Raw genomic sequence first — 44926 nt, 5'->3', positions numbered from 1 at the left:
AACGGATGTAAGGCAGGGCGGGTGGGCGGGTTGTGCGTGGGCAGAGCACACGGCTGCGTCCGCCACGGGGGGGGCCAGGTTCGTTGGGGCGAGCGCGCTCGCCGGACCGTCCGGACCGGGCGGGTCGTCGTCGGCCGCCCATGCCATGGCCGGCGCCGCACCGGCGCCGGCGGCCGGGCGGGCGGCCTTCGGGCGGCGGTGGAACAGCCCCCGGGAGCGCCTTTCGGAGGCCTCGTACGGTGCGGCGGAACCCGCGACGGCCGGTCCCGGCCCCGTTTCCGCGCCCGTTCTCACGCCCGGGGCCTGGGCCTGCGGCGCCCCGGCGGAGCCGTGACCTTCCTCGGCCAGTGCGAGGAGCCGCCCGCGGAGCCAGTGCAGGGCCGCACCAAGGTAGGCGTTGTTCCGCTCCTCCCAAGTCCCTGTGGTGGCACCGACCGACGTGGTGGCACCGGCCCGCTCGGTGACGCCGGGCCGCCCCGTCGCATCGACCCGCCCCGTCGCATGGGTCCGTTCCGTAGCACCGGTCATGGCAGCACCACCTGTTGTGCGGGATCGAACCGGGTGGGCAGGGGCTTCTCCGGGTCCGGCTCGGGCAGCGGCACCGAGTCGACCCCGTCCACCCTGAGCCGCAGCGTGACGGCCGCCCCGGACGGCCTGCCGCGCGGGAGGTCGAACGAGAGGACGGCACCCGCCCTGACCGGCGCGTTCGGTACGGTCTGCAGGCCGCCGGCCAGCAGCAGCACCGCCTGGTCGTCGACGAGCAGCCGGTCGGACGGCACCGCGACCCGGACCGCCCCGGGCCGGGGGCTCGGCCGGACGGACGGACGGCCGAGCCGCACGGCGACCGGCAGCGGCAGGGCGTTGCTGGTGATCCGCGGCCCCTCGGGAGGGCCGACGACCAGCGTCAGGGTGGCGAAGCCGGCCGGCAGCGCGGCCGGGACGGGCAGCAGCACGCGCTCGGCGGTGGAGCCCGGCGCCGCGTCCGCCCAGACCGGCTGCGCCAGCCGGGGGTGGGCGAACCGCGCACGCACCGGACCGCCCGTCAGCCCCACTCCGTCGACCACGAGCTGGTCGCCGGTCCGGGCCGGGACGGAGACGTTGCCGCGCCAGGCGGCCACGGTGACCCGGTCCAGCCGGGGGCCCGCCGCCGCGCCGGCCGGCACGCCCTCGTCCCGCCCCTGCTCGTCCACCGGAGCGCGACCGCGCTTGAGTACCGGCAGCGGAGCGGCCGGCGGGTCGAGGGTGTCGATCAGGACGACCGACGCCTGGTAGGCGACCGAGATCCGGTAGTTGGTCTGGAAGGCCGTCCACAGCCGGGACTGCTCGTCGGTCCCCAGGTGGACGGGCGTCAGCCGCACGCGGTCCGGCTGCAGGTGGACGCCCGCCTCGGCCAGCACGCCCTTGAGGCCGGCCCGCGCCAGGAGCGCGCCGTCGTGCAGCACCTGCATCGCCTCGCCGAGCAGCTTGTGCGCCGCGATCTCGTCGTCGCCGTCGCCGTAGGCGGTGAGCAGGTAGCGCAGGTCGAGGGCGAGCGGCGGGTGCAGGCCGGTGCCCCCGCCGGCCTGGGTGGGCGGTTCGAGGTTGCGCCATGCGGGGTTGGGCGCGACGTCGTAGAGGAAGAGGTTGAGCTGCGGCCCGTGGGCGGCGCCCGTCCTCGCCCGGTCGGGCGGGCGCGCGGTGACCGGCGAGACCGGGGCGAGCCGGGCGCGCAGGGCCTGGGTGACGGCTTCGATCGCGCGTCCGGTGCTCATCCGCCCCACCTCCCCGGCGGGCAGACGCCGCGTCCGGCCGGCCCGCACCCGGCCGGCCCGCACCCGGCCGGTCTGTGTCGCGTCGGCCCGCTCATGCCTGGCTCCCGGCGCGTCGGCGCAGATACTGTTCCAGCGTGGTGACGGCGGGCTCCTCGGAGCGGTCACGCCGGTCGGCCGCGGCCCCGCTCGGGACGGCGCGCACCTCGATCCGGCCGATGGAGACAAGGACCACCGGGGCCGGCGCGGGCACGGGTGCCGGCCGACGGCCCGCCGCGGCCCGCGCCCGGTCGGCCCAGCCACCGTCACCGGCCCAGACACCGCGATCGGCTGCGACAGCGCCCTCGGCCCAGGCACTGCCGTCGACCGGCAGGCCGTCGGCGGTCTGCGGCGGCCGCACCGGCCCCGCGGGCGCACCCTCGTCCTCGTCTTCGCCCCCGCCCCGAGCGGCCCCGGGGCGGAGGGCGCCGCGCTCATGGTCCGCGGGCAGGTCGGGCGCGCCCTGCCGCCGGGTCGGACGGCCTGCCGCGCCGTCCACCGCATCGGCCGGCTCCGACTCGGGGCCTTCCACCGGAGTCCGTCCCCCGGCCCGTCCCGGCGCGCAGGCCCCAGGGACCCGGCCCGCGCCACCGACATCGTTGGGCACCGTGCCGGGCGGCGCCTCCTCCGGCCGCGCCCCGACCGCCCCGCGCCGGGCGGCCGACTCATGCCGCCCCGGGCCCGGAACGGCCGGTGACCGGGCGGGCTGTGCCGACTCCGTGGTAGGCCGCCCCTCGTTGGGACGGGACCGCTCGGCCGCCTCCTCCCGAAGCGCTGTCGGATCAGCCGCGGGGCTCGGCCACGCCCCGTCCATCGACATGGCCGGAGCGCCCCGGCCCTCGTCGGCGGTGCGGTCGTTCCGTACCGGCTCGAACCGCGCGAACGGTCGCGGCCGTAGCCGGCCGAGGTCGCCACCGCCGCCCGCCCGCGCGGCGATCCGGCTCAGGAAGCCGCCGGCCACGGCGGGTGCCGGCTGGGCCGGGCCGCCCGTGGGCGCGCTCATGACGTCACCAAGTCCAGGTAGCGGCGGCGCCGGAGCGCCCCGAGGGCCAGGATGTCCGACTCCCGCCAGCCGTAGGCCCGCGCCAGCGTGTCGACCTCGACGAGGAGGCACTGGGCCAGCCGCTCGACCTCCGTCCAGAGGAACGCTGCGAGGTCGAAAGGGGCCCACCAGTGCGCCCCGCACGCCGGGCAGTGCAGGCCGAGCAGGGTCTCCGCACGCGGGTCGACCGTCTCCATGGCCTCCTCCACCGCCGCCCTGACCTCCTCGGGAAGGTGCTCCGGTGGCACCTCCACCCCGGCCCGGCGGATCTCGGCGCACCGGGCGATCAGGGCCGACTCGGTGTCGGCCGCCCCGCGCACCGCGATGAGGTCGCTCAACGTCACCGGCCGGCAGCGCACTTCATGGCCGGCCGCGGTCACGGTCAGCTCCGCCTCCGTCTCCGCCGCGGGCGTGTCGTGGTCCCGCAGGGCGGACAGCGAGAACGAGGCCTCCACCAGGCCGGCGCAGGCGGGGCAGCCGGCCACCGCCTCGACGCCGTCCCCGACCAGCGAGGCGCGCAGCTCGGCGAGCAGGGCGTCGCACCGTCCGAGCGGCTCGGCGGCGAGCTGCTCGATCCGGCACTGCGGAAAGGCGGCGGCGAGCAGCGCGAGCGGCCGGCCGACCGGGGCCACGGCGCCGGCCGACTCCCAGAGGTCGAGCAGCGCTTCGTCCGTCATGGGGCGCAGGTCGGGAACGGCCCCCCGCGCGGTACCCGATGCGATCACGGCCTCACCCCAGCTCGGTGGGTTCGGTGACCTCGGCGTCGCGCTCCCAGCCCTCGTTCTCCAGCTTGAGGTGCTGGATGGCGACGGCGTTGGCGTTGGCGTCGAGGTCCGGGAGAGCCTGGTACTCGGAGACCCAGCAGCGGTAGACCTTGTAGGCGATGACGAGCTGCCCGGCCTCGTTGTAGAGCTCGATGATGATGTCCTTGCGGAAGCTCTTCAGCGCGGACTCGGCGCCCACCGTGCCGTAGTTCCAGACCTTGTTGGCCCACTGCTCGAACTCCTGGTCGTGGGTGACGCCGCGTTCGAGCGTGATCGCCTCGAACTCCGTCCGGCCGGGCGACTTGCGGCTGCTGGACGGATCGCCGCCCTCCCGGTGCCTGACCACCTCGGTGGTGCGCTTCAGGGAGCTCACCTTGCTGACCCCGAGGACGTACCGGCCGTCCCACCGCACCCGGAACTTGAAGTTCTTGTAGGGGTCGAACCGCTGGGTGTTGACAGTGAACTGGGCCATGTGTCCCGCGCTTCCTGATCGTGCCCGGCCCGGTCAGGACGGGAGTTGCTCCGACAGCTGCTGCACCTGCACCACCACGAACTCCGCCGGCTTCAACGGCGCGAACCCCACCCGGATGTTCACCACCCCCAGATCCCGGTCCGCCTGCGTCGTCGTCTCCCCGTCACACTTCACGAAATACGCCTCACGCGGCGAACTCCCCTGCAACGCCCCCTGCCGGAACAACTCCTGCATGAACGCCCCCACATTCAACCGAACCTGCCCCCACAACGACTCACCATTCGGCTCGAACACCACCCACCGAGTCCCCCGGAACAAACTCTCCTCAATGAACAACGCCAACCGCCGAACCGGCAGATACTTCCACTCCGACGCCAACACATCCGCCCCCGCCAACGTCCGCGCCCCCCACACCACCCGACCCACCACCGGAAACGACCGCAGACAATTCACCCCCAACGGATTCAACAAACCGTTCTCCCCATCCGACAACCGCACCGACAGATCCGGCACCCCCACCAAACCCGCCTCCAACCCCGCCCCCGCCTTCCACACCCCACGCACCGCATCCGTCCGCGCCAACACCCCCGCCACCGCACCACACGGGACGAAGGGCTCGATGACGCCGCCACGGAACGGGTTGGGCCGGCTGAGCCGCGGGAAGTAGACGGCGGCGTTCGGCCCCCGGCCGCCGAGTTGGTCGGCGGCCGCGCCGAAGCCGGTCACCGCGGCGTTGGCCGTCGTCCAGCCGGACGGCGGGTCGACCAGCAGGACGGCCCGGCGCTTCCGGCAGTAGGCGGCGGCGAGATCGAACAGGGCCGGCTCCACGTCGGCGCCGTCGGGGCGGTACGGCGGGATGCAGAGCAGGTTGAAGAGGTCCGCCTGGTCGAGGAGGCGCTCGTACTGCGCGCGCACCGCCTCGGTGCCGGGCACTGCACCGTCGTCGCCGCCGAGCTGGGCGGCCGCCGCGACGGCCTGGGCCCGTGCGGCCCCCAGATCGTCGCGCCTGCCGTTGACCGCCTGCTCGGCGTCGGCCGCCTTGTCGTCCGCCGTGGTCGCGGCGGCCGTGGCCGCCGTCAGCCGGGCCAGCGCCTCGGCGGCCCGGGTGCTCGCCTCGGCCTGGGTGTCCGTCGCCCGGGTCTCGGCGTTGCCGGCAGCGGTATCGGCGTCCTTGGCCGCGGCCTGGGCCTTCTCGGCCGCCTTGACCTTCTGCGGGTCGACGGGCCTGGCCTGCTGCGCGGCGGTCAGCGCCTCCGTGGCGGTCCTGAGCTCGGCGGCCGTCCGCTGCTTCTCCTGCCCGGCCGCGGCAAGGGCGGCGTCCGCGGCCTGCCCGGCCCGGTCGGCCTCCTCCTTCGCGTGCGCGGCGTCGGCGAGGGCCGAGTGCGCCGTCCGCGCCGCGGCGGCTTCCATGGCACTGCCGTTGACGGCCGCCTTCAGCGCCGCGGCGGCGGCCGTGGCCACGGCGTCCGCCATGCCCGCCGGGTCCTGCCAGGAAGGCGGGGCGCCGGCCGGAGCGGCGGCCGGGACGGGGCGGACCCGGGGAGTGCCCGGCACCGGAACGAGCGGGTCCACGCCCCAGCGCACCAGCGCCGAGTCGCGTTCGAGGACGTTCCGCACGCACCGGGGGTGGTCGGAGTAGAGCGACACGCCGGCGTGCCGCTCGGTGGCGCCCGTGCCCGTGTCCCTGACCACCAGGTTGAAGAGCTCGCCGGCCGGGGCGCCGGTCACGTCCACCCTGGCCCGCAGGCTGTTGCCCCAGGCCCCGGGCGAGGCGGCGACGAGCTTGACGGCCTGGGCGCCCTGGCCGAAGGCCAGCACGGCCGCGCCGGTGCCGCCCGCCGGCGGCTGGTAGAGGCGGCAGATGACGGCCTGGCCGCCACCGTTGAGGAAGAAGTCGCGCACCGCGAAGCCCAGGCGGCTGTCGGCCCAGAGCCCGCCGAACTCCCGCTCGAACCCGTCGAGGCCGAGGACGGTGACCGGCGCGTCGGTGCGGCCGCGGGCGGCACGGCCGACAAAGGCGGTGATGGACGTCGCCACCCCGGTGATGGTGTGGACGCCGCTCGGGATCTCCTCGATGTAGACGCCCGGCTGGGCGAGCTGCTCAGGCACGGCCACTCCTGTTCCGCTGGTCACCCGGCCCGGTCAGGACGGGAGTTGCTCCGACAGCTGCTGCACCTGCACCACCACGAACTCCGCCGGCTTCAACGGCGCGAACCCCACCCGGATGTTCACCACCCCCAGATCCCGGTCCGCCTGCGTCGTCGTCTCCCCGTCACACTTCACGAAATACGCCTCACGCGGCGAACTCCCCTGCAACGCCCCCTGCCGGAACAACTCCTGCATGAACGCCCCCACATTCAACCGAACCTGCCCCCACAACGACTCACCATTCGGCTCGAACACCACCCACCGAGTCCCCCGGAACAAACTCTCCTCAATGAACAACGCCAACCGCCGAACCGGCAGATACTTCCACTCCGACGCCAACACATCCGCCCCCGCCAACGTCCGCGCCCCCCACACCACCCGACCCACCACCGGAAACGACCGCAGACAATTCACCCCCAACGGATTCAACAAACCGTTCTCCCCATCCGACAACCGCACCGACAGATCCGGCACCCCCACCAAACCCGCCTCCAACCCCGCCCCCGCCTTCCACACCCCACGCACCGCATCCGTCCGCGCCAACACCCCCGCCACCGCACCACACGGAGCGAAGTCGAGGATCCGGCCGCCCTGTTCGGGATCGGCCCGGCGCAGCCGGGGGAAGTAGACGGCGGCGTTCTCCCGCGGGCCGTCGATCGGGGCCAGCCAGGCCTCCGGCTGCTGGGCCGGGTCCGTCCAGTCGTCCCGCGGGTCGACGAGGAACACCGCGCGGCGCTTCCTGCAGTAGGCCAGCGCGGCCGAGATCAGCCCCGGCTCGATGTCGCCGTTCTCGCGCTTGTGCGGGGGGATGCAGAGCAGGTTGAAGAGGTCCGCGTGGTCCAGCGCGTACAGCCCGGCGTGCTCCGCCCCGCCGGGCCGCGGCAGGAAGTCCGCCGCCGCCAGCGGCGCACCGTCGCTCACGCCGGCGAGCGCGGCGTCGACGGCCGTGCGCAGTGCCTGCTCCGCGGCGTCCAACGCGGCCTTGGTGCCCGTCCCGTCCTGGTACTCCCCCCGCGCCCGGTCGACGTCCTCCTCGGCCTTGCCCAGTGCGTCCTTGCCCGCGGCCGGCGTGACGCCGGCCAGGTCGCCGTCCACCCGCACCAGCGCGGACTGCGCCTCCAGCACGCTGCGCACGTTCCGGGCGTTCGGCCCGGTGGAGAGGTTGTGGAAGGTCTCGGTGCGCCCGCCCGGGGCCGCCTCCCGGACGGTCAGGTTGAACAGCTCCGCCTTGGGCACCTTCAGCTCGTCGGCGACCTGCTGGTCGGTGTCCTTCCGGTCGACCGCCGCCCGGAGGGAGACCCCCCAGGTGCCGGGGTCGACCGCGACCAGCGGCAGCCCGCCGACCGTGAACCGGACGAAGGTCGTCGTGCTGTCGGTCAGGCGGACGACGATCGCCTGACCACCGCCGTTGGCGAAGAAGTCCTGCACCGCGTAGCCGAGCGTGCTCTCGCGCCAGAGCCCGCCGAACCGCCGGGCGAACTCCTCGAAGCCGAACACGACGGTGGGCTCGTCGACCGGCCCGCGCAACGCCCGCCCGACGAACGCCGTCACGGATGTGGCGACACCGGTGATGGTGCGCACACCACTCGGGATCTCCTCGACGTACACCCCGGGATAGCTCAGCTGGGCAGCCATGGCCGTCTCCTCTCGCAGCAGACGGTCGTACGGTCACAGAGTTCCCGTCACCGGGGTGTCACTGGCCTGTCACCGCTGGCCAGAACGGGTGAAGTGCCGCGCTGAAACTCACTCGATCGGTCAATAGTGGCGATCGGCCGGTGGCAGTGACCGGTCAGTAGTGGCGATCGGCCGGTGGCGGCCCGGCAGCCGACAGCGGCTCAGCGGTCGGCCTGCAGAGGCGTCAGCCCTGGGCACTGTCGGCCTCTTGCCGCGCCTCCTGCCGGTACCGCCCCAGCTGCTGGACCACCCGCGGCCGCTCCGCCGGGCGCGGCACCACCGGGGCGAGCGGCACGCCCTCGGCGGCCGGCCGGGGGGCCTCCTCCGGGGCCGGCCAACGCGTCGCACCCTCCGCTCGGTCCAGCATGGCCCGCAGCAGCGGCGACGGCCCCACCCCCAGCTCCCGCCACAGGATCGCCCGGCACACCTCGAACTGCCGCCGGGCCTCCCCGAGATTGCCCTCCGCGAGGTGGACCGCGATCACCGCCCGGTGCGCGCTCTCCCTGATCGGGTCGAGGTGCAGGACGCTCAACGCCGCCTCCAGCGCCGCCGCGTGCCGCCCCTGCCCGAGCGACTGCGCGGACAGCTCCTCCAGCGCGTGCAGTTGGAGCTGGCGCAGCCGTTCCCGCTCGACCAGCACCCAGTCCTCGTACCACCCCGGCAGCAGGTCGCCCACCAGCCGCACCCCCTGCGCGTCCGGGGGGCCGGCCGGGCCGGGCCCGTCGAGCGCCTGCCGGGCGCTGCGCAGCCAGGTGCGGACGTCGACGTCCACCCCGGCGGCGAGCGAGAGCTGGCCGCCGCGGCGCTCCACGATCGCCGGCCCGGCGCGCTGGACCCGCCAGAGCGTGGTCCGCAGCCGCCCGCCCGCCTGCCGCTCGGGTGCCTCCGGCCAGAGGATCCCGCCGGCCTGCCCCCGGGTGGTCGTCACGCGCAACGCCAGCAGCGCGATGAGGCGTTGGCTGTTCAGGGGCAGCGTCGGCCGCTCGCTCCCGGAGCGCAGCTCGAAGCCGTCGAAGAGCCGGAGCTCCCAGCGTTCCTGCGGCTTCTCCATGGGCCCGCCCTCGCACTCGCCCCGGTCGCGGTTTCACCGGCGCTGCCGGACATCCTCCACCGGGATCCGGGCCGCTCAGGCCCCCGATTCGCCCGTGCCGGGCATCCCGGCCGCCGACTCAACCCTTTCGGGTGACGCCGGCCCCGCCCGCCGGTGCCCCTCGCCGGGCAGGCGGGACGTGGGAGGCTACGGGAGCACTGCCCGCCGCCGCCAGGAGAAGCCCCCGTGAACCGCCGCCCGGACCACCTGCCGGACCACCTGCCGGAGCAGCCGCCCGGCCAGCCGCTCGACCACCCACCGGGCCACCCGCGCGCCGCTCTGCGGCTCGACGCGCAGGCGTCCGGGCATCCCGCGGGCATCCTCGACGCCGCCGGGCGGGCCGAGCGGCGGGGCATGGACCGGCTGGTGGTCGCCGAGACCGCGTACGACCCGTTCGTCCAACTGGCCCGCGCCGCCGACCGGACCAGCACGATCGAGCTGGCCACCGGCATCGCGGTCGCCTTCGCCCGCACGCCGATGACCCTGGCCTACCAGGCGTGGGGCCTGCACGCGGCCTCCGGCGGGCGCGCCGTCATCGGCCTCGGCTCGCAGGTCAAGCCGCACATCGAGAAGCGCTTCGGAATGCCCTGGGACCGGCCGGCCGCGCGGATGCGCGAGTACGTCCACGCGGTGCGGGCGATCTGGCACAGCTGGCAGACCGGCGAACGGCTCCGCTTCCGCGGCGACTTCTACACGCACACCGTGATGACCCCGGTCTTCTCCCCCGACCCGATCCCCGCCGGCGCGCCCCGGATCCTGCTGGCCGGCGTGGGTCCGCTGATGACCCGCACCGCCGGGGCGGTGGCCGACGGCTTCCTCGGCCACCCGTTCACCTCGGTCGCCTACCTCACCGAGCAGGTGCTTCCCGGTCTGGCCGAGGCCCGCGCCGGCGCCGAGGCGGACGGCGCCGCCTGGACCGACCGCCCCTTCGAGATCACCGCCAACGTGCTCACCGCCACCGGCCGGACCGAGGAGGAACTGCACGCCAACCGGGCCGCGGTACGCGAGCGGCTGGCCTTCTACGCCTCCACGCCCGCCTACCGCCCGGTGCTGGCCCAGCACGGCTGGGAGGACCTCCAGGAGCAGCTGCACCACCTGTCGGTGCGGGGCCGGTGGCAGGAGATGGCCGCCCTGGTCGACGACGAGGTGCTGGACACCTTCGCCGTCGCCGGCCCGGTCGAGGAGGCCGCCCGGGAGATCCACCACCGGTACGCCGGCCTGGTCACCCGGCTCTCCGTCAGCCTCCCGGACGACGCCGACCCGGACCTCGGCCTGGACGTCCTCGCCGCCGTCCGCGCCCTGGGCTGACCGCGCGAGCGGGGACGGCGGTCGCCCGGGCGGCGGCGGCCTCCGGCTCGGGCCTGCGCCGCTCGGGCCCGGCGGCCACGAACCCGGCGAACCGGCCTGCCCCGCCGTCGGCCTGGCCGGTCCAGGCGGCGAGCTGGTCGACGACGGCCCGGGCCGGGCGCGGCGCGGAGAGCAGCCCGCGCGTGATGCCCTCCGCCAGGGTCGCCCGGTAGCCTCCAGTGCGCCGGGCAGGTTGCGCAGCCGCCCGGCCACCAACGCCCAGTCCTCGTCGGTGGCCGTGGGCATCATGGTGAGGATGCTCCGCACCTGGTGCACGGGCGAGTTCACGTTGCGCAGCCGGCGGAAGTGGTCGCCGGCGTCGTACACGGCCGGCTCCGCGGCCAGACGCTCGCGGAGCAGCCGGCCGCAGGCCCGGGTCGGCCGTGTCCGCCCGGGCCGGCCGGGGCCGCTCAGCGCCGTCGAGCGCGGCCAGCGCCTCGCGGGCCGGAGCGGCGAGGGCCGCGAAGCCCTCCGGCGACGGATCCGGCTGCCGGTCGTCGCCCGGCTGCTGACCGAGCCGCGTCGCCAGCACCGGATCCAGCGCGGCGACCCGGGCGACGTACTCGTCGGCCATCCGGCGCGGTGTGCTCAGTTCGTCGGACATCCGGCCATCCTGAGGCGGCATCAGGATCGCTGTCAGCACTCCGGCCGCCGACGCCCCTGGAGCGCCGGGGCGCACGCGCCGGGGCCCGCCTCGGCACCGGCTCCGCCCGGCGGACGCGGTACCCGGGTGGAACGGCCGGCGTCGGCCCGCCGCCCCCGCCGCCATGCCCGCGTCACGCGCTTCCGAGGCCCGGACTAGGCTGTGACGGTGAGTCTTCATGTGGTTGTCGGATACGGGCCCGCGGGGGCGGCCACCGCTCGGCTGCTGGCCGAGCAGGGGCATTCGGTACGTGTGGTCACCAGGTCGGGCCGTCCCGCGGAGCCCGGCATCGAGCACGTGGCGCTGGACGCCGCGGCCGCCGGGCAGCTGGCCGGGGCCGCGCGCGGCGCCGTGGCGATCTACAGCTGCGCCGCGCCGCCCCTCCATCGCTGGGCGGCCGAGTGGCCGCCGCTGGCCGCGGCGCTCTGCGCGGCCGCCGAGGAGACCGGGGCCGTCCTGGTCGGCCTGGGCAACCTCTACGGCTACGGCCCGGTGGACGGCCCGCTCACCGAGGGCCTGCCGCTCGCGGCGACCGGCCCGAAGGGGCGGGTCCGGGCCGCGGTCTGGGAGCAGGCGCGGGCCCTGCACGAGGCGGGCCGCATCAGGGCGGTCGAGGTACGCGCCTCGGACTTCTTCGGCCCCGGCGTGACCGACGGCGGCCACCTGGCCTCGCGGGTCGTGCCGCGCGTGCTGAACGGCAGGCCCGTCACCGTACTGGGCGACCCGGAGGCGCCGCACAGCTGGAGCTACCTCCCCGATGTGGCCCGGGCTCTGGTCGAGGTCGCGGGTGAGGAGCGGGCCTGGGGGCGGGCCTGGCACGTGCCCACGGCCCCCGCGCTGTCGAGCCGGGAGATGGTCGACCGGCTCGCCGCGGAGGCGGGGACCGGCCCGGTGGCGGTGCGGAGGATGCCGGCGGCGGTGCTGGGGCTGGCCTCGCTCTTCTCACCCCTGATCCGCGAACTGCGTGAGGTCCGCTATCAGTTCGACCGTCCGTTCGTGATGGACTCGTCCGCCTACGAGTCCGCCTTCGCCGTGCGCGCCACTCCGGCCGAGGAGCAGTTCGGGGCGACGGTCGCGTGGTGGCGTGAGCGGACCTCCCCGGCGAAGGCCGTGTGAGGCCGCCGGCGCGTCCGCCATCACCGACCCCTCACCGACCCCTCACCGGCTCGCCCGACTCCTGGCCGGGAGTGCAACCGACGGACCGGTGATCACGTCCTAAGATCACACAATGGTGCACCGCCCCGGCCGGGGCGGTGCACCATCCGGGGGTGCGCAGGTCCGGCCGCCCCCGGTCGCGCGCCGGTCCCGCCCGGGGCCGCCGTCCGGCTCCGCGGACCGGACGCCACACTGGTCGGAGAGTTCTCACCGTGCAACCGCCGTCTCCTCGCTTCCGTGCCCTTCTGACGGGCACCACCGCGCTCGTCCTGGCCACTTCGCTGGCCGCCTGCTCCGGCGGCGACGGCGGCAGAGGCGACGCGGCGAAGGACGCCGGTACCGCCACCGGCCCGGCCGCCATCGGCGGCGCGTCCGCCGCCCCCGCCGCCCCCGCGGCCGGCAGCAAGGTCGCCATGCCCACCGGTCCGACCACGACGTTCGGCAAGGCCAGGGACACCACCGCCGGGCCGATCACCGTGACCACCCTGACCGGCGCGAAGTCCGGGGTGTCGGGAAAGGTCTGGGTCTGGCTGCCGCCCGAGTACAACGACCCCAAGTACGCGAAGACCGGCTTCCCCGTCATCGTCCTCTTCTCGGGCGGCCAGAGCGCCGGCTACAACACCTACACGGACAACCAGTTGCCCATCCAGGCGGCCGACGTGGAGATGACGAAGGCCGGCAAGGCCCACCCGTTCATCATGATCATGCCGGTGCAGAACCTGGACCCCGACGAGCACAAGGCGCTGGAGTGCAGCGACATCCCGGGCCAGCCCAAGATGGGCACCTGGCTGGCCGAGGACATACCCGCCTTCATCCGGGCCAACTTCCGCACCCTGAAGAGCCGGGACGGCTGGGGCGTGATGGGCGCCTCCACCGGCGCCTTCTGCAGCGCCAAGCTCGCCCTGCAGCACCCGGACACGTTCAAGGTCGCGGTGCCGGTCGACGGCTACTGGGCCCCCGACTCGCCGCTCTGGAAGGGGCACGAGACGGAGCGCCAGGCCAACAGCCCGAACGCCATGGTCTCGCAGGGCAAGGCTGACGTGCGGATGCTCGCCACCGCGGCCGGCGGCACCGCGCCCGAGGTCAAGCTGGTCAAGGACTGGATCGCCAAGGCCGTCCCGCCGCTGACGATCGACTACTACGAGCAGCCCGGCGGTCAGCACCTCACCTCGGACTTCAAGAAGATGATCCCGAACACCCTGGAATGGCTCACCAAGAACATGGCCGGGCCGACCGCCGACTGACGGTTCGTCCACAACGCGCCGCTGCCGGACAGTTGGCATGACTGAAACCCCGTCCGACCGGGCATACCGTGGATAGCCCGTCAACGGGCCCGGTTGGAACTCCCCACGAGCGCAACCGGGCCCCGACTGGCGGCCGGGCCTGGACGTGACTTCCCCCACGGAGTCGCTGCCAGGCCCGCATGCTGTTCAGCCAGCGACACGCAGCGTACATGCCACCTCAACGTAACGCTACCGTGCGGCCGTCGGACGCTTCATCTCCCGGCACCCGCACCCGAAACGGGCCGACCTCGGCGCCCGGCTGCGCCCGGTGGGGACGTGGTCACATGGCGTGCTCCCCGCCGGGGACCTTCAGGCCCAGGAAAGTGACCCGCCGGCGCAGCCGGAACCCCAGCGACTCGTACAGCCGGATCGCCGTGGCGTTCTCGGCGGAGGTGTGCAGGAACGGTCTGTCGCCGCGCTCGCGGATCCCGGCCGCGACCGCCCGTACGAGACGGGAGGCCAGACCCTGCCCGCGATGGGAGTCGGCCGTGCAGACCGCGCTGATCTCGGTCCAGCCCGGCGGGCGCAGGCGCTCCCCGGCCATCGCGACGAGCGCACCCCCGCGCCGGATGCCCAGGTAGCGGCCGAGTTCCACGGTGCGGGGCAGGAACGGGCCGGGCCGGGCCTGCTCCACCAGCGCCAGCATCTCCGGCACGTCGGCGGGGCCCAGCCGGACGGCCTCCTCGTCGGGCACGGCCCGGACGCCGTCGTCCACCAGCTGGACGCCGGGGCCCTGCATGAGGATCTCCCAGTGGGCCGGCACCGCGGTCGGCGAGCCGGTGGCGGCGAGGACGGTGCCCGGGCCGCACAGCGCCGCCACGTTCCGCCAGGTCTCCCGGTCGGGCCGGTCCGGGAGGGCCACGAACGGCGACACGTCGGCCGGGTAGCGCAGGACGTCGCCGCGCCGCTGGGCAAGGTGGGCGTGCGGGCCGAGCAGGGCGGCGCGGGCCGGGTTGTCCAGGATGTGGGCCGGGTTGTCCAGGACGCGGTGGTGCGGGGCGTCGTCCGTGGTGCCGTCGGGGGTGAGCGCGGGGTGGTGGGGCATACGAAGCCGTTCCTCGGTCTCGATACTTCTCGCTGTCTTCGGCGGCGGCGTGGCCGGCCCCGGCTGCGACGGAGCGCAACGACCGGGCATACCGGGTGTAGCGGGCGTGCGGGCCCCGGGAGCAGGTCGCCCCGCCGGTGGAAACGCGTGAGTGCGCGGATGCCGGACTCTTACGGGCGACAGAGCCCGGTCGGGGAGCCGACCCCGTCGATCCAGCGGCGCCGCACGAGCCCGGCCCCGCTGCCCTGGCCCCCGGCGGCAACACGGTGGGCACCGGCCGGCGGGTGGAACGCCGTGCGCGACGGCAGCGGGAGCCCGAAGAGGGCCCTCTCGTCCCGCCGTTGGCGTGCGTGCATCGCCCGTCCGTTTCGCGTCCGGCAACCGTGAACGTCCAGAGTACCGCGCACCGCGGCCGGTTCCAGAGGCGATCCCGGATCGCCGCTCGCGGGCCGATCCCGCCGGGGACCGACCGGGAACCACCCGTGGACCGCCCAGCGTCCCACCACTGCCTGCTCCCGCAGCCGTCTGAACCGGCGGTCCACTCCGGCCCGTTATCACCTACATACCGTGCATTAGTCCGACCCCCATACAGGAGTCATCGCACCACCATGTCCGCCCAGGCCCCAGCCCGCCCCCGCGCGGCCGCCACCGTCCTCCCGAGGCCCCGCGTGCCACAGCCCGCCCACCCGCAGCGAACCCGCCGGTCGTACGGCCACCCCGCTCCGAGGAGCAGCCGGTGAGGGGCTTTGCCGGATTCCGGCGCGACGAAGCCTCCCCGCAGGTCCAGGCGAGCGACCGGACCGGCCGACGCAGGGTCCGGAGAGGCGTGCTCGCCACCGTGGTGGTCTCCGCCGTGACCGCCGGCCTGCTGTGGTGGCATCCGTGGACCCCGGCCGCCACCGGCCGGCAGAAGCCGTTGGAGTTCACGACGGCCACCGGAGGCTCCCCCCGCTTCGGCACCGGCGAACAGTTCTACCGCTACAAGGTGCGTACCGAGAACGGAATCAAGGAGCGCCCCGAACAGTTCGCCGCCGAGGTCGACGCCGTCCTCGGCAACGTCCAACGCGGCTGGGCCGCGGACGGCACCCGCTCCTTCCAGCGCATGCCCGCCGACCCGGTGGACTTCACCGTCTACCTGGCCACCCCGGAGACCACCGACCGGATCTGCGGCCAGTACGGGCTGGACACCGGCGGCTGGGTGAACTGCGGCGTGGGCCACCAGGTCGTCATCAACCTCAAGCGCTGGACCGAGCTCACCGAGTACTACACCGGCCGGCCCGACCTCTACCACGCACTCGCCGTCAACCACGAGGTCGGCCACATACTCGGCCTCGGCCACGTCGACTGCCCCGGTCCGGGCCTGCCGGCTCCCGTGATGATGCAGCAGATCAAGGGGTTGCACGACTGCGTACCGAACGGCTGGCCCTACTCCGAAACCGGCACCCTCCTCACCGGTCCCCCCGTCCCGGCCCCCACCCCCGCCCCGTAGCCGCGGCACCCGCCCCGTGGTCGTGGCACCGGGTTCCACCGTGCGCGCGGCACGGGGCACCCGGCAAGGCCCGCGACTCAGGCCGCCTCGATGCGCTCCACGATCAGTTCGCACAGCTCGTGGGTGCGCAGGGCGTCGCGGGCGTCGAGGGTGCGGCCGGCGCGGACGGCATCGAGGAAAGCCATGACGATCTGCTCGATGCCGCGCTGGCGAGCCACCGGCACCCAGTCGCCGCGGCGACGGATCGTCGGCTGGCCCCGGTGATCGATCACCTCCGCCAGGTTGTGGACCTCGCGCTTGGAGTCCCCGCCCGAGACCTGGAGAACCTCCTCGGTGGAGCCGCTCACCCGGTTCATGATGCCCAGCGCCGTGAACCCCTCACCGGCCAGGGTGAGGACGAGGTGCTCCACCAGGCCGTCACGCACCCGGGAGCGGACGTCCACGTGCTCGACCTCACCGGGGGCCAGGAAACGAAGCACATCCACGACATGGATGAAGTCATCGAAAACCATCGACCTCGCCGCCTCCGGCAGGCCCTCCCGGTTCTTCTGCAGCACGATCAGGTCGCGTGGCCGCTCCTTCGCCTGAACATAACCGGGCGCATAGCGGCGGTTGAAGCCCACCATCAGCGAACGACCCGTACGATCCGCGAGGTCGACCAGCCGGCGGGAACCGTCCGACGTGTAGTCGAGCGGCTTGTCCACGTACACGTCGACGCCGGCGGTGAGCAGCTGCTCCACGATCGGGACGTGCTGGTCCGTTGCCGCGTGGACGAACGCGGCCCGGATTCCGCCGGCGATCAGCTCGCCGAGGTCGGTGAACCGCTTGCCCGGATCGATGCGGTAGGTGTCGCCGATCCGGTCGAGCTTGGCCCGGTCCCGGGTCATCAAACGCAGATCCAGACCCGGCAGCGCCGCCAGCACCGGCAGATACGCCTTCTGGGCGATGTCGCCAAGACCGATCACCCCGACCGGCAACGGGGCATCGGGGACGGGGATCGGACTCATCGGCTCTCCAGTGGGCACGGGTGATCACGGACCGCACCCACCCTATTCGCCACGCACCGCACGCCGCACGACACCGCCTGCGCGGCAGCGCACGCCTCCTCGGCACCGGGCCGACTCGTCGCGGCCCTGTGCGTGTTGCCGGTCTCGGCCCGGCGGCCCTCGACCGGCACAGGAGACCTCACGGCGGCGGTCACCTCCCGGTGTCCCAGGGCGCCGGCAGGGCCGATCGGGTGGCCGCTGCCGTGTCCGACCGCGATGGGCGAGTACGGGCCCGGGGGGACGCGGTTTGATCCCGTAGACCCCGACGTCGTGAGGAGGGCGACCGCCGTGTCCGACGAGGACATCCTCCTTGGCATCGCCCTGACCGTGGCCCTCGCCACGGGGTCCCAGGTCCTGGCGAACAAGCTGCGGGTCCCCGCCCTGATCGTGCTACTGCCGGTCGGCTTCACCGCAGGCGCGCTGACCGACGTCATCCACCCCGGACAGCTCGTCGGCCCGGACTTCCCCGCACTGGTGTCGCTGTCCGTCGCCGTGATCCTCTACGACGCCGGCCTCGGACTGAACCTGCGTCACCTCACCGGCCGCACCCGCGGGATCGTGGTCAAGCTGCTGGTCATCGGCATCCTGGTCACCTTCTTCGCCGTCTGCGCCGTCGGGCCGGCGCTGTTCGGGATCCCGCTCAGGGTCGCGGCCATGATCGCTGTGATCCTGGTGGTGTCCGGCCCCACCGTGGTCGGCCCCCTGCTGGAGTACGTCCGGCCGACGGACAGGCTGCGGCGCATCCTCATCTGGGAGGGGACGCTGACCGACCCGATCGGTGGCATCCTCGGCGCCATCGTCTTCCACGCCGTCGCCACCACCGGGCAGATCGACATCGGGCGGGGCTACCAGTTCGGACAGTTCCTCATCAGCATGGGCGTCGGCCTCGCCGGCGGCGCGGTGGGCACCACCGTCCTCTGGCTCGCGCTGCGCAGGCTGCGGCTCGGCGAGACGCTCGGCACCCTGGCCCAGCTGGCGACCGTGGTCCTCGTCTCCGCGGGCTGCGACATCGCCCGCGACGACACCGGCCTGATCGCCGCGATCGTCACCGGACTCGCCGTCACCAACCTCCCCGGCCTGGACATGCCGGCCCGTCGGCCGTTCCTCGAAACACTAGTCCAGCTGATCATCGGCCTGCTGTTCATCTCCATCTCCTCCGCCGTCACCCCCGCCTCCGTCACGCCGGTGCTCGTCCCCTCCCTGATCCTGATCGCGATCCTCGTCCTGGTCGTCCGGCCGCTCATCGCCTTCGCCTCCGCCCGGGGCTCCGACCTGACCACGGGCGAATGGGGCTTCATCGGCTGGATGGCGCCCCGCGGCATCGTCGCCGCCTCGACCGCGTCCGCCTTCGCCGCCACCCTGGTGGAGAAGGGGCTTCCCGGCGCCAGGAAGATCCTCCCGATCACCTTCCTCGTGATCGTGGGGACGGTCGTGCTCTACGCGCTGACCGCCGCCCCCGTGGCACGACGGCTCAAGGTCGTCCGGCCGAGCCGGACCCGCCCGCTCCTCGTCGGCGGCGAACCCTGGGTGATCGGCCTGGGGAAGGCCCTGCAGTCGGCCGGACTCGACGTGCTGATGTGGGCGGGGCTCGACGAGGAACGCGACCGGATCACCATGGCCGGCATCGAACTCGCACACGGGGAGATGCTGGCGACCGCGACCAACCCCCGGGCCCGTCTGGAGGGCGTCACCGCGGTGTTCCTACTCACCGACGACGACGACTTCAACGCGCTCGCCTCCGTCGTCGTCAAGGACAACGTCGAAGGCCCCGTCTACCGCGTGGGCCCGCCACGGGGCAGCCACGGCGTGGTCGCCCCCTACACGGGAGGCGACATCCTCTTCGGCCGTGCTCTCGTCCGGCACCGCCTGGCGGCCCGCTACGAGCAGGGCTCCCGCTTCCACGTGCAACCCGGATCCCTGCCCATCCCCCCGGACCACGACCTCCTCTTCGTCATCAGCACCGACGGCCTCCTGGCCCCGGTCACCGAGGCCCAGGCGATCACGCCGCAGCCGGACGAGACCGCCGTCCTGCTGGGCCCCGCATGATGTCCTGGGCCGCCCGCTTCCGGCTGCGGCAGTACGCCAAGGCCAGCCTGTGGATCGTCCCGCTGTTCGGGCTCGTCCTCGGCGTCGCCCTGGCCGAGGCGGCGGCCGCCGTGGACGGGGCGTCCTGGCTGCCGAAGACCTGGGACTACTCCGCGTCGACCGCGAGCAGCGTCCTCAGCTCCGTGGTCGGCTCGATGATCGCGCTGCTCGGGTTCGTCGTCACCATCGGCGTCCTCGTCATCCAGCAGGCCACCGGCACACTCTCCCCCCGCTACATGCGGCTCTGGTACCGCGACCGGCTGCAGAAGGCCGTACTGGCGACCTTCACCGGCACCTTCGCATTCGCCTACACCCTGTTGCGGAGCATCGAGACCGACTCCGTGCCCAACCTCGGCGTGACCCTCGCCGGCATCGCCGTCTCGGCCAGCCTCCTCCTCCTGCTGATCTACCTCAACCGGTTCACGCACAACCTGCGCCCCGTGGCCATCGCCGACATCGTGGGACGCCTGGGCGAGCAGGTCCTGGACCGCGCCGCGGCGGGCATCCGGAGCTCCACGGCGCGCGACCCGGCGCCGCAGCCGAGCTCCCCGGCCGGCCGCATCCGGTCGGAACGCGGCGGCGTCATCCAGGCGATCAACGCGCCCGGCATGGTCGCGCTCGCCGCCCAGCACGACTGCGTCCTCGTCCTGGCCGCCTCCGTCGGCGACTTCGTACCGCCCGGCGCCACCGTGGTCGAGATCCATGGCGGCGCACCCGCGCCGGATCCCCACCTGGTGACCGGCCTCCTCGCCCTCGGCGCCGAGCGGACCATCGAGCAGGACCCGGCCTTCGCCCTGCGCATCCTCGTCGACATCGCCATCCGGGCCCTCTCCCCCGCCGTCAACGACCCCACCACCGCCGTCCAGGTGCTGAACCACATCGAGACGTTCCTCTACACCGTCGGCCGCGTCGGGCTCCGCAGCAGCTACGTGCTCGCCGATGACAACGGCCGGCCGCGCCTCGTACTGCCCGGCCGGCCGTGGGAGGACTACCTGGAACTCGCCGTCACCGAGATCCGCGACTACGGCGCGAGCTCCGTCCAGGTGTGCCGACGGCTCAGGGCCGTCCTCGAAGGCCTCCTCGCGGCGCTGCCGCAGGAGTGCCAACCCGCCCTCCGCCTCGAACTCTCCCTCCTCGACCTCGCGGTCGACCGGGAGTACGGCGACACGCCCCGCCGGGCCGACGCCCGGACCCCCGACCCCCAGGGCATCGGCGGAGGGCGGCATCCCAGGGGCGCACCGCCCGACACCCCGGCACCCCCCGGCGGGCCCGGCCGATAGGAGCGTCTCCGACCCGGCCGGGCCCGCCGCGCCCACCGATCCCGCCGGCCGATCGTCGCTGGTAGCCACACCTTCCGGATCTCGCGGCGGCCGCCCGCCGGTGTCACGATGGACTCAAGAGTTCCGCCGCGATCGGAGGCGGTCATGGGCCGCTACTACCACTTCCACCGTGAACACGCCGGCTACTCCGTGACCGTCGACGTGCACCTGGGCGGACCCCGGGAGCTCGCGCTCCTGGTGGACGGCAAGGAGGTTGCGGCGGTGCGCATCCATGGCCACCACTCCGAGGTGCGGTCGCTGGCCACGACCCTGCCGACCGACCCGCCACGCCACATCGACGTCCAGGTGGCACTGCCCGGCCCGGTCCGGGGAGAGCCGACCAGCGTCCTGGTCGAGGACGGCACCCGGCTCCCGATGCCCGAGAGGGAGATAGCCCGCAGAGCGCGGCTGACGGAGGTTTCCTGGTACGCCTGAGCGGCGATTCCACCGCACCGCGCCCGACCGGAGGAGTCCCGTTCCAGTTCGGTGAACGGAGTGTCCAGCCGCTGCGGGCCGATGGTGCTCGGCGTGCCGCCGGTCGGGCTCCGGGATAAGGCCGGCCTCCCGATCGGGTGGAGCGGGGAGATCGCGGACCACGATTCAGCGGGACACTGCGGCCGGAGGCGGCGGCGGCGCGGCGGCAGGCGCGGGGGCGAGCCTGAACGTGAGGGCGTAGGAGACCACGACCGCGACGATCACGAGCGGCATGACGGTCAGGCCCTCCGCTCCCAGGAGCAGGGTGGCCAGCAGCACCGCGGTCATCGGCAGTTTCAGCATCGCCACACACAGCGCTCCGACGCCCATCGCGAACCCTGAGGTCACGTCCAGTCCGGGGAGGTGCGCAAGGGCGAGCCCGCCCGCCGCTCCCACGAACATCGACGGAAAGACCGGGCCGCCACGGAAACCACTGAGCGAAAGGCTGTAGGCGAGCGCCTTGCAGACCACCAGGACGACCAGGGTCCCCGCCGTGTACCCGGCTTGACCGGCCAGCAGCGGCCCGAGTGCGCTCTGCCCCGAGTACAGCACGTCCGACGCCTCCTTGCCCGTCCACTCGGCGTACACCAGCGCGAGGACTCCCACGAGCACGCCGGCCATGGTGGTGAGCACCACCCGCCTCCGGTCGACCCGGGCCTGCAGGAACAGGCCCGAACGGTGGATCCCCGCCCCGAGGAAGGCAGAGGCCACCCCGATGACGAGTGCCCAGCCGAACCCGGCGAGGTCGGGGCGGTCGGCGTGCGGCACCTGTGGAAGGGCCAACGAGTACGTGCCCAGACCGGTCCAGGACCCGAGGCCGGTGAAGATCAGTGCGCCGACGCCGGCCGCGAGGAGGCCCGGCACCAGAACGACACCCATCATGGCGCCACCGAGACCGGCCGCCTCCATCAGCAGGAACGCGCCGAGCAGCGGCGATCCGAGCAGCGTGCTGACGGCCGCGAAACTCCCCGCCGCCCCCAGCACCGCGCTCGAACTCGGCTGCACGTCCCGCTTCACCGCCCGGACGGCGAACACCGCCAGCCCCCCGCCGAGCGCGATGAGCGGAGCCTCGGGCCCGAGCACCACGCCCGCCCCGAGCGACAGCACCGCCGCGAGCGCGATACCGGGCAGTTCCGCCGCCGTCGGCGCTCCCTTGGCGACCAGCCCCTCGGCCGGCTTGTGCCCGCCCTGTCCCGGCAGGCGGCTGATGGTCAGGGCCACCAGCAGCCCGGCCAGGGCGAGGAGCGGGATCGGCCACCACGAAGGCGTTCCGTCGAAGCCCAGCGCTTCGGGGAGATCGGTGTAGGTCAGCGACTGCAGTTCGGACACGAGCGCGAGGAAGCCGAACGCGACCGCGGAGATCGGGACGCCGAGAAGCGCCGCCATCACCAGCAGCACCGCGTACTTGCGGCTCCGGATCAGCACGAGGGGATCCGGTGGTGGGGCAGCGGCCGGTCCGACGGCCGTGGTCGGCATGCTCATCGTCTCCTCAGCACCGGACGGCAGCCTGAAACACGTCGGTCGACAGGCCTCGGAGCCGTCGTACCACGGCTCGGGGGCATGCCCGGCACTTCCGGTCCGTGACTGCCCGGCGAGTCACCGGACGTCATCCGGGCGGCTCAGTCCAGGATCCCCCGCCCGGCCCCGCCCGCCGCGGCCTCGCCGCGCGCGAGCGGCCACAGATTCCAGCCGCGACTCCTCTCGACGGCGGGCCGGCCACCGTAACGGGCGCGTCCGACCGTCCTGGCCGATAGTGAAATCAAAGGACCACCCTGACCTTGGGACGCTCATGGACCGCTACCCGCCCATTGCCGAGCACGGCCTCATAGGCGACCTGCAAACCGCCGCGCTGGTGACCTCGCGCGGCGTCGTCGACTGGTTCGCCGCACCCCGCTTCGACTCCCCCAGCATCTTCGCCGCCCTCCTCGACCACGACCGCGGCGGCTACTTCCGGCTCGCGGACGTCAATCCTCAGGCCACCTGCAAACAGCTGTACTACCCGGACACCGCCGTCCTGGTCACCCGCTTCATGTCGCCCGACGGGGTGGGCGAATTAATCGACTGGATGCCGCCGAACACCAGCCGCACCCCGACCGACCGGCACACCCTGATCCGGACGGTGCGCAGCGTGCGCGGCACCGTGCGCTTCGACATGGAGTGCCGCCCGCGGTTCGACTACGGCCGGGCCACCCACGAACTGGACCTGCGGCCCGACGCACCCGTGTTCCGGGCGCCGGGCGTCTGCGCGTACCTCCAGAGCACCTTCCCGGTGGAACGGGACGGCAACGACCTACGGGGCTCCGTCACGCTGAACGTCGGCGAATCGGCAGCTGTCGTCCTGACCGTCTGCGACGCCGACGGCCAGGTACCGCCGCCGCCCACCGTCGACGGGATCACCGAACAGCTTTGGGACGCAGCCGACTTCTGGCAGAAGTGGGTGCACGGATCCAACTACCGCGGCCGCTGGCCGGACATGGTGAACCGCTCCGCGATCACCCTCAAGCTGCTCACCTACGCCCCCAGCGGCGCACCGGTGGCGGCGGCCACCATGGGCCTGCCCGAACAGGTCGGCGGCGAGCGCAACTGGGACTACCGCTACACCTGGGTCCGCGACGGCTCGCTCTCCGTCCGCGCCCTGCTCGACCTCGGTTTCGTCGAGGAGGCGACGGACTTCACGCACTGGCTGGGCGACCGCCTGGGCGAGACGGCCGGGAAGGGCGGCGAACCGCTCCAGATCATGTACCGCGTCGACGGCGAACCGCTGCTGACCGAGGAGATCCTCGGCCATCTGGAGGGGTACCGCGGCTCCGCGCCGGTGCGGCTCGGCAACGCAGCCGCCGACCAGTTGCAGCTGGACATCTACGGTGAGGCGCTCTACGCCCTCTCCGAGGGCCGGGAGATCGCCGCCCAGGCCGGCTACCGCGGCTGGAAGATCCTCTCCCGGAGCCTGGACTGGCTGGCCGACTCCTGGGACCGCCCCGACGAGGGCATCTGGGAGACCCGCGGCGGGCGGCAGGACTTCACCTACAGCCGGGTGATGTGCTGGGCGGCCTTCGACCGCGGCCTGCGATTGGCCGACGACTTCCGCCGGCCGGCCGACACCGAGCGCTGGACGAAAGCCCGCGACGCCATCCTGCTGCAGGTCATGGAGCGCGGCTGGAGCGAGGAGCAGCAGGCGTACGTCCAGCACTACGGCGGGGACGCCGTCCTGGACGCCTCGCTGCTACTGATGCCCCGGGTGGGGTTCGTCGCCCCCCGGGACCCGTCCTGGCTGTCCACCCTGGACGCGATGGACCGCACCCTGGTGTCCGACAGTCTCGTCTACCGCTACGACCCGGCCGCCTCCCCCGACGGCCTGCGCGGCTCGGAGGGCACGTTCAGCCTCTGCACCTTCCTCTACGTCGATGCACTGGCCCGGGCCAGGCGCCTGCGGCCCGCCCGTTACACCTTCGAGAAGATGCACACCTACGCCAACCACGTCGGCCTCTTCGCCGAGGAGGTGGGTCCCAGCGGCGAACAACTCGGCAACTTCCCGCAGGCGTTCACCCACCTGTCGCTCATCATGGCGGCATCGACCCTCGACGAGGCCCTCGACCGCGGGCGCCCCTGACAGGGCCCGGGGAGCGCTGTTCACGGCACCGCGCGACCAACCGTGCCGCCGGAACCTGAGCGGTTCAAGGGCCTCCACGACGGGCTGCGCGGGCAGACCTACGGCGCGGACCCGGCCGCAGGGGTGAGTAGGACGGCGACGTCGCCGCCGGTCGGCGTCGGCGCGGTGGTCTCGGTAGTGGCGACGAGCCGGCCGTCCGCGCTCACCAGGAACAGCACGTCGTGTCCGGCCGGGAGACCTCCGTCGACCCGGAAGGCGACGATGCGGGCTCCCCCCTCATACCGGCGAGCCAGTTCGGGCCGGTTGAGGGCGGGGGCGAACAGCGCCTCGCTCTCGATGTAGGGGGCGACCACGCCGTGGCTGGGGGTGGCCGGCGCCAGGCGGTGGACGGGCCCCTCCACCGTCTCCTTCAGCGTCATGAACGCGAGGGCGTTGAAGTCGTCCTCGTCGGTGAGCAGGAGTACCTCGGTGATGCCCTCCAGCTCGGCACCGGCCCCGGTGGCGGCGGCGAGGAGTTCGCCGGGGGCGAGTTCGAGGCCCGCGTCCTTGATGGTCTGGCGCTGCTGGTCGAGTCCTGCCCACATGAGCACGTCCAGGCCCGCCGACCGCAGGGCGCCACCCAGCTCCACCACCCAGGGATCGCCCCCGACCAGCAGCGGCCGCGACCGTGCCGAACGGCGGACGCCGAGCCGCCGCGCCACCGGGAGCGCCGTCAGGCCGTAGACCATGACGGTGGCGACGATCACGACGAAGGTGGCCGGAAGGATCTTCTGTGCCCCGCCGACACCGGCCTGCACCAGGGCGGCGGAGAAGGTGGACGCGGTGGCCGCGGCGACGATGCCGCGCGGTGCCATCCATCCGATGAACCACCGTTCCCGGTGGGGGACGTCGGTGCGGGCGGTGGAGAGCAGCGCCACCAGGGGTCTGACCACCAGGACGAGGGCCGCGACGAGGCCGAGGGCGGGCAGAACCACGTGGCGCAGCGACTGCGGGGTGACGGTGGCCGAGATCGAGATGAACAGCAGGCCGATGGTCAGCGAGACCAGCGTCTCGAAGAAGACCCGGCGGGCCGGGATGTCGAGCCCCGGCAGATTGGCCAGCGCCATCCCCATCACCACGGCCGCGATCAGGCCGGTGTCGTCCCGGAAGGCGTCGCAGAGCCCCGCCACCGAGACCACCGCGGCGAGCTGCACCGTCGTGCCGAGCACCTCGCCGAGGGGCAGGTGGCGCAGCAGCAGCCAGAGCACGGCGGCTCCGACGGCGCCGCCTGCCAGACCGACCGCAGCGCTGCCGCTGAACATGCCCAGCTGGCTGCCGAGACCGTACTGTTCGGCGGCCAGGACGCCGTGGAAGACGAACGCCCCGAGGATGCCGCCCACCGGGTCGATCAGGGAGCCCTCCCAGACGAGGATGCGTTGCAACCGTTCGGTCGGGCGGACGAAGCCCAGCAGCGGCCCGACCACGGTGGGGCCACTGACCACGAGGATCGCGCCCAGCATCACGGCGGAGCCCAGTGACATGCCGATGATCGGGACGGCGAGCAATGCCGCCGACAACCAGGTGACCAGGCCACCGAACCAGATCAGCCTGACCACGACCCGGCGGGTGTGCCCCTTGAGCCGGCGCAGGTCCAGCCCGAGTCCCGCGTCGTAGAGGATCACCGCCACGGCGAGCGACACCAGCGGTGAGAACGCGGCGCCCAGCAGCTTCTCGGGATTGACGTCGTCGGTCAACGCGCCCGCGACGAATCCGGCGGGCAGCAGCAACAGGATCGCCGGCACCCGCAGCAGGCTCGCCAGCAGCTGGGAGCCGACGGCAAGGGCGACGATCAGTGCGATGCCGATCAGGATCTGACTGGATGTCACGACATCTCCTCCTTGGACGCGCCGGTCCTACCCGGCGAGCCGCGTGATGCTCCGGCCGGCCAGGAGGGAGAGTCCCGCCGCGGCCGTCACCGTGCGACGTCCTCGTCGGCCAGCGGTTCCAGTACGCCGTGGGTGTCGAGGCGGTAGAGGACGACGAGGGCCGGGCCGATGAACACGAGGGCGACGGCCGCGACGATGAGCATCCACTGGAGCGGGGCGCTCGCCCCCGCCCCCTGCTGGACGGTCAGCGAGGTGGGCACCAGGTAGGGCTTCTGGGCGAAGCCCCAGGCGGCGACCAGCAAGGCCACGACCGCCACCGAGGTGTAGCGTGCCCACCCGGCGGCGGAGCCGGCGACCAGCCAGGCCGTGACCGCCAGCGCCGCCGCGGCGAGCAGGACGAGCAGCAGCCCGATCCCGTGGGTGAGCCCGTGGTGGACGTACGAGGCGTGCGGCTCGGTCACGATCAGGCCGATCACGCCGAGGATCAGCAGGGCGGCGGCGGCGATCCAGGCGCGCAGCCGGAAGTAGCCGACCAGGTCGTGCGCCTCGAAGCGCCGGGCGTCCACCGTGAGGAACACGGCGCCGAGGAAGGCGGTGGCCGCCACGGCGACCAGGCCGCCCATGATCGAGGTGGTGCTGGCCCAGGCGTCGGCCGACGCGACGGTGCCGGGGGCGACCCGCCCGGAGGCCACGGCGCCGATGGCGGCGCCCAGGAAGAACGGGGTGAGCAGGGAGGAGACGGCGAACACGACGCCGTAGAACCGGCGTTCGGCCAGTCGCCGGGTGGGCTTGCGCAGCGCGAACCCGGCGCCGCGCAGGACCAGGCCGACGGCGGCCAGTGCCAGCGGGAGCCAGAGTGCGGTGAACACCGTCTGGAAGAACACCGGGAACCCGGTCCACATCAGGACGAGCACGAAGATCAGCCAGACGTTGTTGACCTCCCAGACCGGTGCCATGGCGTGGTCGATCAGCCAGCGGGGGCGTTTGCCGTGCTCGGCGCCGCCGGCCACCAGGTCCCAGAACCCGGCGCCGTAGTCGACGCCGCCGCCGCAGGCGTAGGCGGCGATCGCGAGCAGCAGGATCCAGGCGACGACGTTCGCTGTCACAGCTCACTCCCGGGGGTCCGGCGGGTACCCGGGGCACTCGCGGCCGGCTCGGGACGCGGACCGTAGGGGGTGTCCGTCTCGGGGCCCTCGGCGAGCGCTCGGGCGGATCCGGAGTCGGCGAGCCGCCAACGACTACGCATCTTCAGGACGACGGTGAGGAACGCACCGAAGACGAGGACGTAGACCGTGACGACGATACCGAACATGGTCCACAGCGAGGCGGCGGCGGTGGGGGTCACGGCCTCGGAGACCCGCATGTTCTGGTAGACGATCCAGGGCTGGCGGCCCACCTCGGTGGTGATCCAGCCGCACTCCACCGTCAGCAGGCTGGCCACACCGGCAACCGCGGCGAACCGGAAGAACCACCGGGAGCGGGGCAGGTCACGGCGGCGCAGCCAGCACCAGCCGTACCAGAGGGCGAGCAGGATCAGCAGGCTGCCGATGGTGACCATGATGTCGAAGGCCCAGTGCGCGATGGTCGCCTGGGTCGTGGTGGGGCGGTCGGAGGCGGGTACCGAGGTCAGTCCGGTGACCTGGGTCTTGGGGCTGAACCCGGCGAGGATGGAGTCCAGTTGGGGAATCTTGAGACCGCCCTTGACGGTCCCGTCCTCCTGGAGGCGGCCGAACATGTACTCGGGCACATGGGTGTCGGTGTTCCAGACGATCTCCGTCGCGGCGAACTTGACGGGCTGCTTGTGGAAGACCGCCCGGGCGATGGCGTCGCCGAGCACGAACTGGACGGGGGTGAGAATCGCCGCGGCCGTGAACGGCACGGTGAAGCCGAGGCGGTGGTAGCGGTCCCGCCGGCCGCGCAGCCATCCCACCGCGTAGACGCCCGCCACCACATAGCCGGCGGTGAGGAACATCGCGACGACGAAGTGCCAGTACTGCGGGCCGAACATGGGTGTGAAGATGGCCTGTTGGACGCTGACATCCACGGGATTGCCGCTCGCGTCGAGGGTGAAGCCCTGCGGGGTGTTCATCCACGAGTTGGCGGCGATGATGCCGAACGCACCCATCAACGCCGTCAGCGGCAATGGCACGCCGAGCCAGAAGTGCGTCCACGGCTTCAGCCTGCGCCAGCCGTAGAGGTAGATCGCGATCAGGATCGCCTCCAGGAAGAACGCCCACGCCTCCACGCCGAAGCCGAGGCCGAAGACGTCCCCCCAGCGGCCCATCATGCCCGGCCACAACAGGCCGAACTCGAACGAGAGCACGGTGCCGGTGACGATGCCGACGGCGAACTGGACGGCCATCACGGCGGACCACCTCCGCGCCAGCAGCAAGGCGGTCGGATCGGCCTTCCGCAGCCCCCGGTAGTGCATCACCAGAGTGACGAACGGCAGCGCCACGCCCAGCGGCACCAGCAGGATGTGGGAGGCAAGGGTGAACGCCATCAACTCCCGGGCGGGGAGCAGCTGTGCCGGGGTGTCAGCCAGGAGGTGTGCTGCCGTGTTCATGCGGGCCTCGGTGGCTCGTGCCGGGTGACCGCGGGGTCAGCCGGACCGGACGGGGGAGAGGGCGTGCGGACCGGCGGCGGGAGGCAGCGCCTCGGGCCGCGTCGGGACGACCAGCCGGATCAGCCTGCCGATCGGTCGGCGGGCGTCACAACGTGGTGGGCACGGCGGCCTCCACCGTGCGGTCAGCCTCCGGTGGCGAAGCCGGGGAAGAGGGTCATTCCGCCGTCGACGTAGAGCGTGGCGCCGACGACGTAGTCCATCAGGTCGGAGGCCAGGACGGTCACCGCTTGGGCGATGTCCTCCGGGTCGCCGACCCGGCGGTAGGGGATCAGCCGCAGGAGGTCGGCCTCGGCCTCGGGGGTGTCCCAGGCGGACTTGTTGATGGGGGTGCGGATCGCGCCGGGCGCGACGGCGTTCACCCGGATCCCCTGCGGGGCGAGTTCCTGCGCCAGGGTCTGCATCAGCATCAGGACGCCGCCCTTGGAGGCGGCGTAGTTCACGTGGCCCGACCACGGGATGATCTGGTGCACCGAGCTCATGCAGACGATCTTCCCGGCCGAGCGGGACACCTCCGGCACGACGCCCCGGCGGACGAACTCCTTCGCGGCCTCCCGGGCGCACAGGAACTGCCCGGTGAGGTTGACGTCCAGCACCTTCTGCCACTGGGCGACGGTCATCTCGGTGAGAGCGGCGTCCCGCTGCAACCCGGCGTTGGCCACCATGATGTCGATCGTGCCGAACTCCCCGACCATCCGGTCGACCATCGCGACGACCTGGTCCTCCTGGGAGACGTCCGCCTCGTGGGCGTAGGCCCGCACACCGTAGGACTTGATCTCCTCGACCACCTCCTCGGCCGCCTCCGGGCCGAAGACGTAGTTCACGACCACATCGGCGCCGGCGCGGCCGAGACCGATCGCGGTCGCCTTGCCGATACCGGAGTTCGCGCCGGTCACCAGGGCCTTCTGCCCCCGCAGAATCGGCGGAACCGGCCGCCGCCCCTCGTCCACAGCTGAGGTCACTGATCTCTCCCGTCGTTGGCCGCGAGCCGGCACCGGGTGACAACACTGGTCGGCCCGGCTCGCGGCACGGGGAACGGCTCGCCCGCCGGCGCACCACTGTCCCCCCGACGGCTCAGCGCCCGGACGGCGGCGGGCGCCGGTCAGTCACCCGGCCGGGCCACCACGTTCTCCAGCGGGCCGCCCGCGAGGAAGCGCTCCAGCTGGGTGCGGATCAGGCGAAGGCCCCGGGACAGGAAGGCGGAGCTGCTGCCGCCCACGTGGGGTGTGATCAGGGTGTTCGGGGCCCGCCAGAGGGGGTGGCCGGCGGGCAGCGGTTCGGGGTCGGTCACGTCGAGTGCCGCGGCCAACCGGCCGCCCTGCAGCTCGGCGAGGAGGGCGCCGGTGTCCACGACGGCACCGCGGGCCACGTTGACCAGCAGGGCGCCGTTCTTCATCGCGGCGAGGAAACCCGCGTCGACCAGCCCCCGGGTCCCGTCGGTGAGTGGGACGGTCAGCACCACGACATCGGCGCGCGACAGCAGGTCCGGGAGGTCGGCGAGAGCGTGCACCGGCCCGCGCGCTGCCGTCCGGGCACTGCGGGCCACCCGCAGAACCTCGCACTCGAACGGCACGAGACGCTCCTCGACGGCCGCACCGATCGACCCGTGGCCGACCACCAGCACGGTACGGTCGGCGAGCGAGGCGAATGAGCCGCCCTCCCAGGAACCGGCGTCCTGCGCCCGGACGAAGCCCGGGACTCCGCGCAACGAGGAGAGCACAAGGGTGACCGCAAGCTCGGCAGTGCTGGCGTCGTGGACACCCCTCGCGTTGCAGAGCATCACACCCGTCGGCAGAACGGGCAGCAGTTCCTCGACTCCCGCCGACAGGCTCTGCACGACCCGCAACCGGGGCATCCGGGCAAGCAGCGGAACAGCGGCCGACGTGTAGGTGTAGGGGATGACGAAGAACTCCACCTCGTCGAGCACCCGCTGGGGCGGGCCGTCACCCCGGCCGTCCCACACCACCGTCGCCACCTCGGGGCGTAGGCCCACCTGTGCGAGCGGGTAGGGAAGCAGGATCCTGGCCGGGGGGCCGCCGGGCACCGCGTTCGGGATGCTCATGAAGCGATCTCAACAGCGATCACCCTCGGGGGCAAACCTCCGGCCCGCCATTCGGTGCGGCCGGCACCGCGGAGCACTGCCGGGTGGACCCCGCAGGCCGCGCCGCGCCACTGCCCGGGTGGAACTGCGCGCATGATCTCCTGCAAAGCCGTCCAGCTCATGCGCGACCCGGGAGAGACGCCGTGGAGACATCCGGACCAGCACCGACCATCGTAGTGATCATGGGCGTATCCGCCTCGGGCAAGACCACCCTGGGCAGGCTCCTCGCCGAGCGGCGCGGCGTGCCCTTCGTGGAGGGCGACGACTTCCACCCGGCCACGAACATCGCCAAGATGGCGGCGGGACACGCACTCGACGACGAGGATCGCGAGCCATGGCTCGGAGCCATGGCCGACTGGATCCGGGACACGACCCGCCTCGGAGCGGGCGCCGTCGTCTCCTGCTCAGCCCTCAAGCGCGAGTACCGGGACGTTCTCCGCGCCGCCGGCCCGGGCGTCTGGTTCGTGTACCTGAGGGTGGATCGGGAGGTCGCGCGCGCCCGCATCGCCGGGCGCGCCGGGCACTTCATGCCGGCCGGCCTTCTGGAGTCGCAGTACGACGCCCTGGAGCCGCTGCGCGCCGACGAACCCGGACTGACCGTTGACGCGGACGCCGACACCGAAACCGTCCTCGGGCAGGTCCTGGCCGCCACCGCTCGCTTCGAGGCGTAGCGCCGTGCGGGCTCGCAACCCCCAGGGCGGCGCCGGCCGGCAGTGACGCGCCGGCAATGACGGGCCGTCAGGGATCAGGGCCTGCCGGCGTCGCGGAGCGATCCGACGCACAGGGCCCAGATGATGAAGATGTTGACGGCGATCAGGACGATGGCCCAGAACGGGTAGTAGGGCAACCACAGGAAGTTGGCGATCAGGCTCAGGCCGGCGAGCACGACACCGACAACGCGCGCCCATACCGCTCCGGCGAACAGGGCGCAGCCGGCGAGGACGACGACGATGCCCAGGATGAGGTGGATCCAGCCCCATCCGGTCAGGTTGAAGCGGAACGTGTAGTCGGCCGTTCTGACGAACAGGTCGTCCTTGGCGATGGCGGCGATCCCCTCGAAGATCGCCATGGCTCCGCCGAAGATCATCAGGACCGCCGCGAGAACGATCCAGCCTGACCGTAGAACATGCCGCGAGGTATCGGCGGTGACCTGCCCGGGCTGCGGCTGGTTGAGGTTGCCGGCCATGGGGCCTCCTTGGTTCGGGGAGCCACCCGGCCTTCCGAAAAGGCCGACCGGGCGGCTCCACTTCCAGCGTTCCACGGCGACGTCGATACTGCGCCCCGTGCGGCCGCGGGGCCGTGGAGACGCTCACAGCCCGGCAGGCGCAGCGCACCGTCCTGATCGCCGTTCCGGAGCGGACCGCGTCGCGGCAGGGCAGGCCAGTAGATCCGGGATGCCGTCGCTGTCCCGCGGCCGACAACACGGCGACGGCGCAGGGCCGGGCCGGGTCAGGTCAGGTCAGGTCAGGTCAGCCGAGGCGCTCGGCGATGCGGTCGCCGACCCGCAGGGCGTTGGCGATGGCCGTCAGCGACGGGTTCACCGCACCGATGCTCGGGAAGAAACTGGTGTCGACGACGTAGAGATTGTCCAGGTCGTGGGCCTTGCAGTCGACGTCGAGTGCCGAGGTCCGCGGGTCGGTGCCGAAGCGCACGGTGCCGGCCTGGTGCGCGGTGGCACCGATCGGCATCCCCTTGTGCAGGTAGAGGCTGTGCGGCAGCAGGTGGTGGGGGTGCATGCCCAGGTGACCCAGCATCTTCTGGAGCTTGTGCTGCAGGCGCTTCAGCCCTTCGGTGTTGTTCTTCTCGTCCAGGGCGAGGTGGATGGCGCCGTCACTGTCGAGGGTGACGCGGTTGTCGGGGTGCGGGAGGTCCTCGCCGCAGAGCCAGAAGTCCACCGCGTGGTGGGCCAGCACCTCGAAGGGCATGTCGGGCGATGCCAGTCCGGCCCAGCGGGGCGCCTCGCCCTTGATCTGGTCGGAGTCGGACTTGCCGAGCATCTGGATACCGCCCAGGGGGTAGTCCCAGTCGTCCGCGCCCAGGTACCAGTCGTTGAGCGCGAGGGTCTTCTGGAACTGCGTGTCGTTGGGCTCCTTCGACACCGCCATCAGCGCGAGGTTGTTGTGCCGCATGTAGTGGCGCCCCACCACGCCCGAGCTGTTGGCGAGGCCGTCCGGGTGCCGGTCGTTCGCCGAACGCAGCAGCAGTGCGGCGGAGTTGACCGCCCCGCAGGCCACCACCACGACGTCGGCGGAGTACTCCGCGACCGTTCCGTCGGCGAGTTCGGCGACCACCTTGTCGACGCTGCGGCCGGTCGGCCCGGTTTCGAGCCTGCGGACGTTCGCCCCGGTGACCATCGTGACGTTGTCGTGCTCCAGGGCCGGGTCGACACAGATGACCTGGGCGTCGGCCTTGCCCTGCACCAGGCACGGGAATCCGTCGACCCGGTTGCAGCGGATGCACACGCTGGTGTGGGTCGCCCGGCCGTCGCCGTCCTGGGTGAGGTTCACGCCGATCGGCAGGTGGAAGGGGTGCAGGCCCTGCTTCTCCAGGTCGTCGCTGAGCTGCTGGATGCGCGGCTCGTGCTGCACGGGCGGATACGCGTACTGGGCACTCACTGGCCCCTCCCCGGGGTCCTCCCCGTGCCGGCCGTGCACCAGGTACAGGTGCTCGGCCTGGGTGTAGTACGGCTCCAGGTCCTCGTAACGGATCGGCCAGGCCGGGGAAATGCCGCCGTGATGCCGCAACTCGCCGAAGTCCTCGGGGCGCAGGCGGAACAGCGCGGCACCGTAGAACTTCGTGTTGCCGCCGACGTAGTAGTTGACCTCGGGTGGGAACTGGTCGCCGTGTTTGTCGTACCAGAACTCGGGAGCGCGGTACTTGCCCTTGACGAAGACCGCGGTGGACTCCCAGTTGTCCCGCTCGCGGGGCAGGTAGCCGCCGCGCTCCAGGATGAGGACGCGCTTGCCGGTGGGGGCGAGGCGGTGGGCGAGGGTGCCGCCGCCTGCTCCGGTGCCGATGACGATGACGTCGTAGTGCTCGGTGCCTGCCATGGGGTCGCCTCGGATCGTGGGTCGGTGCGGTGTGGGTCGGTGCGGTGTGCTGCGGTGTGGTCTGGTGCGGTGTGGTCTGGTGCGGTGCGGGCCGGCGGCTGGACCGCCGGTCAGAGGACGGCGATGGGGTTGACAGGAGAACCGGTGGCCGCGGGGAGCCGCAGGGGCGCAACCACGCAGAGGAACGACCAGCGGCCCTCCTCCTCGCAGAGCGGTACCAGGTCCTCGAACTGCAGGTAGTCCATGAAGTGGAGCCCGAGGGCGTGAATGCCCAGGACGTGCACGGGGAAGTCCACGCCCTCCGTGAGGCTGGGGGCCGTGTCGTTGTTGCCGTCGCTGCCCAGCACGGAGACCCGGCGCTCGGCGAGGAACTCCACCGCGGTGGGATGCAGCCCTGCCCGGCTACGCGCCGCGTCCCAGGGCCCCCTCTCGACGCGCCTGCGGCGGTGGCCCACCCGGACGAGGAGGATGTCCCCCGCACCGACCCGCACGCGCTGCGCGGCCTCGGCGGCCCGGAGGTCGTCGGCGGTGACGTAGTCGCCCGGCTCCAGCCACGGCACGCCGCGCAGCCGCGGAATGTCGAGCAGGACGCCGCGGCCGACGACGCCGTCCCGCACGAGCTCGACGGACAGGGCGGTGGCGCCCTCCGCGGTCACGGTGCGCGCGGGGACGCCCCCGTACAGGGTGCCGTCGTAGACGACGTGGCACAGAGCGTCGAGGTGGCTGTCCGCGTCGCCGTGGACGTGCATCGAGAAGTGGTCGGTGGCGAAGTGGAGCCCGGTGGCCGGAGCCTCGGCCTCCGGGCGGCTGGTGAGCCGGTGGCCGGCCGGGTGCGGGTTGTCGGGGGCCGCGCGGGTCTCGACCGGTGCGGCGAGGGTGACGGTCCTGCCGGAGCGGACCTCCGCCACCGCGGCGCGGACCGTCGCGGGCGTGACGGCGGCCAGTGCTCCGCGCCCGCCGGACTGTGTGCTGACCGCCGACTCCCGGAGGCGCGCGTACAGTTCGTCGAACGCGGCCCGGCTCTGCGGGCGGCCACCCCCCGGCTGCCCGTGCCCCGGCCGGCCCGGCCCCGGATCAGTCGCGCTGCCGCTGCCGGTCAAGGGCCTCATCCAGGGTCGATGCCGCCATGATGAGCGACAGGTGGGTGAACGCCTGCGGGAAGTTGCCGAGTTGCTCGCCGCTCGGGCCGATCTCCTCGGCGAAGAGCCCGACGTGGTTGGCGTAGGTGTGCATCTTCTCGAACGTGTAGCGCGCCGGACGGACGCGCCCGGCCCGGGCCAGGGCGTCGACGTAGAGATACGTGCAGAGGCTGAACGTGCCCTCCGAGCCGCGCAGGCCGTCCGGCGACGCGGCCGGGTCGTAGCGGTAGACGAGGCTGTCCGAGACGAGTTTGCGCTCCATGGCGTCCAGGGTGGAGAGCCAGCCCGGGCTCTTCCCGGAGAGGAATCCCACGCGCGGGATGAGCAGGAGGGAGGCGTCCAGGACGTCGCCGCCGTAGTGCTGCACCAGGGCTTTCTCAGCCTTGCTCCAGCCCTTCTCCATCACCTGTTCGAGGATGCTGTCGCGGGCGGCGCGCCAGCGCGGGATGTCGGCGGGCCGGCTGAGTTCGGTCGCCAGGCGCATGCCCCGGTCGAACGCCACCCAGCACATCACCCGGCTGTAGGTGAAGTCGTTGCGCCCGCCGCGTGTCTCCCAGATGCCCTCGTCCGGGCGATCCCAGTTGTCGGACAGCCAGTCCAGGGTCCGCGCGAGACCCTTCCAGCCGTGGTAGCCCAGCTCCACGCCGACGTCCAAGCCCTCGGCCATCGCGTACAGGGACTCGCCGTAGATGTCGAGCTGCAGCTGGTCGGCGGCGGCGTTGCCCGCCCGCACCGGACGCGAACCCCGGTAGCCCTCCCAGTGCTCCAGGACCTCCTCCGCGAGATTCGGGTCGCCGTCGACCCGGTACATGATCTGCAGCCGCTCGCCAGGCAGATCGGCCCGGTCGTGCATCCGGTCGCCCAACCACTTGGTGAACGCCGACGCCTCCTCCGCGAACCCGAGGTCGAGCAGCGCACGCACCGAGAGCGAGCCGTCCCGCACCCACGAGTACCGGTAGTCCCAGTTGCGCTCGCCCCCGACCTGCTCCGGCAGGCCCATGGTGGCGGCGGCGACCGGCGCACCGGAGGGGTGGTAGGTGAGGAGCTTGAGCGTGATGGCCGAGCGGTTCACCATCTCGGCCCAGCGCCCCCGGTAGCGGGAAGTGTGCAGCCACTTCTGCCAGAAGTCGACCTCCGCCCACAGCCGCTCCGTGACGCCCTCCGCGGTGAGCGGGGGCGGCGCCCCGCCGTCGGCGGCGGACGTCGTGAACACGGCGACGGCGGACTCCCCGATGTTGAGGGTGACCGCTCCGCGGACGTCGTCCCCGTCCCGCTCCAGCGGGAAACTGGCCTGCAGGTGCCCGGCGATCCCCGGGGCGCGGAACACGGCGTCCCGACCATGCAGTTCGAGCTCATGGCCGGCCCGGCCGTAGTCGAACCGCGGCCGGCACTCCAGGACGAACCGCACGGTGCCACGCACGGCGCGGACCACCCGCATCAGGCTGTGGCGGTCGGTCGGAGTGCGGCTGGTGTTCGCCGGCATCCAGTCGATGACCTCGCCGACGCCGTCCGGCGACATGAACCGTGTCACCAGCACGCCGGTGTCCGGGTAGTAGAGCTGCTTGCACGACACCTCCGAGTGCTCGGGTGCCAGCCGGAAGTACCCGCCGCGGTCGTGGTCGAGCAGCGAGGCGAAGACACTGGGCGAGTCGAACCTCGGCGCGCAGAACCAGTCCACCACACCTTGCGAGGACACCAGGGCGGCGGTCTGCAGATCGCCCACCAGACCGTGGTCGGCGATCGGGGGGTAGCGGTCCATGAACATCCCATCCCAAGATGACTACACAGCGTCCACTATCCGATGCGCTGTGCGACAAGAAGGGCCGACGCGCCGCGGCCGTCAATGTGCCGTCACCGGCGTTGGCGTCGTCGCGTCCCGACCACCGGCCCTCCCCGGAGGGAATCGCCCAACTCACCTGTCTGCCCGCGCCCGGCGACGGTGGGAACGCGGAGTACCGAGGTGAGGCCAGGGTCGGGCGGGCTCGTGCTGCGGGCGGTCGTGCACTCGGCCTCGGCGCAGGATCGGGCGGGCGCGAAGTGGCTGGGACGGTGCCCGCCGCCTCGCCGACGACCTCAAGAACGAGTGATCACCCGACTACCCGACACCTTCTCAGGCCGGGCGGACCAGGCGGTTGTCGTGGGCGAAGACCACGGCCTGGATCCGGTCGCGGAGTTCGAGCTTGTGCAGGATCCGCCCCAGATGGGACTTCACGGTCGCCTCCGCGAGGTACAGCGCGGCCGCGATCTCGGCGTTGGACAGGCCGCGGCCGACCTCGACGAGCACCTCGCGCTCACGGGCGCTCAGCCGGTCCAGCCGCTCGTCGCGGACGGCGGCGCCGCCGTCGGGCAGGTGCAGACGGAAGTCCTCCAGCAGGCGCCGGGTGATCCGCGGGGAGAGCACCGCGTCGCCCGCCGCGACGTTGCGGATCGCGGTGAGCAGCTCCTCCGGCCTGGTGTTCTTCAGCAGGAAGCCCGAGGCTCCGGCGGCGAGACCGGCGAAGGCGTACGCGTCCAGGTCGAAGGTGGTCAGGATCAGCACTCTGCTCTGCGGGGAGACCTCGACGACCTGTCGGGTCGCCTCGATCCCGTCCGTCCCGGGCATCCGGACGTCCATGAGGACGACATCGGGCTGCAGCTCCCGGGCGAGGCGGACTGCCTGGGCGCCGTCCGCGGCCTCGCCGACCGGTGTCATGTCGGGCTGGGCCTCCAGGACCGTGCCGAAGGCCATCCGGAGCAGTGCCTCGTCGTCGGCGATCAGGATGCGGATCGTCATGCGGAGGCCGCCCCGCAGCCGTTGAGGAGGAGTCGGGTACGGACGCCCCAGCCGCCGCCCGGAAGCGGTCCGGCCTGCAGCGTCCCCCCGTAGGCGGCCGCGCGCTCGCACATGCCGGGGATGCCGTGGCCGGGCGGTGCGGCGGCGGGCCGCGCCGGGCGAGGGCCGCTGTCGGTGACGTCCACGCCGACGGCCTGGGCCGAGCACTCGACCAGGACCGTCGCGCGGGTGCCGGCGGGTGTGTGCTTGAGGGTGTTGGTCAAGGCTTCCTGCACCAGACGGTAGACGGTGAGTTGTGCGGTGGCGGGGACGTGGGTGTGGCCGCCGCGGACCTCCAGGCGGGTCGGCAGCCCGGCGGCGCCCATCTGGTCGGCGAGGGCCTCCAGCTGGGCGATGCCGGGCGGCGGGTGGCGCTCCGCGTCCCGCTCACCGGTCCGCAGGACGCCCAGCGAGCGCCGCATGTCGGTCAGCGCCTGCCGGCCCGTCTCGGAGGTCTGCAGCATCGCGGCGGTGGCCCGGTCCGGGGACCTGTGCTGGGCGTAGACGGCGGCGTCGGTGAGCGCGACCATGACGGACAGGTTGTGGGTGACGATGTCGTGCATCTCGCGGGTGATCCGGGCCCGCTCCTCGGCAACGGCCAGCCGTGTCTGCTGCTCCTGGTGCAGCGCCAGCCGTTCGGCCCGTTCCTGCACGGCGGCGAGGTAGGCCCGGCTGGTCCGCACGTTCACCCCGAGGACGGCGGCGGCGACGACCGTCGCGGAGAGCGCGACGAAGGGGGTCAGGAACGCGCCGTCCGGTGCCCAGCGCAGGCAGGCCAGCACGGCCCCGCCCTCCACGACGGCACCGGCGAGGAGCGTGCCGCGCCGGCCGGTGTGGGCGGCCGCCGTGTAGAGGGCCACCAGCAGGGCGATGTCCGCGGGCAGTTGGACGTCCATCAGCCACTGGACGAAGGCCGCGGCCGCCACGGCGCCGAACACCACGAGCGGGGCCCGGCGCCGCCACAGCAGGGGGAGCGCCAGGGCGGCGGTGAGCGCCGCGGCCACCGGCAGCTCCCGCGCCGGGTAGGCGGTCACGACGTTGAGGAGGAGAAGGATCGGCAGCCCCGCGTCCCACACCAGGGGCGGTACCCGGTCCCGGTGGCGCACCGTCACACCTCCCCGTCGATCGGTCGTCGTGGCGGCCCGACCGGGACCGTCAGCGCGTACAGCCGGAGCCTAGGCCGCGGGGGCGGCGGCGCGCATGAGCCCACAGTCCGACCGCACCCTGCCGGGGTACGACCGCAGGAGGAGGCCCACCACCTCCTGCGGTCGCAGAGCGGCCGCCGGACGGGCGTGACCGGTTGCCACTCCGGTCGCACTGCGGCCCGCCCGGATTGCGACCGGAGTGGCAACCGGCGGCGACCCGGGACCGATGCGGCGGCGCGGACCCGGCGTCGAGCATGGCCGGGTGACCGAAACCATCACGGGGCTGTCGATGTCCCTTCCGGAAGTCCTCGTCCTGCTGGGTGCCCTCGCGCTGGTGGCGGCGCGCTGGCTCCCCCCGGCTGCCCGCCGGCCCGTCACGATCGGGGCGGGGGCGGTGCTCGTGGCGTCCGCGACCGTGCTGGGCGTGGTGGGGATCCGCTGGCAGCTGCTGCCGGTCCTGGCCGGCGCCGCCCTGGCGTCGGCGTTCGCCCTCCCGCCCCTGCTGCGACGCCGTACCGGCCGACCGGCGTGGCGGGCCCGCTGGTGGCTGGCCCTGCCGGGATCGCTGGCCTGCGCCGGCCTGATCGCCATTGGCCCGGTGGCGGCCTGGGCCTTCCCCGTGCCCGAGTTCCCCGAGCCGTCGGGCGGCTTCGCGGTCGGCACCCGGGTGGTGCAGTGGACCGACCCGCTCCGCCCCGAGAGCTTCACCGCCGATCCGGACGACCGGCGCACGGTCGTGGCCCAGCTCTGGTACCCCGCGCAGAAGAGCCCCGCCGGCACCCAGCGGGCCCAGTACCTGGGACGCACGGAGCAGGAGGCGCGCGCCGTCGCCGAGGCCCTCGCAGGCGGGGTCGGCCTGCCCGGCTTCCTGGTCGACGGTGTCCCGCGGGCTCGCAGCCGTGCGGTCGTCGACGCCCCGGTGGCCGGTGGGGGAGAACGGTTCCCGGTCGTCCTGTTCTCCCCGGGGTCGGGCGGGGTGCGGACCCAGAACACCGCCTGGGCGGAGGAGCTGGCCAGCCACGGCTACCTGGTCGCCGCCCTCGACCACCCGTACGACTCCGCCGTCGTCGTCCTCGCAGACGGCCGCACGATCCGCGCCACGACCGCCTCCAGCGGGGACCGGGACCAGGACGAGGAGCTGGCGGCGGGCTGGACCGCCGTCCGGGCCGCCGACCTCGGCTTCGTCCTCACCCAGCTGGAACGGCTGGACCGGGGCGAGACCGCCGACCCGCTGACCGGACGCCTGGACATTGGCCGCGCCGCGGTGGCCGGCCACTCCCTGGGCGGTGCCGCCGCCCTGCAGGCGGCCCGGCAGGACCGCCGGTTCGGCGCCGTCGTCGACCTGGACGGCTACCCCCATGGCCCCACCGCGCCCGCCCTCGAGCAGCCGGCGCTCGCGCTCACCCAGGAGATCACCGCCGGCACCGACCCGCGCTACCTGCCCCGCCTCACCGACGCCCTCGAGCACAGCACCGCGACGAGCTACCGGCTTGCCGTCCCCGGCGCGGGGCACCTCACCTTCATGGACGGCCCGCTCTACTTGCCGCCGGTGCCCTCGATCGTCGGCACCCTCGGGCGCACCGAGAGCCCGCGCATCGTCGCCGGAGCCACCCTCGCCTTCCTGGACGCCGTCCTGCGAGGCCGCCCCGGCGACCCGGCCGAAACCCTCCGGGCCTACGGGAAGGTCTACACGGTCTCACCATCAGGGGCTCGGGGAACTGCGGGGCTGACCCCGTGATTGGCCCAACACGCGTGTAAGAAGGTGTTGGGTGATCGGGTGATCACTCGTTCTTGAGGTCGTCGGCGAGGCGGCGGGCTGCTTCGGTCTCGATGGGGCCGCGCGGTTCGATCTCCTCGCCGGCGATCTCCTCGCCGGCGAGGCGGGCGGCCATGAGACGGATCATGGCGACTTTGATCATCGCTTCGGCGTGCGCGGTCTTGCGCTCGTAGTCCCGTGCCGACCGTCTGCACCGTCCCAGCCAGGAGAATGTCCGCTCGACCACCCACCTGCGGGGCAGCACGTGGAAGCCTTTCACATCCGCATTGCGCGGCACCGCGACGATCTCCGCCCACTGAGCATCCGTCAACGACTAGTCGTAGGACGGCCTGCACGCACAGACACACATGATGGTGATCTTCATGGACGGCTAGACCACGGAGATCACCACCGACGCATCACGGCATGCAGTTGATCAATTACCCAAAACTTTCTCAGGCGGTGGCCGCGGCCGCCTCGGCCAGGGCGTCCAGGACCGGGCGGATCAGCGGGTGGCCGTCCGCGCCGGCCCGGACGGCCGCGAAGACCCGGCGGGTGGCGAGCGCGCTGTCCACCCGCCGGACCGCGACGTGCGCGAGGTCCACGCCCAGCAGCGCGGAGCGCGGCACCAGCGCGACCCCGGCACCGGCCGAGGCGAGCGCGACGACCGCGCGGAAGTCGTCCGAGGAGTGCACCAGACGCGGCTGGAAGCCGGCGTACTCGCAGGCCAGCAGCACCACGTCGTGACAGGGGTTGCCGGGGTACGGGCCGATCCACGGCTCGTCGGCGAGGTCGGCGACGGCGATCGGCCCCTCGGCGACGGCGAGCGGGTGGCCGAGCGGGAGCACCGCCTCGAACGGTTCGGCGTACAGCGGCACCCGGGTGAGCCGGGCGTCGTCGGCGCGCGGGGCGCCCCGGTACTCGACGGCCACCGCGAGGTCGGCGCGCCCGTCCAGGACCATCGGGAGGCTGGCGTCCCCCTCCGCGTCCAGCACTTTGAGGCGGACGCCGGGCGCGCGGGTGGCGAGGGTGCCGATGGCGGGGGCGAGGACGAGGGAGATGCCGGTCGCGAAGGAGGCGACGGTGACCTCGCCGGAGACGCCCGCGGAGTAGGCGGCGAGGTCCGCCTCGGCCCGCTCCAGCTGGGCGAGGACGGCGTCGGCGTGGCCCAGCAGGATCTCGCCCGCCGCGGTGAGCCGCACGCCCCGGCCCTCGCGGGCGAGCAGGTGGTGGCCGGTCTCCTGCTCCAGCGCGGCCAGCTGCTGGGAGACCGCCGAAGGGGTGAGGTAGAGGGCGGCCGCCGCGGCGGTCACGGTGCGGTGGTCCGCCACGGCCCGCAGGGTCCGAAGCCGTCGTGCGTCGATCACACGCCAATTCTGCCAGCGTGGCGGGGAACCCCGGGGCGGCGGAGGCACGGGGTGCCGGAGTGGGAAGTCGGACCGGCCGACTTCCCGCTCCGGAGGCGTGCTGCCTCGGGCGTCCTTGCGGCTCGGGGGTCCTGCAGTTCAGGGGCCTTTCTTTGCAAACCAGGGTCCTCGGCGGCCCAGCGTCCTCTGCGGCTCAGAGGTCCTTGCAGCTCAGGACTCCTTGCGGCCCGGGTGGGCGAGGTCGTCGTCCGGGGCGGGGGCCGGTGCAGGCGCCGGGGCGGGCGGGTCGGGGTCGGTGAGGAGGCGGGCGGTGAGGACGTACTGGGCGAGGCAGCCGGCGAGCAGGACGGCGACACCGCCGACCGCGTCCAGGACCCAGTGGTTGGCGGTGGCCACCACCACGAGGAAGGTGAGCGCCGGGTAGAGGGCCGCCAGGGGGCGCAGCCGGCGGTGGCGGGTGGTGGTGATCACGACCAGGGTGCACCAGCCGGCCCAGGCGATGTGCAGCGACGGCATCGCCGCGTACTGGTTGGAGAGCGCCGTCAGGGCGCCGAGCGGGGCCTCGCCGGGGATGCCGGACGGGTCCTCGCGCAGGCCGAACTCGGGGACCAGCCGGGGCGGCGCGAGTGGGAAGCCCCAGAAACCGACCAGGGCGAGGCCGGTGGCGGCGAACAGGACGGTACGGGCAGTGCGGTAGCGCGACGGATGGCAGGCGTAGAGCCAGACCAGCACGCCGAGCGGCACCACGAAGTGGAGCACCCTGTAGTACTGCTGTGCCGCGTCCAGCAGCCAGGCGCCGGCCCCCAGCGCCCAGCCGTTGACGGCCGGTTCGATGTCGATGTGCAACGCCCGTTCCAGGCCGTAGAGGCTGCGGGCGTGCCCGGTGGCGGTGGCGACGCGGTCGGGGGCGGCGTTGCGGATGAAGCTGTAGATGCCGTAGCCGACCTGGATGAAGAGGAGTTCCAGTACCAGGTTCGGGCGGGAGACCGGTCGCAGCGGCGCGGGGAGCAACGGGAGGTGCCGCAGGAGGGGCCGGCGGTGCGGGGGCGGGCCCGGGGTGCGGCGCAGGTGCCACTGCGGGTCGGTACGACGGCGGAACGGGAGGGCGGCGGCCGCGGCGAGGGCGACCAGGGTGGGGGCCTTGCGTAGCAGCAGGCCGCTGACCGGTTCGATACCGGGGTCGAGCATGGTGCTGGGCAACAGGGCAACGGTGGTGGCGATCAGCGGCCAGAGTGCGCGGTCCTCGGGCCGGCGGCCGATCCGGCCGGTGGCGGTGAGGAGCAGCCAGCCGAGGTCGGCGGGTACGGCGACGGGGGCCGCGACCAGGGTGGCGCAGCCGAGCACGCCGGCCGCGAGCAGCGGCTGGCCGTCGCGGGCGAGGGCGCGGGAACGCCGGAGGGCGAGCACCACGGCGGTGACCGCCACCGCCAGCCAGACGGCGAGCAGCGGCGGGCCGTGCAGGCCCAGCCGGAGCAGAACGCCGAGGGCGGTCTGGTTGACGGGGTCGCCGGTGGCGGCCGGGTCGTCGAACCGGTGCAGGAAGCGGGCGGCGCCCGCCGGGTCGGCGAGGCGGACGACGCCGTGCAGGAGGACGGCCACCGCGAGGGCGGTCAGGGCGGGACGGCTGCGGGTAGCCGGCCGGGGGCCGGGGCGTGGGAGGGCGGCGATGAAGAGGAGGAGAGCGGGTTGGAAGGCGATCGCCACGCCGAGCGCGAGGCCGGAGGCGGGGTCGGGGCGGCCCTCGCGGCGTGGCAGGACGTCGAGCAGGACGAGAGCGGTGGTGGCCAGTCCGAGGACGGCGTCCACGGGGTGGCCGCGCAGGTCGGCGCTGACCAGGACGGCGCAGGCCGCGAGTGGGCCGACGGCGGCCGGGGCGGGCACGCCCGGGGGTGGGTGGCGGGCGATCAGGGCGCCGATCGTGGCCACGGCGGCCAGGGCGGTGAACACCAGGCCGGCCCGGGTGGCGGTGGACGGCCAGGTGCCGAGGAGGAGTGGGAGGGCCGGCCGGTCGTCGGCTGCGTCGGCGAGGGTGGTCCAGGTGACGGCGGCCGCCGCGGCGAGGGCGATCACTTGGCAGAGCACGGTGAGGACGGTGACGGGATCAGGGCCTCGGCGCGTTCCGGTCGCGGGCCTGGTCGCGGGCCTGGTCGGGACCATCCCGCTCCTCTCGCCACACCGCACCGCCGCGCCCGGGCCGGTCGGCCGGGTCGCCTTCCTGCCGACTCTCGGACGGCGGCGGCCACCTCGCACCCCGAGCGGCGCCGCGCGGGGGACGGGACGGGGCAGGACGTGAGCTGCGGGTCCACGGTGGGCGGTGCATTTTGCAAAGCTCGCCAGCTGTTTGCCAAGTGCGAGGCGAGGGAGAGTACGGGCGCGAATGAAGGCGGTGCCAGGGGGAGAAACGATTCGCCCAACACCTCCGCCCTTTGCAAAACCATGTGTTTGCAAAGGGCGGGAACGGGCGGCACACGGTCCGCGGTCGGGGGGGGGGGGGGGGGGGGGGGGGGGCTCCCCCCCCCCGCGGGGGGGGGGGGGGAGGGGGGTCGCGGGGGCCAGAGGGGAGCCAAAACCTTGGCTACCCTCCGGGGGGGCGGG

General features: G+C 73.3%; 33 protein-coding genes and 2 pseudogenes. 10 read left to right on the top strand and 25 right to left on the bottom strand.

The window, feature by feature from the left end; translation table 11 throughout:
- Window positions 1–524: 524 nt before the first annotated feature.
- The 7 genes from ACZ6NC_RS30555 to ACZ6NC_RS30525 form a co-directional block, all read right to left on the bottom strand.
- Window positions 525–1751, bottom strand: coding sequence for a Pvc16 family protein (locus ACZ6NC_RS30555; protein WP_465737077.1), 1227 nt, complete (start codon window positions 1749–1751; stop codon window positions 525–527).
- Between the two features lie 91 nt (window positions 1752–1842).
- Window positions 1843–2319: a hypothetical protein gene (locus ACZ6NC_RS30550; protein WP_465737076.1), complete on the bottom strand. Its 477-nt coding sequence runs from the start codon at window positions 2317–2319 to the stop codon at window positions 1843–1845.
- A 467-nt stretch (window positions 2320–2786) separates the two neighbouring features.
- Window positions 2787–3506 (bottom strand): hypothetical protein, encoded by a 720-nt coding sequence (locus tag ACZ6NC_RS30545; protein ID WP_465737075.1) that lies wholly within the window; start codon window positions 3504–3506, stop codon window positions 2787–2789.
- A 52-nt stretch (window positions 3507–3558) separates the two neighbouring features.
- Entirely contained in the window at window positions 3559–4065 is a 507-nt protein-coding gene (locus ACZ6NC_RS30540; protein WP_465737074.1) for a phage tail protein, read from the bottom strand.
- A gap of 33 nt (window positions 4066–4098) precedes the next feature.
- Entirely contained in the window at window positions 4099–6174 is a 2076-nt protein-coding gene (locus ACZ6NC_RS30535; protein WP_465737073.1) for a phage tail sheath family protein, read from the bottom strand.
- A 33-nt stretch (window positions 6175–6207) separates the two neighbouring features.
- The gene (locus tag ACZ6NC_RS30530; protein WP_465737072.1) at window positions 6208–7848 is read right to left on the bottom strand and encodes a phage tail sheath family protein; all 1641 of its coding nucleotides are present in this window, start codon (window positions 7846–7848) and stop codon (window positions 6208–6210) included.
- Window positions 7849–8071: 223 nt separating this feature from the next.
- Window positions 8072–8938 carry an AfsR/SARP family transcriptional regulator gene (locus tag ACZ6NC_RS30525; RefSeq protein ID WP_465737071.1) on the bottom strand — a complete coding sequence of 289 codons (867 nt, stop codon included), beginning with the start codon at window positions 8936–8938 and terminating at the stop codon, window positions 8072–8074.
- Window positions 8939–9163: 225 nt separating this feature from the next.
- On the opposite strand from ACZ6NC_RS30525, the gene ACZ6NC_RS30520 reads away from it, so the two are divergent.
- Window positions 9164–10285, top strand: a complete 1122-nt coding sequence (locus tag ACZ6NC_RS30520; protein WP_465737070.1) for a TIGR03617 family F420-dependent LLM class oxidoreductase — start codon at window positions 9164–9166, stop codon at window positions 10283–10285.
- A gap of 222 nt (window positions 10286–10507) precedes the next feature.
- Here ACZ6NC_RS30520 and ACZ6NC_RS30515 read toward each other — a convergent pair.
- Window positions 10508–10651 (bottom strand): annotated as a pseudogene (locus ACZ6NC_RS30515) (hypothetical protein); the annotation flags it as partial.
- A gap of 484 nt (window positions 10652–11135) precedes the next feature.
- On the opposite strand from ACZ6NC_RS30515, the gene ACZ6NC_RS30510 reads away from it, so the two are divergent.
- Entirely contained in the window at window positions 11136–12083 is a 948-nt protein-coding gene (locus tag ACZ6NC_RS30510; protein WP_465737069.1) for an NAD-dependent epimerase/dehydratase family protein, read from the top strand.
- Between the two features lie 251 nt (window positions 12084–12334).
- Complete coding sequence (locus ACZ6NC_RS30505) at window positions 12335–13366, top strand: alpha/beta hydrolase (protein WP_465737068.1); 1032 nt, start codon at window positions 12335–12337, stop codon at window positions 13364–13366.
- Window positions 13367–13685: 319 nt separating this feature from the next.
- Here ACZ6NC_RS30505 and ACZ6NC_RS30500 read toward each other — a convergent pair whose 3' ends face one another.
- The gene (locus ACZ6NC_RS30500) at window positions 13686–14450 is read right to left on the bottom strand and encodes a GNAT family N-acetyltransferase (RefSeq protein WP_465737067.1); all 765 of its coding nucleotides are present in this window, start codon (window positions 14448–14450) and stop codon (window positions 13686–13688) included.
- 736 nt (window positions 14451–15186) lie between these two features.
- Here ACZ6NC_RS30500 and ACZ6NC_RS30495 point away from each other — a divergent pair.
- Complete coding sequence (locus tag ACZ6NC_RS30495) at window positions 15187–15939, top strand: DUF3152 domain-containing protein (protein ID WP_465737065.1); 753 nt, start codon at window positions 15187–15189, stop codon at window positions 15937–15939.
- Between the two features lie 77 nt (window positions 15940–16016).
- On the opposite strand, the gene ACZ6NC_RS30490 is transcribed toward ACZ6NC_RS30495, so the two are convergent.
- Window positions 16017–16916: a Gfo/Idh/MocA family protein gene (locus ACZ6NC_RS30490; protein ID WP_465737082.1), complete on the bottom strand. Its 900-nt coding sequence runs from the start codon at window positions 16914–16916 to the stop codon at window positions 16017–16019.
- A 357-nt stretch (window positions 16917–17273) separates the two neighbouring features.
- On the opposite strand from ACZ6NC_RS30490, the gene ACZ6NC_RS30485 reads away from it, so the two are divergent.
- The 3 genes from ACZ6NC_RS30485 to ACZ6NC_RS30475 all read left to right on the top strand — a co-directional run bounded on the left by ACZ6NC_RS30485 (window position 17274) and on the right by ACZ6NC_RS30475 (window position 20824).
- Window positions 17274–19031: a cation:proton antiporter gene (locus ACZ6NC_RS30485; RefSeq protein WP_465737064.1), complete on the top strand. Its 1758-nt coding sequence runs from the start codon at window positions 17274–17276 to the stop codon at window positions 19029–19031.
- A complete protein-coding gene (locus ACZ6NC_RS30480) occupies window positions 19028–20350 on the top strand; it encodes a DUF2254 domain-containing protein (protein ID WP_465737063.1) in 1323 nt (440 codons plus the stop codon). The genes ACZ6NC_RS30485 and ACZ6NC_RS30480 overlap by 4 nt, the downstream gene beginning before the upstream one ends.
- A 144-nt stretch (window positions 20351–20494) precedes the next feature.
- On the top strand, window positions 20495–20824 hold the full coding sequence (locus ACZ6NC_RS30475) for a hypothetical protein (RefSeq protein WP_465737062.1): 330 nt from the start codon (window positions 20495–20497) through the stop codon (window positions 20822–20824).
- 165 nt (window positions 20825–20989) lie between these two features.
- Here the strand turns inward: ACZ6NC_RS30475 and ACZ6NC_RS30470 are convergent, their stop codons facing one another.
- Window positions 20990–22339, bottom strand: a complete 1350-nt coding sequence (locus ACZ6NC_RS30470; RefSeq protein WP_465737061.1) for a chloride channel protein — start codon at window positions 22337–22339, stop codon at window positions 20990–20992.
- Window positions 22340–22652: 313 nt separating this feature from the next.
- Between ACZ6NC_RS30470 and ACZ6NC_RS30465 the strand changes: the two genes are divergently transcribed.
- The gene (locus ACZ6NC_RS30465) at window positions 22653–24473 is read left to right on the top strand and encodes a glycoside hydrolase family 15 protein (protein ID WP_465737059.1); all 1821 of its coding nucleotides are present in this window, start codon (window positions 22653–22655) and stop codon (window positions 24471–24473) included.
- A 98-nt stretch (window positions 24474–24571) separates the two neighbouring features.
- Here the strand turns inward: ACZ6NC_RS30465 and ACZ6NC_RS30460 are convergent, their stop codons facing one another.
- From ACZ6NC_RS30460 to ACZ6NC_RS30440, 5 genes are all read right to left on the bottom strand, one after another.
- Window positions 24572–26338: a cation:proton antiporter gene (locus tag ACZ6NC_RS30460; RefSeq protein ID WP_465737058.1), complete on the bottom strand. Its 1767-nt coding sequence runs from the start codon at window positions 26336–26338 to the stop codon at window positions 24572–24574.
- Between the two features lie 86 nt (window positions 26339–26424).
- The gene (locus ACZ6NC_RS30455; protein ID WP_465737057.1) at window positions 26425–27444 is read right to left on the bottom strand and encodes a cytochrome d ubiquinol oxidase subunit II; all 1020 of its coding nucleotides are present in this window, start codon (window positions 27442–27444) and stop codon (window positions 26425–26427) included.
- The gene (locus ACZ6NC_RS30450; protein WP_465737056.1) at window positions 27441–28904 is read right to left on the bottom strand and encodes a cytochrome ubiquinol oxidase subunit I; all 1464 of its coding nucleotides are present in this window, start codon (window positions 28902–28904) and stop codon (window positions 27441–27443) included. The genes ACZ6NC_RS30455 and ACZ6NC_RS30450 overlap by 4 nt, the downstream gene beginning before the upstream one ends.
- Window positions 28905–29086: 182 nt before the next feature.
- Window positions 29087–29881 carry an SDR family oxidoreductase gene (locus ACZ6NC_RS30445; RefSeq protein WP_465737081.1) on the bottom strand — a complete coding sequence of 265 codons (795 nt, stop codon included), beginning with the start codon at window positions 29879–29881 and terminating at the stop codon, window positions 29087–29089.
- Between the two features lie 182 nt (window positions 29882–30063).
- A complete protein-coding gene (locus ACZ6NC_RS30440; RefSeq protein WP_465737055.1) occupies window positions 30064–31023 on the bottom strand; it encodes a 2-hydroxyacid dehydrogenase in 960 nt (319 codons plus the stop codon).
- A gap of 221 nt (window positions 31024–31244) precedes the next feature.
- Between ACZ6NC_RS30440 and ACZ6NC_RS30435 the strand changes: the two genes are divergently transcribed.
- Entirely contained in the window at window positions 31245–31733 is a 489-nt protein-coding gene (locus ACZ6NC_RS30435) for a gluconokinase (protein WP_465737054.1), read from the top strand.
- A 74-nt stretch (window positions 31734–31807) separates the two neighbouring features.
- Here ACZ6NC_RS30435 and ACZ6NC_RS30430 read toward each other — a convergent pair whose 3' ends face one another.
- From ACZ6NC_RS30430 to ACZ6NC_RS30405, 6 genes are all read right to left on the bottom strand, one after another.
- On the bottom strand, window positions 31808–32248 hold the full coding sequence (locus ACZ6NC_RS30430) for a DUF7144 family membrane protein (protein WP_465737053.1): 441 nt from the start codon (window positions 32246–32248) through the stop codon (window positions 31808–31810).
- Window positions 32249–32531: 283 nt separating this feature from the next.
- On the bottom strand, window positions 32532–34112 hold the full coding sequence (locus tag ACZ6NC_RS30425) for a GMC oxidoreductase (RefSeq protein WP_465737052.1): 1581 nt from the start codon (window positions 34110–34112) through the stop codon (window positions 32532–32534).
- 110 nt (window positions 34113–34222) lie between these two features.
- Complete coding sequence (locus tag ACZ6NC_RS30420; protein ID WP_465737050.1) at window positions 34223–35221, bottom strand: cyclase family protein; 999 nt, start codon at window positions 35219–35221, stop codon at window positions 34223–34225.
- Window positions 35187–37010, bottom strand: coding sequence for a glycoside hydrolase family 15 protein (locus ACZ6NC_RS30415; RefSeq protein ID WP_465737049.1), 1824 nt, complete (start codon window positions 37008–37010; stop codon window positions 35187–35189). Before ACZ6NC_RS30415 ends, ACZ6NC_RS30420 begins: the two co-directional genes overlap by 35 nt.
- Before the next feature lie 351 nt (window positions 37011–37361).
- A complete protein-coding gene (locus ACZ6NC_RS30410) occupies window positions 37362–38024 on the bottom strand; it encodes a response regulator (RefSeq protein ID WP_465737048.1) in 663 nt (220 codons plus the stop codon).
- Window positions 38021–39175: a sensor histidine kinase gene (locus tag ACZ6NC_RS30405; protein ID WP_465737047.1), complete on the bottom strand. Its 1155-nt coding sequence runs from the start codon at window positions 39173–39175 to the stop codon at window positions 38021–38023. The genes ACZ6NC_RS30410 and ACZ6NC_RS30405 overlap by 4 nt, the downstream gene beginning before the upstream one ends.
- A 259-nt stretch (window positions 39176–39434) precedes the next feature.
- Here ACZ6NC_RS30405 and ACZ6NC_RS30400 point away from each other — a divergent pair, with 259 nt between their 5' ends.
- Window positions 39435–40946, top strand: a complete 1512-nt coding sequence (locus ACZ6NC_RS30400; protein ID WP_465737046.1) for an alpha/beta hydrolase family protein — start codon at window positions 39435–39437, stop codon at window positions 40944–40946.
- A 136-nt stretch (window positions 40947–41082) separates the two neighbouring features.
- Here ACZ6NC_RS30400 and ACZ6NC_RS30395 read toward each other — a convergent pair.
- The 3 genes and pseudogenes from ACZ6NC_RS30395 to ACZ6NC_RS30385 all read right to left on the bottom strand — a co-directional run.
- Window positions 41083–41262, bottom strand: a pseudogene (locus ACZ6NC_RS30395) (transposase); the annotation flags it as partial.
- 157 nt (window positions 41263–41419) lie between these two features.
- Window positions 41420–42331 carry a LysR family transcriptional regulator gene (locus ACZ6NC_RS30390; RefSeq protein WP_465737045.1) on the bottom strand — a complete coding sequence of 304 codons (912 nt, stop codon included), beginning with the start codon at window positions 42329–42331 and terminating at the stop codon, window positions 41420–41422.
- Window positions 42332–42541: 210 nt separating this feature from the next.
- On the bottom strand, window positions 42542–44413 hold the full coding sequence (locus ACZ6NC_RS30385) for a phosphatase PAP2 family protein (RefSeq protein ID WP_465737044.1): 1872 nt from the start codon (window positions 44411–44413) through the stop codon (window positions 42542–42544).
- Between the last annotated feature and the right edge of the window lie 513 nt (window positions 44414–44926).

Source organism: Kitasatospora sp. NPDC041988 (assembly GCF_055588525.1).
The sequence above is the reverse complement of the archived record's forward strand: the minus strand, read 5'-3'. Positions and strand labels throughout refer to the sequence as shown.

Excerpts from the sequence above, each read along its gene's own strand:
- ACZ6NC_RS30555 (WP_465737077.1), bottom strand. The coding sequence starts at position 1,751 with ATGAGCACCGGACGCGCGATCGAAGCCGTCACCCAGGCCCTGCGCGCC.
- ACZ6NC_RS30545 (WP_465737075.1), bottom strand. The coding sequence starts at position 3,506 with ATGACGGACGAAGCGCTGCTCGACCTCTGGGAGTCGGCCGGCGCCGTG.
- ACZ6NC_RS30540 (WP_465737074.1), bottom strand. The coding sequence starts at position 4,065 with ATGGCCCAGTTCACTGTCAACACCCAGCGGTTCGACCCCTACAAGAAC.
- ACZ6NC_RS30530 (WP_465737072.1), bottom strand. The coding sequence starts at position 7,848 with ATGGCTGCCCAGCTGAGCTATCCCGGGGTGTACGTCGAGGAGATCCCG.
- ACZ6NC_RS30525 (WP_465737071.1), bottom strand. The coding sequence starts at position 8,938 with ATGGAGAAGCCGCAGGAACGCTGGGAGCTCCGGCTCTTCGACGGCTTC.
- ACZ6NC_RS30500 (WP_465737067.1), bottom strand. The coding sequence starts at position 14,450 with ATGCCCCACCACCCCGCGCTCACCCCCGACGGCACCACGGACGACGCC.
- ACZ6NC_RS30480 (WP_465737063.1), top strand. The coding sequence starts at position 19,028 with ATGATGTCCTGGGCCGCCCGCTTCCGGCTGCGGCAGTACGCCAAGGCC.
- ACZ6NC_RS30475 (WP_465737062.1), top strand. The coding sequence starts at position 20,495 with ATGGGCCGCTACTACCACTTCCACCGTGAACACGCCGGCTACTCCGTG.
- ACZ6NC_RS30470 (WP_465737061.1), bottom strand. The coding sequence starts at position 22,339 with ATGCCGACCACGGCCGTCGGACCGGCCGCTGCCCCACCACCGGATCCC.
- ACZ6NC_RS30465 (WP_465737059.1), top strand. The coding sequence starts at position 22,653 with ATGGACCGCTACCCGCCCATTGCCGAGCACGGCCTCATAGGCGACCTG.
- ACZ6NC_RS30450 (WP_465737056.1), bottom strand. The coding sequence starts at position 28,904 with ATGAACACGGCAGCACACCTCCTGGCTGACACCCCGGCACAGCTGCTC.
- ACZ6NC_RS30440 (WP_465737055.1), bottom strand. The coding sequence starts at position 31,023 with ATGAGCATCCCGAACGCGGTGCCCGGCGGCCCCCCGGCCAGGATCCTG.
- ACZ6NC_RS30435 (WP_465737054.1), top strand. The coding sequence starts at position 31,245 with ATGGGCGTATCCGCCTCGGGCAAGACCACCCTGGGCAGGCTCCTCGCC.
- ACZ6NC_RS30430 (WP_465737053.1), bottom strand. The coding sequence starts at position 32,248 with ATGGCCGGCAACCTCAACCAGCCGCAGCCCGGGCAGGTCACCGCCGAT.
- ACZ6NC_RS30425 (WP_465737052.1), bottom strand. The coding sequence starts at position 34,112 with ATGGCAGGCACCGAGCACTACGACGTCATCGTCATCGGCACCGGAGCA.
- ACZ6NC_RS30420 (WP_465737050.1), bottom strand. The coding sequence starts at position 35,221 with ATGAGGCCCTTGACCGGCAGCGGCAGCGCGACTGATCCGGGGCCGGGC.
- ACZ6NC_RS30415 (WP_465737049.1), bottom strand. The coding sequence starts at position 37,010 with ATGGACCGCTACCCCCCGATCGCCGACCACGGTCTGGTGGGCGATCTG.
- ACZ6NC_RS30410 (WP_465737048.1), bottom strand. The coding sequence starts at position 38,024 with ATGACGATCCGCATCCTGATCGCCGACGACGAGGCACTGCTCCGGATG.
- ACZ6NC_RS30400 (WP_465737046.1), top strand. The coding sequence starts at position 39,435 with ATGCGGCGGCGCGGACCCGGCGTCGAGCATGGCCGGGTGACCGAAACC.